The sequence below is a fragment of the Lacrimispora amygdalina genome, from assembly GCF_003432035.1.
Taxonomy (GTDB): domain Bacteria; phylum Bacillota; class Clostridia; order Lachnospirales; family Lachnospiraceae; genus Lacrimispora; species Lacrimispora amygdalina.
Map to the genome: position 1 here is coordinate 1 of NZ_QOHO01000011.1, position 57,671 is coordinate 57,671.

Sequence of the window (57,671 nt, forward strand, 5' to 3'; positions counted from 1 at the left end):
TAATCAAGTAAACTGAAATTTTTTTGATAAGGATATGCAATTTCATTATAGGTATTAAAGACGGAGCTACTTATTATACAAAGCAGATAAATCCACGGGTATAAAATCGCCTCGTCTTTAAAATTGATATAAAATTTATTTGGCATCAAATGTGCTTTTCACTTTTATTCATAATCTAAGAACTTATAATGTTTTTAGATAAATTAAAGTACTATTGTAGATTCGTTATCTTTTACAGGAAGGTTATTATAATTCTCATCTTGGGCACCAACATCATTTTTAGGAGCTGTATCAGAAAAAACGGTCGCTGTACTCCCCTGGTCATCTGTTATTTGAAGCACTAAGACATAAGCAGAAGCATCCACCTGTACATTAGGGTACAAACCTGTTACCATGAGTTTAACTTCCACAGTACCATTTACTTCTTCAGAGCTGGACATCTCCTTTAGTGCCTCCTGTATTTCTTCCTTGTGAGTGGAAGCATTGGCTCCAAAAGTTAACCAACTCCAAAATCCACTCACTCCTCCACTGATCTTGTAGTCATTCACCATCTTATTATATTTCCTGGACGATTCCATATGTTTTAACGTAAAGCTAAAATTTCCTGACATTTCTGCATATGCTCCTGCTCCAGAAACCGATACTCCTACTCCCGAAAGACTCCCTTTTTTCTTTGTCACCTTCCAACCTGTAGTTGACGTCGAATCCATTGCTTTATTTCTTGGATCATTAAAAATCACCTCATGTTCAAATGGATGTAAAGCCATATATTCCATATCTTTAACCACCTTTCTTGTTTATAATATTATTAATATTAGCTCTTTAACTTAAATTATTCATAAATTTAAGTTTCATAACTCACAGGAAATAATTTTTGATGCATGCAGAAATGTCCCTTTCCTGTCCCAGACTTCGCCCCATCATTAATAATGAGAAAAAAATCCTATGGATGTGGATGAAAAGCAGCTTTGTCAGGTCATCTGTGCTTACCGCATTTTTCTGCCGTTTGTGGGAAATAGAAAAAATTGCTCTCAGCCATCCTGCCGGTATCAGCCTCCGGGAAAAGGACTTATCAGAGGTACAATACAGGAGTCTTGCAAAACAGGTCACTCAAATTTGTACAAAGCATCAGATTCCATGTGTACTTCATAGTTTTCTGCCATAGAGCTGAATGCGGAGGCGATACACCTTCCGCTTCCGAAAATGAGGGAAATGACCGATGTACAGAAGAGGCACTTTAAAATAATTGGTGTATCCTGTCATTCGGCAGAGGAGGCCAAGGAAGCTGAGATACTTGGCTGTACCTATATTATCGCCGGGCATATTTTTGCAACCAACTGCAAGAAGGGATTACCCTGGCGGGGTATCCGCTTCCTGGAATGTATCTGTACCAGTTTACGCGATCGGAGGGATTGAATGTAATAATGCCTGTTCTGTCAGTAAAGCAGGAGCCAAAGTAGCCTGTATCATGAGTGGGTTTATGACATGCGATGATGTAAAGTCGTTTTTGATGAGCTTTGAAGAAATGGAGGATCAGAAGCCATGTTGAGACCGACCGTGACGTCAATCACTAGCAATTTTTGTTTGCGTTCTTCTCTCCGCCGCCCTAATCGGGTGGCGAACTTATTGACCCGGACTGATTATTATAGGAGGATTGTCTACCTATAATACTAAATATCAGAAAATTGTGAATTGAGTACCTTTATTAGATAATACAACTCTTAGTACTGGTACTAATCCTGTCATAACCAGAAATCTGCTTAGTGACTTACAAAACGCTGGTCTTATTAGCATCACTCGTGGAGTGGGTGGGACACAACTAGGGAAACCACTTGATTCCATTTCCATTTACGATATTTTCGAAGCTACAGATGCAGATGAACTTAAGGATATCATTGCAATTCATACTAATCCTCATCCTGATTGTCCGGTTGGTTCTATCATTCAAAGTGTGTTGGAAGAACCTTATGGGCGCATTGGTGATGCAATCGCACAGGCAATGAAAAAAGAAATGCTTATTGATTTGATTCAAGATGTGAAAGAGAAAAGACCTGATTGGCTAGATGCAGTTAAACCTGATTAGTTTCCTTTGGTCGAATGGTGTGGCACGAGTGGAATGCTATTTTCTGATCTGGATCACATTATCGAGCAACAACCAAAGAACATCTTGATGATATCAAGAAACTATTGGTATTAAAATGAAAGATTTATAATGGATTTTTTAAATCCGGGAGGAAAATATATACAGTTCTATATTGCTGCTTATTAAATTATTGTAACTGTTGCTCTGGATATGCTCCCTGGCATTTTCAACTACATTATATATTGCTTACCGCTGTTGCAGACAGAATTGAATTTGAAATAATAGCTCCTGAAGTGGTAACTAAAGGAGTTACATCTACTGTATATGTGCAACACTCTTCTGTATTAAAATCACTATCACATACAAAAAATGAAAATGTTCCGACACTTACAAAATTTGAAATATTTGAAAAAATCCACCGTTGTCCAACAGGGATATTTTGAATCATATTGCTACAATGCCTGTTAATCTGAAATATTAAAAGTATTGAATCAGTTTGCGGCTCTATAAGAGTTATATTACATGCAAATTCAATCTTTATTATTTGATTGCATAAAGCAGAAATATTTAATGGTACGTTTATAATAGTAATTTGTGTATTAGAAGCACCTACTGGTATTGTCACTGTTCCAGTTGATACACATTTTAAAGTAACTGAGCTTTGCTTACAAAGTTCATTATCATAATGAAAATGACTTGGAGATAATAAACTCATACAAATAAACTCCTTTCAATATTTAACTTTATCTGCATACACAGAATATAGTAACAGCTATCTACAAGCTGGTGGTTAATATATATTACTCAATAAAATGTTGAAATGTTCCATTTATCACGTTAAAAGAACTTTTATTTTTAGACTAATTATCAAGTGCCAGTTAAATTAGTGTCATGCCTGGGCACACAATAAAGCGACATAGATTTCCATAAATATAGAAATATTCTATGCCGCTTATATAATATAACAGTAAAATTAAATATTCTCTGAAATTAATTAAATTTATACACCTGGGCCTGCGTTTGATTCTGGCTCGCTGGAAGCTTCTTCAGCTGAGGTTTTGTCAGAGCCGGCTGATTTCTTCGTTTCTGTTGTACCTTCTTTTGTATCCGGTATTTTTGCTCCAGGGCCAATCAGGCTTCCATCTTCATTGGTGGGGACTTCACCACTCTCCTGCTCTTTTGTTTCAGGTACTGTTGTTTCCTTAACTGTCTCTTTGGTCTCTTTGGTTTCTTCTGTTGTTTCAACTACAGCCTCTGTCGGTGCCTGAGTTGTCTCTGCCGGTGCATCAGAAGATTGTTTCTTCTTTTTACTGCTGGAACCGCCTCCGGAAGGAGCGTTTTTACCAGGTTCTGAAATACCGCTTTCTTTTGAAATTGATGCACTGATCTTCTTTACTGCTGAAGACGGAGCATAATTCTCCTGGCCGTAGAGAAACTGGTGCAGCTGCGCTACATTGCTCTCCAGTGTGGTTGGTATCACACAGTCCATTTTCCCAATCTTCATGGTAGTGCGTGAAAATGGGAAACCGACGGTTTCACCGATGTGATATTTGCTGATGCCTTTTCCAACAGCAAGAATATCATTCATGCCAACACTGGTGGAAATCTGCGGAAAAATAGCTGCTATCAGGGTTTTTCTTGTGGCAAAATCTGCATTCTTGGCCTTTTCCATCGCAAGATTTACAACTTTTCTCTGACGCTCGGTACGGTTAAAATCAGTATCCATCAGACGCAGCCTTGCATAAGCAACTGCCTGTACACCATCTAAGTGATTCATTCCCGCATGTTTCAGCTGATGAGAACCAACTCCGGTGGAATTCACTGTTTCTGTGATAAAACCGTTTATGTAAGCAAATTCCGGTTCTGTGATCTCCAGATCGATTCCACCCAGTATATTAATGGCATCTGCAACAGACTTCCAGTTAAAGGTTGCATAATCATCGATATTCAAATCCAGATTTTCGTTCAGTGCTTCTAACGCCTGCTTGTGGCCGCCCTTAAAGTAAGCTTCATTTATTTTATGATAGGTTCCCTTGCTGTTGATTTTTAAGTAAGTATCGCGGTATACAGATGCCAGTTTAATCTCACCAGTCTCCTTGTTGATATTGCATAGCATAACCACATCCGATAGCGCGCCCTTCTCTAAGTTACCATCTCTGGAATCCACACCAAAAACAGCAATGGTCCAATAGCCTTTCTGATGGGTCCGCTGATTAAAAAGAAGCAGGCCTGCAATCAGCAGCGCAGCAATAATAACCAGTTTAGCAATGATTTTGTGTTTCTTATGATGCCTTTTTTTCTTCTTGTTGTTCGTACCGGTCTGTTGACCGCTGTATCTGACACGGGGATTTCTTCCGTCACCCGTACTGTAATACGTTCTGTCACCATGTGAAGCTTGTATATGGTCCTGTGTCTGACCACTTCTTTCAGATGGATTCTGTCTGGGCTTCTCCCGCATTCTGCTGTTATCGTTTCTTCTTTTTCGAGCCCGCATACGGTCTAATTCATCCTCATTATCCATGACTCTGTCCTCAATCCTTTCCATGTCGTCTTAGACAACCCCACATATTTTATCAGAAAACCAAATCTTATTTCTTGCTTTTCTCTTAATTTTCTCAGTCAATCAATAATCTTTGAAAGATCAGATTAAAACTGAAATGGGGAAAGGATCTAATTTTCAGAAAAAGGAATGAGATGAATGTTGGCATAAAAAAGAGAATGAGGATTCAGATATGATATCAGATATGAGCTCAGATGTGATTTCAGACGGTTATACAATTAGATGCATTCACAATTTCATAAAATATATTATCAGGATCAGATTTTTAACCTGTTGCTAAGGCTGCATCTGATAAGACCAGAGTTTCAATGGCTGCCGCTACCCCATCCTCTTCATTGGATCTGGTGACCAGCCGGGCACTTTTCTTTATTTTCTCTGATCCGTTATCCATAGCGACCGTATAGCCCAACGGCAGAATGAGCATGGACAAATCATTCTCGCTGTCTCCCATGGCGAGGATCTCTCTGGGATGAATTTTTGTATTTATAGCATATTCAAGCAGTGCATTTCCTTTTTGGGCGTTAAAATGTGTCAATTCAAGATTGGTAGAGGCAGAGGAAGCAATGGATATTCCTTCTTCTTTTTCCAGGCAGGAACGGATATGTGCCAGAACTTCAGTGTCTTCATGTACGACTGACATTTTGTAAATGTCGGTTTCAGAATAAAGCAGATGCTCTTCCGATATAAACTGAAAGCGTTTCACAATGGTTTCAAAGGTATGTTCTTCGGAAACCATGGAAAGGAAAATTTTATTTTCAAAGCTTTCCTTAAATTCTTCCAGACTTGATGTTGTATAGCTTCCTTCATCAGTCATAAAATCATAAAGCACAGAGAACGGCCGGCAGATGGTCAGAATACGGCTAATCTGACTTTTTAACAGTGTCTGCTTGCGGATTTGCTCCCCTTTGGTGTTAAAAACAGCTGCACCATTCATACAGATGATATCACAGGATATGCCCGCCTCTTTTAAAGGAGCATAAGCATCTGCATAATTGCGTCCTGTACATACAACAAAATCAATATTTCTCCTGTTCAGAGCATGAACAGCAGCCTGGTTTTTTAAAGATATTTTTCCATAACGGTTTAAAAGTGTTCCATCCATATCGGAGGCTACTAATCGAATCATATATTTTTATCCTTTCTCATCTACTATTCTTCTTGCAACGTCAGGATAATTGGTAATTATGGCTCCAATCCCCTTCCCTGCTAAGTATTCCATAAAAACTTCATCATTTACAGTCCATACATGTAAAGGAATCTTACTCTTTTTGGATTCCCTGATCAGTTTTTCGGACCGCAGATTGTTTACAGATGGATGAAGGGCATCCGCCCCGATCATCCTTGCATAAGTGACTACATGAATCCAGCCGTCAGAATATAAAATCCCGGTTTTTGCTTTCGGATCCAGCTTTTTAATTTTTATTATGCTGGGATGATGGAAAGAGGAATAGATCACCCTCTCCTCCATCTCCATTTTTTTAACCAGCTTTAAAACTTTTTCTTCGATTCCCTTATACCGGTATATGCCGGTTTTCAGTTCGATATTAACAGTTAAATCAGTGGGTTTTAACAGCTTAAGAACTTCTTTTAACTCTGGTATGACAGCAGCGGAATATTCCGGGTGTGTTTTATTACACGAAAACTGTTTTAGTTCATCCATGGTAAAATCCTTTACATTGCCGGTACCATTGCAGGTACGGTCAATTGTTTCATCATGGATCACTGCCAGTTTTCCGTCTTTTGTCAGCTGCACATCCAGCTCCACTCCGTCTGCATGCTGTCTTACTGCCAGTTCAAATGCTTCCAGTGTGTTTTCCGGGGCATATGCACAAGCTCCCCTGTGAGCCCAAACCTTTGTTTTCATCTGCTAATATCCTTTCTGATGCCATTTATTTATTTAAGAGATTATAATCGGCGATGGATTTATTTATGCTTTCTGCCATCTTCTTAACTGCATCCTCTGGTGTGCCATTGTTATTAATCATATTTTCTATTTCTGTTTCTACTGTCTGCCTTGCTTCCGGAAATACACTTAACAGGGCGCCTGCTGACTGGGGTGTGGAATCATGAAGCTGATCAATGGCAGTCTGAAACTGAGGATACTTTGCAATATTATCCTTAAATACAGGTTCCTCATGAGCTGCAGTGGTGATGGGGAAATAGCCCGTCTGGGAATTCCAGAATGCCTGACTTTCCGGTGATACAAGGAATTTAACGAATTCCCATACCGCTTTCTGTTTACCGGCATCCTTATTATTTAACGCCCATAAAGAGCCACCGCCGATAGAAACGCCTCCCTTATCATCATCACTGACCTTAGGGAAATAAGCGGTTCCAACTTCAAATTTTCCATTTACATCATTTAAGATCTGCTTTAAGGATGCGGTTGAACCCAGTGTCATCGCAGATTTTCCGGAACTGAAATCAGCAAGTCCTGCATCTCCTCCTCTGCCGACGTTGGGAGCATATCCTTTGACCGATAATTCTTTCCAGGCAGTCAGTGTTTTTACACCGGCCCCATTTTTATCAAAATCAACTGCAGTGGCTGCTGATTCTCTTCCGTTTCCGTTATCTGCATAATGGGCCTGCTGTTTACAGGTAAACTGCTCAAAAAACCAGCCGTAGATACCCAGGGAAATTACTTCTCCGGCTCCGCCTTTTTTAACCAGATCATCTCCAACCCGTTCTATCCCGGGAAGGCTGTCGGGAACTTCTGTAATACCTGCCTTTTTAAACATGTCTTTGTTGTAGTAGAGAATGGGCGTAGAGGAGTTAAACGGCATGGAATACAGGGTGCCGTTTACTGTATAATATGCTGCAATATTGGGCTCTACCTGGGAAATGTCCCACTTATCCCCATCGATCAGCTGCTGCATCGGGACTACCCAGCCGGAATCTATCATAAACCTGGTTCCGATGTCGTAAATCTGAACGAGATCTGCTCCCATGTTACCGATCTGCGCACTTTTCAGCTTGTTAATGGCATCGTCATAGCTGCCCTGATACTGGGCCTCAACGGTGATTCCTGAAGTATTTTCCTTATTAAACTTTTCTACAAGCGCATCAATGGCTTCTCCATTGACACCTCCCATGGAGTGCCAGAATGTAATGGAAGTCTTTTGTGTATCTCCTTTCGTATCTGCGGCAACAGGAGCTGCGGTGGTTGTAACCTCTTCCTTTGTTTCAGATGCGGCGGTATTTCCGGATCCGGTCTGACTTGCACAGCCGGACAGCATTCCTGCAGCCATTAAAGCTGCCATACAAAAGGAAACTGCTCTCTTTTTCATGTTTGTCCTCCAAATTTTATGTAATATTTATTCTGAACCAGGTCAGCCTTTTACGGCACCTGAGAACATTCCTCTGATCAGCTGTTTCTGTCCTAAGATAAAGACGGAAATCGATGGTACGATAATCATGACTACTCCCGCAATCATCATGGAAATCGACTGGGAATCCACACTGTCCAGCATACCGATCCCAATCTGAACCGTTCTCATTTTATCGGAACCTGTAACAAGAAGCGGCCACAAATACATATTCCAGGCATTAATAAACGTATATACGGCCATGGCACCTATGGCAGATTTGGTAAGAGGTATCAGGATGCTGTAAATAAATCTTAAGTTAGAGCAGCCATCAATCCGGGCCGACTCATATAAGGAAATGGGAAAGGATTTATAAAACTGCCGGAATAAAAAGATTCCCATAGCAGAAGTCAGATAAGGAACAATTAAAACTTTATAGGTGTCAAGCCACTGAAATCCGCTTACCGTTAAGTAATTAGATATAATCGTAGCTTCTCCCGGTATCATCATGGTCGCCATTACAACCATAAACAGCAGATTTTTGCCTTTAAAATCCAGAAATGAAAAGGAAAAGGCAGCCAGGGAACAGGATAGGATCTGCCCTGCAGTAATGCAGCCTGCTACTACAAATGAATTAACAATAAAACGGGTTAAAGGTATCTTTACCGTTGCCTGACGAAAATTATCAAGTGTGGGTGTTGCCGGTATTAAGTTCATACTCGTTGTGAACAGCTCACTGGAAGGCATTAACGCAATGCTGACTGCGTATAAAAGCGGAAGCAGAAGAAACAGTGCCATAAGCAGATTCAGCCCCGTAAGAGCCAGTTTGGCGGCTCTGCGTCGAAACAAAGCTTTCTTTAACGCTTCTTTCTTAAGATTCTCAAGTTCCTCTCTGCTGATATCTTTTACAGCCCTGGAAATAACAGATTCCATCAATAGTGTACTCCTTTCTTTTCCAAACGAAACATACATAAAGTCAGAACCATAATGATGATAAACAGGATTACAGACTGGGCTGCCGCACTGCCGAAACGGTAATTGAAAAATGCATCCCGGTAAATGGAATAAACAATTAAATTTGTAGATTCCCCAGGACCTCCCATGGTTAATACCTTAACCTGGCCAAAGGACTGGAACGCCTGAATAATATTAACTACCAGGGTATAAAACAGTATCGGACTTAATCCGGGCAGAGTCAGCCGGAAGAACTTCTGAAATGAATTTGCACCGTCTACCGATGCCCGTTCATAAATGGTATCGTCAATATTGCTTAATCCGGCACTGAAATACAGGAAATTAATACCGCTGTTCAGCCATGCAGTTAAAAGTGCCACGCATACCAGCGCATACCTTGGATCACTGATCCAGTTAATATGTAATCCCAGGATCTTATTAACAATTCCGATGGACGGATGAAGCATAATTTTAAAGATCATGGCAGCGGAGCTTGAAGCTATTGCCATTGGAAGCGCATAGGCAGTACTGAATATCCGGATACCCGGAAATGACTGATTACACAATACAGCCGTAATCAGGCCAAGAAGCATGCTTACGCTTACAACGATCAGTACAAATACCGCTGTTACAAAAAGACTGTTAAAAAAAGATGATGAGCTTAAAAGCTCGGAATAATTTCCTGCACCGACAAACAGCTTTGCCTGCCCCATTTTATTTGTTTTAAAAAGACTTAAATAAATAGTTTTGAAAAATGGGAAAAATAAAAAAACTGCAAAAACTGCCATGGCTGGAGCGATATATGCATAAGGACTTAAATTTCTTGTAACTATTTTAAACTTCATAAGACTGCTCCTTAACGGTATAATATGTTTTCTTCTGTATCCATATCAAACAGCAGAATCCGGTTCATATCTGCAAAGATGGAAGCTTCTTTTCCTGCTTCTGACGGAAAATCCGGTTTCAGCCTTGCGCAGACCGGATTTCTGCCTATTTTTCCATGAAGAAGGATTTCTGATCCCAGAACTTCCTTTATCTCAACGTTCAGTTTAAGTTCCTGTTCCTTGGGTCCGGTTTCATGCAAATCTTCCGGGCGGATTCCAAGATATACTCTTCTGCCCAGATAATCACCATCAATGAGCCGTTTCGCACATTCTTCATTTACAAACAGTCTGTTTTTGGAAAATTCCACACAGATCCGGTCTTCTCTCCTCTCCACCCAGACAGGAATGAAATTCATGGAAGGGGAGCCGATAAAGCCCGCCACAAACTTATTTATCGGATTTTGATAGAGAACTTTGGGTTCTGCCGCCTGTAACATCACTCCGGAATTCATGACCACAATTCTGGTTCCCAGTGTCATCGCCTCCACCTGGTCATGAGTTACGTAAATAATGGTTGCCCCCAGCTCTTTGTGTATCTTGGATAATTCTACCCGCATCTGTGTCCTCAGCTTCGCATCCAGATTGGACAGCGGCTCATCCATTAAATAAGCTTTTGGCTCACGGACTATGGCGCTTCCGATTGCGACTCTCTGCTTTTGTCCGCCCGATAAAGCATGGGGCTTCCGGTCCAGTAAGTGGCTGATGCACAAAACATCTGCCGCGTTTCTCACTCGTTTATCAATTTCTGTTTTCATAACATTCCGTACTCTTAAACTAAATGCCATATTCTCATAAACAGTCAGGTGGGGATAAAGAGCATAGGACTGAAATACCATGGATAAATCCCTTTTCTGTGGAGCTGTCAGATTCATCAGCGTTCCGTCTATCCATAACTCCCCGGAGGATATCTCTTCAAGCCCCGCAATCATCCGCAGAGTGGTGGATTTTCCGCAGCCGGAGGGACCCACCAGGATCAAAAACTCCTGATCTTTTATATCCAGATTAAAATCTTTCACCGCAACCTGGCCATTTTTAAATGTCTTGCATACATTTACCAAAGATAGACTTGCCATATAAATCTGCTTCCTTTCTTATATCCTGTCTCTATTTTAGAGAACGGATGTAAAATGAAAAAGAATCTTTTAGTAAAATGGATGTAAATCATGGTATTGACGCACAAAGAAAGAAAAGTTATAATAAACTAAATTTATGAAGGAGGCATAAATACAAATAGCAAAGCTAAGCGCCATGCACCTGAGGATACGATCGTGAGCGTTTTCTTAAGAAAACGGTATCCAGGGTTAACGAGGTGAAGGGTGATCGAAAATTCGGCGGATGCCCTTCCATGCCAGCCGGGCGTGTATCCAGTGTGAAATATGCAGGTAACTGCAAAACAACCATTCTGGAACCGGTACATGCAGGAAAAAATTGGGTAGACAAAAATGCTGTCCGTTTTACAAACGATAGAAGACAGCTTGTTTTTGTGTGCATATTTTACAAAATCAGAACAGAAAACTATAAAACGAAAATTAAGGAGATTTTATTATGTGTGGAATCATTGGATATACCGGACCTTTAGACTCGAAGAAAATACTGCTGGAAGGACTTTCCCAGCTGGAATACCGCGGATACGACAGTGCAGGAATCGCACTGTGCATGGAAAATTCCAGAATCCATTTAGTCCGTCATACGGGAAAAGTCTCTAATTTAAAAAAGGGCTGCGAGGAAATAAACCAGGTATCCCACTGCGGACTGGGACACACCAGATGGGCAACTCACGGAGGTGTCACTACGGAAAATACCCACCCCCACAGAGCAGGACGTGTCATTCTGGTTCACAATGGCATTATTGAAAACTACCATCAGCTTACCACTGAATTTCACCTGGAAGGAAAGCTGCTTTCTGAAACAGACAGTGAAGTGGCTGCCTGGGTTCTTGAAAGTCTTTATGACGGGGACCCTGTAAAAGCCATTGCAGAGCTGGTCAAACATTTAAAGGGGTCTTACAGCTTCTGTATGATGTTTGAAGATCACCCGGGTGAAATCTATGCGATCCGGAATGTAAGCCCTCTTGTGGCTGCATATACCCACTCTGGTTCATTTGTAGCATCGGATTTAACAGCACTGATTCCTTATACCAGACAATATTTTGTAGTTCCGGAAGACCATATTTTAAGACTCACCTCCTACAAGGTACATTTATATGGCTTGGATTTAAAGGAGCTGGAACCGGAAATCCTGGAAGTGAACTGGAATATGGATGCTGCCATGAAGAATGGATTTCCACATTTTATGCTGAAAGAGATTCATGAACAGCCGGACGCTTTAAAAAACACGATTTTACCCCGCCTTGCAAAAGGCCTGCCTGATTTTACAGATGACCTGATACCTGATTTCGTATTTGAAGACTGTGACCAGGTTCATATTGTTGCCTGCGGTACTGCCATGCATGCAGGAATGGCTGCAAGAGCCTTAATGGAACCTCTTCTTCGAATTCCGGTCACGGTTTCCATCGCATCGGAATTCCGGTATGAAGATCCCCTGGTGAATGACAGAACCATAGTTATTATAATCTCCCAGTCCGGTGAGACAATCGATACTCTGGCTGCACTTCGTCTGGCAAAAAGTTATGGTTCTAAGACACTTTCCGTTGTTAATGTAAAGGGCTCTACCATAGCCAGAGAAAGCGATTATGTACTTTATACCCATGCAGGCCCTGAGATTGCAGTAGCCAGTACCAAAGCTTATTCCGTTCAGCTGGCTGCCCTCTATATGGTGTGCTGCCGTATGGCCCTTGTAAGAGGCAAATACAGCGTAGAGGAAGCGGAAGATTTCATGAAGAAGCTGCTTGATTCCATTCCCGCCATGGAAGCCATGATCGAAAAAAAAGATACGGTGAAAGCTCTTGTAACACATTTAATTAATAAACCGGATGCATTTTTCATTGGACGGGGACTTGATTACGCCTTCTCTCTAGAGGGCGCATTAAAGCTGAAGGAAATTTCTTATATTCATGCGGAAGCCTACGCAGCCGGAGAATTAAAGCATGGAACCATCGCCCTTATTACACAGGAGGTGCCGGTGATTGCCATAGCCACTCAGGAAAATGTTTTTTCAAAGACTATCTCCAATATCAGGGAAGTAAAGGCAAGAGGTGCATTTGTAATTCTTCTTACAAAGGAAAGTTTAAATGTAGACCCGGGCATCGCGGATATCCAGATTAATATACCTGATATCGGAGACCGTTTCACAGTATTTCCCATTGCAGTAGTTTTACAGCTCATCGCTTATTACGCATCAGTGGGAAAGAATTTAGATGTGGATCAGCCAAGGAATCTGGCCAAATCAGTAACTGTAGAATAATATCAGAATCTTAACTTGATTTAATACTACAAAAACCATATAATGTTAACGGACATTTCCTTTTTTAAAGAAATGTCCGTTAACCCAATCAATTATTATTTTTTTCTCTGCATTTTCACATCAATATACTTGAGTATGATATCAACTGCTCCGTCTTCTCCAACCCGGCTGCGGTTGATGCATAGATCATAGCTTCTTACATCTCCCCACTTTTTATTGGAATAGTAGTTATAATAGCTGGAACGCTTTTTATCTGTTTTGACCATGACTTCCTTGGCCTTTGCATCGTCAATCTGATACAGTTCTTTTAATGACTGGATCTTATCCTTATCATCTGCAGTAATAAATACCGAAACAAGATTGGGATTATCTGCCAGTGCGTAGTCCGCACATCTTCCTACAATGACACAGGACTCTTCCTCTGCCAGTTTCTTAATTGTATCAAACTGTGCCAGGAAAATCTTGTGATTAATGGGCATATCCATATAACCGGAACTTGATAATCCAACATTATATGTATCCATAACAAGAGAATATAAAAAGCTGTTGGTTGGCTTTTCATCATGACTCTGAAATAACTCCTCACATAAACCACTGTTTTTCGCAGCCAGAGCCAGTAATTCTTTATCATAGCATTTGATACCAAGCGCTTTTGCCAGCTTCTCACCAATGATCTTACCAGAACTTCCGCATTGTCTTCCAATTGCAATCACTAAGTTTTCACTCATATTGATCACTCCTTCCAGTTCTCTTATACTATTATTATACAACTAAATTTCTGAAAAATCCATATTTTATTCCATATTTAACAGTTATTTATGTCCAGATTTTTTATCATTTCCATTATGAGCACAAAAAAGCCACCTGGATTTGATCTAGGTGGCGCGTAATTTTCTCAGTAAATCTTCAAAATAATCCGGTAAAGGTGCATGAAACTCCATATATTCTCCTGTAGCCGGGTGCGTAATACCCAATACTCCTGCATGCAGAGTCTGCCCTGTCAGCTTGTAAGGACTCTTTTGAGGACCATAAACGAAATCTCCTAAAAGCGGATGACCGATGCTGGCCATATGAACGCGGATCTGGTGTGTCCGTCCCGTCTCCAGCTGGCATTCCACATAGGTAAACTGCTTAAAACGCTCTAAAACACGAAAATGAGTAATTGCTTCTCTTCCATTCTTTTCATTCACACTCATCTTCTTCCGGTCTATGGGATGGCGGCCGATGGGTGCGTTGACCGTGCCTTCCTCTTCTTTCAGGACACCATGTACAATTGCGTAATATTTTCTCGTAATTGAATGGTCTTTCAGCTGCCGGGCAATTACATTATGGGCGTTGTCATTTTTGCAGACAATTAATACACCTGTAGTATCCATATCTATGCGGTGAACAATGCCAGGACGCATAACCCCGTTAATTCCTGATAAATCATCACGGCAATGGGCCATCAATGCATTCACCAGTGTGCCGCTGTAATGGCCGGCGGCCGGGTGAACCACCATGCCTTTTGGCTTATTAATAAGAATAATGTCCATATCCTCATAAAGAATATCAAGATCCATCTCTTCCGGTTCAATCTCAGGCTCAACCGCATCAGGAACCGTTAACTGTATCCTGTCGCCGGCGCAGACTTTATAATTACTCTTTACCGGTTTTTCACCTACCAGAACCATCTCATCCTTTAGAAGCTTTTGTAAATAGGACCTGGAGATCTCCTGGTTACGGTCACTTAAATACTTGTCTATGCGGATTCCTGCTTCGCCTGTTTCCACAAAATATTCCTGATTCAAGCCTGTTCCCCCTTCTTTTTTAAAGACAGGCATTGTAAGTCTTCTTCCTTATAGTAAAACAAAAATAAGAGCAGAAAAAAGAACATGGAAACAGTAACATAACAGTCAGCCACATTAAATATAGGAAAGTCAATTAATTTAAAATATAAAAAGTCTACCACGTAGCCCCTTGTGAACCGGTCTATCATATTACCCACCGCACCTGCTGATAAAAACATGGCAATTAAATGTAACGGCAGATATTTTCTGGTGGCTGGCATCCGGCTGACGCAATAAACGGCACAAACTAATACCAATACAGCAATCAGCAGAAAAAAGTACTGTTTTCCCTGCAGCATACCGAAAGCCGCCCCACGGTTTTCCGAATAATAAAATTCAAAAATACCGTTCCACAAGGAATAGGGCTTCTGGCCCATTAAATGTCTGACTGCAAGTAATTTCGTCCATTGATCCAATCCTATGGCACAAAAAAAGCCGATCAACATTCCAATGATTAAATTTGTTTTTTGTTTCATGAGTTCTCCTTAAGCTAAAATCCGGGCAAGCCCTTCTGTCATTTCCTCTTCGGTAACTGTTTTATCAACATAGGCTTTTCCAATCTGCTCCAATAAGACAAAGCGGATAGCTCCCGAATCCATTTTTTTATCACTCTTCGTAGTTTTTACTATTTCAACCGGAGATAATCCAGTTACTGTAACCGGCATGTGATAACGTTTCATCACTTCTAAAAGTACAGGAATCTGGTCTTCATTGATAAATCCTCTTTTCACAGAGATTGCCATAGCCGCAATGCACCCAAGGCCGACGCAATGTCCATGCAGGAGGCTGAAATCAGACAGCTTCTCAATGGCATGCCCCAATGTATGCCCCAGATTTAAAAGCGCACGTTCTCCCTGCTCGGTGGGATCCTTTTCCACCACGTCACGCTTGATCCGGTTGCTGACTGTAACCATCTCACTTAATATATCCAGATTACGGTTTTGTATTTCACTGCTATGATCAGACAGCCACCGATAATAGGAAACATCCCGAATCAGGCCGTGCTTAATAACCTCTCCCATGCCGGAAGAAAACTGCTCCTCGGATAATGTTTTTAAGGTAGCGATGTTGGTATAAACCAGCTTTGGCATATGAAACGCACCAACCATGTTTTTATAGGCGTCAAAATCAACACCTGTTTTTCCCCCGATGCTAGAATCCACCTGTGAAAGGAGTGTGGTCGGCACCTGAATAAAGGAAATTCCCCTCAGATAAGTGGCCGCTGCGTATCCGCAAAGATCACCCACAACCCCGCCGCCTAATGCAAGCAGATAATCGTGTCTGTCAAACTGTTTAACAATGAGAGTCTCATATAAATCCCGCACTGTATTCAGATTTTTATGCTCTTCTCCTGCAGGGAAAATAAAGTGTTCTGTTTTATGAAAACAGCCGGAAATAATCTGTTCAAACTCATTCAGATAAAGAGGCGCTACGTTAGTATCTGTAACGATACAGACTTTACGCTCCCCTAAATCCATTTTAGCCAGTTCTTCCTTTACTCCTTCAAACGAAGCTTCCATCACTATGTCGTAAATAAAGGTACCATCCATATGTACCGGCATTCTGCTTCCCATGCTGCTATTCCTCCACTTCGTCTTATCATTATCCTCTATTATGGAACACCCTTCGGGCACCCCTCTATGTCCAAAAAGCGTGGACAATAATATGGAACACCCTTCGGGCACCCCTCTATGTCCAAAAAGCGTGGACAATAATAAGGAAGAAAGCAAACAATTTTCCCTGCACTTCTTTTTTTATTAATTGTTACAAAAAAGAAGCTGCTGATATGGAAAATTGCCTGCTTGTCCCATTAAGAGAAACCAATATTTCTTTAAAAAATCTGTTAAAGGCGTAAATTCATTCCGCCCATATCCAGACTTCCGCTGTTTAATAAATCCTGAAAATCACCGGAAAGCTCAACGGACTCCGGCGTTGCTATAAATATATAATTTGATATTTTCTGCAAATTACCATTCATGGAATACGTAGCACCGGATGTAAAATCTATGATTCTCTGAGCTACCTCAGTATGAATTCCTTCCATATTAAGTACAACTGCCTTACCGGCAAGCATATGATCGCAAATTTCCTTCGCATCTTCAATAGAGGTAGGCTTAACCATGGAAACCTCCATTGTACGAGACTGCTTCATGGGAACTACCTTGGGAGAGCGTGATAAGAAACGGGGCTTTTGTTCATACTCCTCTTCATCGTAGTAATCATCTTCTGTTTTTTTGGAAAAGAGGGGTTTCTTCGCATGTTTATCGCTATCATTTTCATAGTCGTCATCTAAATAGTAATCGTCTTCATCATCTGTATCATTCAAGCGCATGCTATCCATCAATTTGCCTAAAATGCTCATACTTCATTCTCTCCAATCTTATATCTTGTACCAAAAATTCCGGTACCGACTCTTACCAGAGTAGCTCCTTCCTCTATGGCAATTTCATAGTCTCCGGTCATACCCATTGAGAGCATATTCATATTAACATTATCAATGTTTTTCCTTTGCATGTCAACATAAAATTTATTTAATTTTTTAAAAACAGGACGATTTTGCTCAGAATTTTCTACAAAAGGTGCAATAGTCATGAGTCCTTTTATACTTATATGGGGAAAAAGAGAAATATGGCGAATCGCCTGTTCGGTCTCCTCCAAATGAAATCCAAACTTGGATTCCTCTTCTGCAACATTCACTTCCAGCAGTATATCCACACAGATCTGTTTCTTTGCAGCTTCTTCCTCGATCTGCTCTGCCAGCCTGACAGAGTCAACACTGTGTACCAGCACAGTTTTGTCAATCACCTGTTTTACCTTATTTCGCTGTAAGTGACCGATCATGTGCCAGCGTATATCGTCAGGAAGCAGCTCATATTTATCACAGAGTTCCTGGACTTTATTCTCTCCAAAATCACGGATTCCTGCCTCATAGGCATCAGTAATCATCTCAGCAGGCTTCGTTTTACTGACAGCTATTAAAGTAACCTCTTTCGGATCCCGGCCGCATCTTTTGCAGGCCTCTTCTATTCGGTTTTGTACAATTAAAAGATTTTCTTTTACCAAGTTTATCACCTCTTATTTATAAATCAATTCTCCCTCATTGACGGATTCTGCATTGAGAACAATATGATCATATACAGCAAGTCCATATGTCATATTCTTTTTAACCGTATAATATTCATCATTGGAAACCAGGATATCAATCTGCTTAAAAACAGCATATCCCTTATTTATGTTATATACTCCCTGAAGGGAATTGCTGGCCCCGATCTGATAGCGTTCTGTAGAATTGGGTTTTACTATATAATCCCCAGCCTTAAAGCCGTCAGCCTGATCCATCTCTATGTAATAATTATTCCCCTCAGAATAATAGATTTCTGTGGGAACAAATACCACGGAAGTTCCCGATTCCGAATAGACCTCTTTATTAAAACCGGTATCAGAGCTGTCTCCGCCCTGAGTCATATAGTCCATGGGAACCAGATAAAAGTCCTTCTTTGTCACAGCTGTCACAGGGATTTTAAGTCCGTCAACCCGGTCTGAAACAATTTCAAAATTCACGTAACGGTCCGAAACAAACTGCACCATATATTTGTCTAAGTCAATCTTACCAAAGCTTTTCCCATCTGTTCCAGTTATTACGGAAAAGCTTCCTGTGGCTTTTAAATCACGGCCGGAAAATCCTACAGTCAGATTCTTTTTATCACCATAAGCTTTTATATCATCTTCTGACATGGGAAATACCACCGACCACTGGTCGGAGGTGATCGTTTTATAGACTGGGGCTCCTTTTTCAATCAGCTTTCCAGATTGTGTCTTGCTTTTTGTATAGCTGCTGCGGTCAAAAACGGCTTCGGAAATTGCCGAAGGCTGCAATCCTTCATAAGAATCCACACCATAGGACACGATCCCTGCCTGATCGGCTTTCACCTGTTCAAAACTGATCCCTGCCTCATCCATCATACTTCCCAGATTATCCAGGGCGTTAAGATTCATATATTCCATTACTTCAGCTTCCAGTGTATATTTTGTATCATATACAGAACGAAACTGGTTATTGTCATAAGTAAGGCTGAATGCGGTCAGCTGTTTTTTTAATTCAGTCAGATTCTCCGAAGACAATGTGACATTATCCTGTGAATGCTCTGAAAGAAACGTAGTAATGCTTCCGGTCTCATCAATGGAATAAACCCTTGTCCCGGCAGCCGCCCGCTTCCCTTCCCGCACATAATAATTCACATAGCCGGAACGGTCTGCATTTTTCACTTCTTCCTGTCTAAGTATAATTCCCGTATAATCTTTGCTGTTAACAATACTGCCTTCCTGTACTTCATAAAACTGCACCTTGTCCCTTCGTGCATAGGTAATTACACTAAAGACCATATATACGAAAATCAGAGCAAAAATAATCATACCAACATTGATGTTCAGAGGCCGCCGATAGCGGATGATCTTTTTGTTTTTTTTAGGATGTACAGCCTTCTTTGATGGCTGTGTTGCCTTTTGTTTAGCCAACCTGACGCCTCCTTTCCCTTTTAGCTATTATAAAAGGAAAAATTAAAAAATTCAAGCAAAACATGGAAGCCGTGTAAATGCCTTCCATTTCTTATTCACAAAATAATAAAGGGGACTGGCACGCAGTCCCCGATTTCTATCTATGATTATAATGAAACAACCACATTAGCCCTGGTGTTCCCCGGTATATTCTCCGCATCAACTGAAACACTGAGAACGAAGGTAATATGATACTTTTCACCAATCTTTTCCAAAGTCGCTATGGTTTCTGATATGTCTTCCCCCTCCAGGCAGGCCAGCTTGAGAAAACTGTCAAAGAACATCATCTCCAAATCATGATCCTGAGATATGATACCACAGATAAAACCAATAAATCCTTCGCTTGAAGTAATCGGATACTCATTGACATTAATGAGGCGGATCTTGTTGCTTAACTCGTACATATGCTTCGAACTTTTGTCCAAATATACAATAGAGCCCTTTGAGTCTTTTACTGCGGAATTAGCTCTGTCTAACAGATGCTTTGTTTTCCCCTTACCCTTTTTTCCTGCTATTATCTGCACCATAGCACTCTCCTCCTTGCGTTATATGATTTGTATAAAAAGTCTATTCGGATTACTATAATTATAGTACAAATTCATAAGAAAGGCAATCACTATTCTACAATTTTATTCAGGATATTTGACATGTTATCATAAAGTCCGGCATGATCCGGGGCCTTTAAAACGACTGAAATATACTCTTTTTTCGAAGCAGACGAACTCCCCATAATAAGGCAGCTTCCGGCTGAAAGTGTGGTTCCGGTTTTGCCTCCCAGGACAGTAAGCCCCTCCGGAGTCTTGCGCTCCCCTGTCATATACCAGTTGGTCCCCTTCCAGGTGGCGTTTACCGTCTTACCGTCACCTCCCTGATAGGATGTCTTATACTGGACCGTACCGATTATCTTGCGGAATTCCGGGTATTTTAAAGCTTCATTGAAAATTAAATACAGGTCGTAAGCTGTTGTATAGTGATCTTCATCACTGAGTCCATGAGGATTTACAAAATGTGTCCCGGTCGCTCCAAGCTTCTTCGCCTCGTCATTCATCATCTGGGCAAACTGATCAACGCTTCCCGCCATATTAACTGCGATAGCAGCACCTGCATCATTCCCGGACGGAATCATAAGACCATATAAAAGCTGTTCCATGGTCAGCTTATCTCCTGGTTTTATTCCGCATAAGCTGGCACCTGATTCCTTAATCACAGCATCTTTGGTTACTGTCACCTCATCCGAGAGATTCCCGTACTTAACTGCCAAAAGCGCAGTCATAGTCTTGGTAATACTGGCAGGATATAATTTCTCAAAAGGATTCTTTGCAAATAATACAGTATTGTCAGACAAATCAAATACAGCGGCAGCTTCTGCTGTCACTGCGTCATCTAAATCAGGAGTATCTTTCGATACTACACAAAGATCATGAGCAAAGGTTTCCGATTTACCAGCCACAGAAGCAGACTGGTAAAGGGCGGTCCTTTCAGAAAACACATAAGGATTGTCAAGTTTATGAAAACCGGCGCAGCCCGACAGGAAAAGTGTGCTTAAGATGATGCAGCCTGATGTCACAAAAACTCTTCTTTTCACTTATATCTACCTCTGTTATTTATACATCTCTCGCCATTCCAGATCACCGCGCTCCAGAGATTTAATCAATAATTCCGCTGTGGCGAGATTGGTTGCAAGAGGGATGTTGTGCATATCACAGGTTCTCATGATATTTACAATGTCCGGTTCATGTGATTTCTGTGTCAGAGGATCTCTTAAGAAAATCACAAGATCGATCTCGTTGTGCTCAATCTGGGATCCTAACTGCTGTTCTCCTCCCAGATGACCTGCCAGATATTTATGAACATTTAAGTTCGTGACTTCCTCAATCAAACGTCCTGTTGTTCCTGTTGCATATAGCATATGCTTGCTTAAAATACCTCTGTACGCTATGCAGAAATTCTGCATCAGCTTTTTCTTTGAATCATGGGCAACTAATCCTATATTCATAACGATATACCTCCTTTTAATTACCGATTTTGCGTTGCAGTCCAACGTTCAGCACCAGACCCATTCCCATAAAAATACTGATTAAAGAGCTCACTCCGGAACTGACAAAGGGAAGCGGCAGACCTGTATTGGGAAAGATCTGTGTCGCTACCGCGATGTTGGAAAAAGCCTGGAAACCGATCAGAGCTGCCATACCGGTGCAAATCAGCCTGCCGGACATGTCTTTTGCTTTGGATGCAGTATAAAGACATTCAAATACAACCAGTCCAATAAGAGCAATGACAATTACACTGCCTCGAAATCCCATCTCTTCGCCGATAATGGCGAAGATAAAATCCGTTTCACCGGCTGATAAAAAGTTTCCGTCTTTCACAGAAGCAATGGTTGTATTAAAAAGTCCCTTTCCCTGAAGCTGTCCGGAACTGATTGCCATAATTGAATTCTTTTGCTGGTATAAGTTTTCCGCATACTGTTCCGCATGAGGATAAATCCACGCAAGGATACGCCGCGCCTGATAATCGTGTATGAAAGGAATTAAGCCCTTCGTCAGCAGAAATATAAACAGCATGCCTGCCGGCACCGCGACTGCCAAAACACCGCCGATCCATCGGTAACTGATTCCGGCTGAAAACACCATACACAGTATGATGACAGTAACAACCAGACTGGTAGATAAATTGGGTTCTGCAAAAATAAGACCTATGGGAAATGCTGCAAGCAACGCAGCCAGCCCCACCATAACAGGCGTATTCATCCTTTCCTGGTATTTATTCCAATACCAGGAAAAGAATACGATAAGTCCGATTTTTACAAATTCAGAAGGCTGGATCCGCCCGATGCCCGGAATGTTGATCCATCTGGTCGCACCTCCTGCGGTATGTCCCATGACAAGAACCGCTCCCAGCAGTAAGATGCAAAGTCCGTAAACCAGAACATAAAGCTTAATTATTTTACGATAGTCTATGATGGAAAATCCGATTGCCAGTGCAAATCCCACCATTACGCCGATAATCTGTTTTGTCACTATACCTGAATCCTGGTTGGAGGCGCTTGCCACCACCAGAATTCCAATCACAGCCAGTGACAGCATGTACAAAACTAACCGGTAATTATAATATTTAAAATTGTAGTCAGAAAACATAGTCAGTATATCCCCTTATCAGGTACATCGCGAATAGGGATGTTTGCATAAAGCACCGGTGTAAAACGTTCACAATCCGGCTGCTTTAATTTTTTCATCTGTATCTCTATTCTGTCGGAATCAATATCCATGTATCGTGAAACAACACGGATCATATCGTCTTTTATCATCTGCATGATCTCAGGAGAACAGTCAGCCTTGTCCGCAACCAGCAAAAGTTTCAGACGATTTCTTGCAATTTCTCCTGAATTCTTCTTACGGAATACAGGAAACAGGCTCATATCAGACCCCCCTATGCTCTCTTTAAGAGATGCGAGAGTCGAAAGAACAGACCTTCCCGTACCGCTGGATTCTGAATCGGAATATTCTCACCGATAATTCTCCTGCATACGTCCATATAGGCCTGTCCGGCTGGAGTCCCCATACCTACCAGAGGCTCCCCCTGATTAGTGGAAATGACGATATCCTCGTCATCCGGAACAGCACCAATAATATCGATGGCCAGAATGTCCATGACATCATCAAGAGACATCATATCTCCCCTTTTCACCATATCGGCCCGAATCCTGTTCACAATCAGTTCAATGCTGCCCATATCGGCAGCTTCCAAAAGACCAATAATCCGGTCTGCATCCCGGATTGCGGACACCTCCGGAGTAGTTACAACAATGGCTCTGTCAGCACCTGCTATTGCGTTCTGAAAGCCCTGTTCAATTCCGGCCGGACAATCTAACAGAATATAATCAAAATCATCTCTTAAATCATCCACCAGTTTCACCATCTGCCCAGGCGTAACTGCAGTCTTGTCCCGCGTCTGCGCTGATGGAAGTAAAAATAAGTTCGGGTATCTTTTGTCTTTAATCAGGGCCTGCTTCATACGGCAGTTTCCCTCTACCACGTCTACAAGATTATAGACAATGCGGTTTTCCAGACCCATAACCACGTCTAAGTTCCGAAGTCCGATATCTGTATCTATCAGGACTACCTTCTTACCCAGAATCGCCAGTCCGGTACCAACATTGGCAGAAGTTGTCGTCTTGCCTACCCCGCCTTTTCCAGAAGTGATTACGATGATCTCGCTCATACCATATCCTCCTGTTTTTTATACCTCATTCTATTTTACCTTAATTTTCGGAATATTTCCACACTTTTTTTCATTGGTTTTATCAGGACTTTATTATTTTCCAGATATGCCTTCATTGGTCCGCGTCCAAGACGGCGGCCTCTTCCGTCAAGTCCTGAGGTGCAGTCTGCAATTCTCAGCTGGGAAGGTGCCATTTCAAGCGCTGTAATCAGCGCACCTTTATTTCCCGCCACACCTGCGCACACGGTGCCGGAAAGCTTTCCCAGAACAACTACATTTCCCTTTGCCATGACTTTAGCACCTTTTAGGACATCCCCGATGATCACAATGCTTGCCTCTGATTCCAAAGTCTCTCCATTTTGTAAATTGCCTTTGAAAAACTGGCCTGTCTGACAGGAAAGTTCCATCAGTTTCTCATTCAGTGCTTTTTCGCACCGCTTCATGCGGTTTGCATCGGTATCCACCAGACAAATAATTTCCACATTGGAATTTTCCGTAATCTGGTTTATAACAGCAAATTCTTCTTCGGGTGTAACTTCTCTGCCTTCGATTGTCAGAGTCATTTGTGCGGATCCCCAGAACTTGGCATGATCTCCGAATTTCTTCCCAATGTCAGAAAGAAGCTGAGGGAAGGGGATATCCGGATCCAGGATAACAGTCATACCTGCTTTGTTGCTTTTTATTACTACGGTATCATGCATCATATCACCTCTTATCCTCGTTAGTCGCGAATGTTGACCTTTGCTGCATCCAGGGCGCCTGCGTTTACAATGGATTCTAAGTCTATATAGCCATAATAATACTTATAGACATTCTTCGCAATGTTGGCGGCGTTCGATGATGAATAGCCATACGGAATATTCACTGTTACACAGATTTCCGGATTGTCATATGGCGCATAAGAAATGAAGAACGCATGATTCGGCTTATTGCGGGCCTCCTGGGCAGTTCCCGTCTTACCGGCAATCTCCACTTCAAGGTCTGCAAATAATCTCTTTGTCGAACCATTAGCAATCACTTCTCTCATTCCCTGTTGTACAGTATCCCACGTTGAGCCCGCCGCGTCAATATGAGAAGAAATCTCAGGGGTATAATCTTTGATCAGATTACCTTCAGAATCCGTTGTTTTATCAAGTAAACTCAGTTCAAACACAGTTCCCCTGTTTGCTATGGCAGCCACATACCTTGAAAGCTGGACATTGGTATAAGCGTGGCTTCCCTGTCCCATGGCGGAACGTTCCGGCGATTCTTTGGAAATCTGGGGATCCAGTTCCCCAATCTCAACACCGGATTTGTGGTCCAGTCCAAATTTTGCTGCATATTTCCGCAAGACATCCAGTCCTAAATCCGGAGTATAGATTCCGCTGCCATCTGTGGAAAGACGGTGTCCTAAATCTGCGAAGAAATAGTTGCAGGAGTTTTCAATCCCCCCCACGATATTAAGCGGACCATGGTGACCCGAATAGATCCAGCACTTGATGGGAGGTTCTACATCTGTATAAATTCCTGTACAGTTAATCGTCTCATCTTCAGTAATCGCATGTTCCTCAAGAGCAGCTACTGCCGTAATCGGCTTGAACGTAGATCCCGGCGCTTTTCGCGTCTGGGTGGCATTGTTATAAAGGGGAAGGGATAAATCCGCCTGAAGCTGACTGAAATAAGAGCCATCCCCGATCCGGTTGTTATCGTATCCAGGATAAGAAACCAGTGCAAGAACCTCTCCGGTTTTATCATTGGTCACTACCACTCCTGCATTGCAGGGTGACAATGCCAGCTGAGCCGGAGTGATTTCAAGCGCAGACAGTTTTTTTAAAAGAAAGTTGTATGCATCGTTAGCTGCTCTTAATTCAGCAATATCCTGTTCATTTTCCTTTAATACGCCCTGATCATATAAAGCCAGGCAAAGTTCCTGTCCTGTTATGGTATCGTTATTGATTAAATACCGGTATATCTTCTTTGTGAAATTCCTGTCCTCTTCCAGTTTGCCCAGCACATAATTTACCAGTGCTTCAAACGTATCATCTGCACTGGAATATTTGGTATCTGTCTCCAGTTTCGACGTATCAACCCACCCGTTTGCAATTCCATAATAAAGATAATCCCTTAAGCTGATCTCATCTGACTTCCACGCCTTAAATTCATCACTGGAGGTATCCATGGCCTCTTCTTTAATAATTCCCACTGTGGGACCGGAAAGATAACTGTAAATATAGAACATATAGGCTTTCGTATCTTCGGGAAGATTTTTCATGTCCGTTGCATGAGGGCTCATCAGTTCGTCTCGCAGACCGTTAAATATCTGCCTGCGGGAAGCTTCATATTTCCGGTATATGTTTTTCTCGGTATCTGACGCATCCTCTGCCTCAATGTCCTTTAAAGACAGGACATTGTTATTGATCAGCTGAAAATAAGCATCTTTTACCGGTATTTTCATATTGGATCCATCTGTGGTGCTGTCCGCCTGATAGTCGCCGTTTACTATGGTTTTAATCAGAACGCCTGCAAGAGACTGCTCAATCAGATGATAGATCCCTTTTTGGAGATCTGCATCCAGTGTTAAATAAACATCATTGCCGGCCAGGGCATCCGTCTCGTCCTTGGTCTCCCGGATTCTGCCTACGCTGTCTTTGTAGATGGTCTTTTTCCCTTTGGTTCCCTGCAGATCATGCTCCATGGTATACTCAATTCCAGTGCGGCCTACAATATCATTGATATCATAGTCATCTTTACGGCTCTGGAGGTTTTGCAGCTGATCCTCCGGAACTTTTCCGGTATATCCAATTACAGGGGCAAAGGGGACACTGTCATTATAGGCACGGATTGTTGTCTCTTCTACCGTAACTCCCTGCATATCCCCGATATGCTCCAGGATATCAGCCACCGTTTCATCAGATACTTCGGCGGCCACTTCAGTCGCCTCATACTTCCGGTACAGCATCAGACGCAGAGCATATTTTATATTAATAATATCAAGCGCCTCCTGATCCGTAACAGATATGGCTGTGCCGTCAGAATCTGTTAAACGGTTTAATCCGTTATCCTCACAGATCTGTTCAAATAATTCCCTGGCACTTAAATTAGAAGGATAGAGACCCTTTTCGTCATCTAAATCCTCCACTTTTTTCAGGCCGTAATAATCACGGAGAAAACGTTTCCTTGCGGACTCAGAAGAAGAAGTATAAACCATATCTCCATTGGGATCAACGGCTATTTCAAATTTACCCTGTACAGTCTCTCCATGTTTTCTAAGAATCTGCACCAGCCTTAAATACATGCGGTTTTTATCATCTGAATTCTTATAAACGCCAGTATCCTGTATCATAACAGAATAAGCCAGTTTATTATATGCCAGCACTTTTCCGGTTCTGTCATAGATGTTCCCTCTGGTGCCGGCAGTCGTAATGGTCTGCTCCGTAAGCTGTAAATAATCATTCAGCGCTTTTTCACCGTTAATGATCTGCATTTGAAAAAGCTTATGAACCAGTCCGGTATACATGGCAAAGCAGATGATCGCAAGAATAAAAAGACGGGATGTTGCCGCTTTCCTGATTAAATCTCTTTTGATCTCCAACAATTCCCTAAACAATAGTCGAATCACCTCTTTTTTCAATCTCTTCCAAATGGCGGTTCATAATCAGGAATACCCGATAAAGAAGAAGCGTGGTTACAACTGTAAAAATAATCTCCGGCAGGACCAGATTAATAAAATAAAAACCAATCCTCAGTTTCTGCCGGATTAAAAAGCGGAACACATAGATATATAAATTGTATGCCAGCTCGTTTAAAACACTTAGAATTAAAGGCAGCGTTATATAGTCTTCGTAGTAATACCTGGTACATATTCCGTTAGCATATCCCATAAAGATGAAAATCAGAGTATAAAAACCAAAGGGTCCGCTGTAAAACAAATCCATAAGAAGACCTGATAAAAGTCCGTAATACATCCCGGCTTCTTTTCCATGCATAAACCCAAAGGAAAATGTGAGTATTAATAGCAGATTGGGTGCAGCCGATAAAAACGGAAGCAGGGGGAATATGCAGTTTTGAATGGTAAATGCCAGTATAATCAGCAGTACGTTGAATATAATCCGTCTCATGTTACTCCTTTTCACTGTTGAGAAGCGCTTTCACTTTCTGAAGCCGGGGCAGATTCTGCAGTCGTCTGTGCAGCCTCATCTTTTTCTGCAGATTCGGCCGATTCCCCTTCCTTCATCATGTCGGCCTTCAGCTGGGTAATTACAAGAACCTCCTGAAGGCTGTCAAATTCTGCTGCCGGAATTAAATAACCGGATTTAGTCACATTATTTGTATCATTGGTGATATCGGAAGCATATCCCACTAAAATTCCAGGTAAAAACACAGAGCTGATATTGGATGTTACGATCTTATCTCCGTCTTTTAAATCGCTTTCTTTTAATACGTTTGTAATCCTTAACCTGCCATCTTTAAACAGAGTTAAGTCACCGGCAACAATACAGCTGTCTCCGGACTGCATGGCCATACCGCTGACCCGGCTGGAATCATCTATGATGGACCGTACGGTGGCATAATTGGCACCTACATCGGTAACGATTCCCACCAGGCCTCCGCCTGCCACCACATTCATATCTGTGGCGATTCCATCCCTGGAACCTTTGTCAATACGAAACACTTTAAACCAGTTGCTTGAATCGTTGGCAATTACTCTGGCTCCCACCTTTGTATACTGTCCGTATTCCTGGTCCAGACTGTACAGCTCCCTTAATCGTTTTAATTCAAATTCTTCTGACTGAAGCCTGGTATTTTCCTCCGTCAGCTGGTCAATAAGATCTTTCATATCCTTATTTTCAATCATTGCATCCTTAAGTTTGGCATAATCCGTGACCTCATCATAAATAGCAGATCCCACCGAATTAACTCCCGACTGTACCGGGATCAGAAAATATCCCACGCCGGTCCGAAGAGGCGTAAGCCACTCGTCATGAATCGAAGTCAGTCCAATTAAAAGGACACAAAAAACTGTTAATGCAATCAGAATATATTTACTGCGCTTTGGTTCCATCTATACGATTCCCCGTTCTTTTAAACTGATATAGGAATTGTCTCCTATAATGATATGATCCAGCAGTCTGATACCAATTAAATCCCCAGCCTCCTTCACCCTGCGTGTAATCGAAAGATCTTCACTGCTTGGAGCCGGATCTCCGCTGGGATGATTATGGACCAGAACCAGGCTGACTGCATGATGCCTGACTGCTTCAATGAAAATCTCCCTGGGAGAAACAACGGAAGTATTCACCGTTCCCTGAGAGATCATAATGTCCTTTATAAGGGCACCTTTTGTATTTAAGAGCATGACAAAAACCTGCTCCTGCTCTCTGTGGCGCATATCTTCCACAAAGTAATTGACGATATCCTGAGGACTGTGAAAATTAATTCCCTGTGGGCAGGCCGTCCTCTTCCAGATTCTTCTGGAAAGTTCTCCAATGCATAAAAGCTGTGCACCTTTCACACGGCCAATCCCCTTCACCTGCATCAGTTCCTGCATGGAAAGATGCAAAAGCCCTAAAATACCCTCTCGCGGATAGTTTAAGGCCAGTATCTTTTGTGACAGTGCCAGAGAATTGTCCTCTCTGGAACCTGTCCGGATAATAATGGACAGAAGTTCTGCATCACTTAAACCTTCCGGGCCCTCTCTTAAACACTTCTCACAGGGCCTTTCATCCTTAGGGATGTCTTTCATCGTTATACGTTCCATATGCCTCCTACGGTTACTCTCCAGGTACGCAACAGACATATGCATGTTTAAATCAATCGATACGCTGCAAGGGCTGCAGCCATTCCTATAATGCCAGCCATGGTTATTTTAATATTAATGCCGAAGGTTATTACCAGAATACCAAAATTGACAATTAACGGAGCATCAAAGCCAAATGACTGGCCAGTATTTAACCAGGACAGCCACGGAATTGTCTTGGTCAGATCTCCGACAAAGCCGCCGATCACAACACCGGCAAGCATAAGAAGCAGCAGTACCCAGTAGTTTTTACCTCTCATCTCTTGATACTCCTTTTTGTTTCCTGGCAGGATTGTCCATACCTATCAAAATATTCTAGCATAATTTTACAGCTGTGTACACCCTTTTTTACAATACAATCAAACCTGCTTCCAGAAGCTTCTGGAGTGACATCAATATACCAAGCTTGGCATGATACCAGGTAAGACCGCCCTGAAAATACACTGCATAGGGAGGCTTAATTGGCGCATCCGCACTTAATTCGATGGAAGATCCCTGTACAAAAGCACCGGCTGCCATAATAACAGGGGCATCGTATCCAGGCATGTCCCACGGCTCCGGAGTAACGAAGCTGTCCACCGGTGCTGCCGCCTGAATTCCCTGACAGAACGCGATCACTCCTTCCGGATTTCCAAACGTGACTGCCTGTATAATATCATGGCGTGACTGCGTTCCATCAGGTACGACGGAAAATCCAAGTCTCTCATAAATATTCGCCGCAAAAACAGCGCCCTTTAAAGCACCTGCCACTACTGTGGGCGAAAGAAAGAGCCCCTGGTAAAAAGACTGGTTTAACCCCAGACTTGCGCCGACTTCCTTCCCCAGTCCCGGTGCAGTAAGGCGGTAGGAAGCGCGGTCGATACAGTCTGTTCTTCCTGCAATATAACCACCGATGGGAGCAAGACCGCCGCCGGGATTTTTAATCAGTGAACCCACAATCATATCCGCGCCCACATCGGAAGGCTCAATCCGCTCCACAAATTCACCGTAGCAGTTATCTACCATACAGATAACATCGGGTTTAATTTTTTTTATGAAAGAAATCAGATCACCGATCTGGGAAACAGAAAATGTAGGGCGGGTATCATAGCCCTTGGAACGCTGAATGGTAACCAGACGTGTCTTTTCATTTACGGCTTTTGCAATGGAATCATAATCAAAGCTTCCATCGGAAAGGAGATCTACCTGACGGTATATAACGCCGTATTCTTTCAGCGATCCGGCACTCTCCCTGATTCCAATCACTTCCTCCAGCGTATCATATGGCTTTCCTGCAGGGGAAAGAAGTTCATCTCCCGGACGCAAATTCCCGGATAAGGCGATGGAAAGTGCATGAGTACCGCTGATTAAATTGGGCCTTACCAGCGCACTTTCCGTGTGGAAAACACTGGCGTAAACAGCCTCCAGTGTATCGCGCCCCAGATCATTGTACCCGTAGCCCGTCGTTGCTGCAAAATGAATGTCACTGACCCTGTTATCCTGCATGGCTTTAATGACCTTCATCTGGTTATATTCCGCATTTTTATCTATTTCTTCAAATCTTGTTTTTAAATCTGTCTCAATCTTTGTTCCAAAGTCCAGAACGTTCCGGCTGATTCCAAGTTCCTCATACATACTGTCTATTTCCATGATTTAACATTTCTCCAATCCGATTATCTCATTTGTATCCTGCACAATCTTTTTTAGAACCCGGTCTAAATCATAATCAAAATCAGGAAGAAAAATATTTCTTACATCTCTTTCCCGTTTAAACCAGGTAATCTGCCGTTTTGCAAAATGTCTGGTATCCCGCTTCAGGATATAAACAGCCTCCTCAAGCGTACAGATTCCCTGAAGATAATCCAGTATTTCCTTATATCCCAGTCCCTGCATGGATACCATTTCTCTTGTGCAGCCCATTTCTTTCAACCTTTTTACTTCCGAAACCAGCCCCCGTTCCATCATTAAATCCACTCGCCGGTCAATTCTCTGATACAAAACCTCCCGGTCCATGTTTACTGTATAATACAGGAAATCATAAGGAGAAGATTTTTCCCTTTCCCGTCTGTTGTGCTCTGAGATTTTCTCTCCTGTCTGTCTGAAATATTCAATTGCACGGATTACCCGTTTCTTGTTGTTGGGATGAATCTCTGCGGCAGAATCCGGATCTATCTTATGAAGCAGTTCATGAAGGTATTCCCCGCCTTTTTCTCTTCCCATGGTTTCCAGTTCCTCCCGTATGGAGGAATCCTCACCTGTTTCCGTAAAATCAATGTCGTAGAGAAGCGCCTGGATGTAGAATCCGGTACCTCCTGTCACAATAGGAATATTTCCATGAGAATAAATAGTATTCACTGCAGCCTTTGCCATTTTCTGAAAAACTGCTACATTAAATTCCTCTTCCGGATCGAGTACATCAATTAAGTAGTGGGGAATTCCTTTTTTTTCTTCTTCTGTAATTTTGGCAGATCCAATATCCATGTGACGGTAAACCTGCATGGAATCTGCACTGATAATTTCCCCACCGATTGCCTGGGCAAGACGGACCGATAAATCTGTTTTGCCTGCGGCTGTAGGGCCGGTTATAATAATTAATGGTTTCATCAGACAATCCTCTTAAATTTCTTTTCTAGTTCATACCGGCTCATGGAAATGATCGTCGGTCTGCCATGAGGGCAGGCATAAGGATTTTCCAGCTTAAGAAGCTGATCGATCAGTTCATTGGCTTCTGCCGCTGATAAGGAATTTCCTCCCTTCACTGCTGCTTTGCAGGACATTGACGCCACTTTCTCGTAAATGATCGAGGGATTGGTAAATGACGTATCATCGGACAAGCTGTCAATCATTTCAATCAGCAGTTCCTTTTTCGCAATGGAAAAAAGATTGGCCGGAACACCTCTCACTGCAAATTCTTTCCCTCCAAATGGCTCAATTTCAAAGCCCATGTCCGTAAAAACAGACATATGGCGGTTCAGCAAAAGCTCTTCATTCCGGTTTAATGTAAGTATAATCGGAGGATTAATTACCTGGGAAGTATATTCTCTGGTTTTAAGTGTTGCCATGGTTTTCTCATATAAAACCTTTTCGTGGGCTGCATGCTGGTCAATAATATAGAGCTGGTCAGAAAACTCCACCAGCCAGTAGGTGTCAAACACCTGACCGATCAGTTTATGCTTTAAGCGGGACTCCGGCTCTAAAAGCTTTCCGTCAAATAAATCCAGCTGCTCTGCCTTTTGTTCCTGCTTAAACTGGTTTAAAATCTCACTTTGTATTACAGGCTCCTGCTGCTTCACAATTGTTCTTTCTTCTAAAACCGGTGCCGGAGGAGCCAGCCAGTTTTCTTCCAGAGAATCCGGTTCTCTGACTGATTCCGGCTGGGGCGGTATCAGTCGTTTGGGGAAAGAAAATCCGTCAGACGGCTTTTTTTCCTGTGAAACAGCTGTCTGATTCAAAGCCATGAGCCTGTGATTTTCAAAAGGTTCCGGTGAAGGCTGGAACTTTTTTCCAGGCATCTCCTCTTTCTTTTCCTCATCCTTTTTATTGAGGCTGACTTCCGGAATCAATTCTTTATGCGCAAGGGCATTTGCTACTGCCTGATAAACCATATGATAGATCATTTCTCCGTCGCGGAAGCGAAGTTCCATCTTGGTGGGATGAACATTCACATCAAGCAGTTCCGGTTCTATGGTGAAATGAAGCATGGTAAACGGATACTTATGCTGCATCATAAACGGCCGGTAAGCTTCTTCAATGGCCCGGGAAATAATACTGCTTTTAATAAATCTTCCATTGATGAAATAATTTTCGTAATTCCGGTTGCCTCTGGCAATCACTGGTTTTCCGATAAAACCGTTTACAGTGACCTCCCCCTTTTTAACCGATACCTCCAGGAGGTTAGATGCAATCTCTCTGCCAAATACCGTATAGATAATATCTTTCAGGTTATGGTTGCCGGATGTATGAAGCTTATTCTGATTGTTCTGTATAAATCGTATGGAAACCTCCGGGTGAGACAGCGCCAGTTTCTCCACCAGATCAGCCACATGCGCACCTTCCGTAACCGGAGTTTTTAAAAACTTTTTTCTTGCGGGAGTATTGAAAAATAAGTTTCTTGCAATAAAGGTTGTTCCTTCCGGTGCACCGATTTCCTCGATGGACCGTTCTATCCCTCCATCGATCTGGTATCTGGTACCGGTTAACCCAACACTGGTCTTTGTAATTATCTCCACCTGTGAGACAGATGCAATACTGGCAAGTGCCTCACCGCGGAATCCCAAAGAGGATACTGTAAACAAGTCCTCAACCGATTTGATTTTACTGGTGGAATGGCGCAGGAAAGCAAGGGGAACCTCTTCTTTTGGAATACCGCAGCCATTATCCGTCACGCGGATAAATGAGGTTCCCCCTTCTTTGATTTCCACCGTAACAGCTGTCGCCTTTGCATCAATTGCATTCTCCAAAAGCTCTTTTACCACAGAAGCCGGACGTTCAACCACTTCTCCTGCTGCTATTTTATTAATCGTATTCTGATCCAGTACGGTTATATTTGCCATGGCACCTGCTCCTTTTCCTATTGCCAGCGATTTTTCAGTTTTGTCTGCAGACGGTATAACGTATTAAGGGCATCAATGGGCGTCATGTTGCCAAGCTCCAGTTCTCCTAATTCCCGGATAATATCGTCATCCTTTACCGTATCGAAAAGTGACATCTGCTGCAAATCCACTTCATCCGGTTTTGGAACAGCCTTCCGCTGTGATATGCCGCCATTTGCTTCCGCTATTTCTTTCGCTTTTGCTGTAATATCCGCATCACTTAACTCTGCAAGCAGTTCCTTCGCTCTGATTATGACAGTATCAGGGACACCTGCAAGCTTTGCGACCTGGATTCCATAGCTCTTATCAGCCCCGCCTTTAATTATTTTCCTTAAGAAAACAATGTCATCTCCCTGCTCTTTCACAGCGATGCAGTAGTTATTGACCCCGCTCATGGTCCCTTCCAGTTCGGTAAGTTCATGATAATGAGTCGCAAACAAAGTTTTTGCTCCCAGGAGTTTTAAATTGCTGATATGCTCCACCACTGACCAGGCAATGCTCAGTCCGTCAAAGGTACTGGTTCCTCTTCCGATTTCATCCAGGACGATCAGACTGTTTTTTGTGGCGTTACGGAGAATATTGGCAACCTCCGTCATCTCCACCATAAAAGTACTCTGGCCGGAAGCCAGATCATCCGAAGCTCCCACACGGGTAAAAATCCGGTCACAGATTCCGATGTTTGCTTCATCAGCAGGAACAAAACAGCCAATCTGAGCCATCAGTACAATCAGCGCCGTCTGTCTCATATACGTTGATTTTCCCGCCATGTTAGGTCCTGTTATAATGGACAGGCGGTTTTTTCCATTGTCTAAATAAACATCGTTGGATACGAACAAATCATCCCGAAGCATCTTTTCCACAACCGGATGGCGCCCGTTCTTAATATCAATGATACCCTTTTCATTAATCTGTGGCTTTACATAATTATTTCTCGTTGCTACAGAAGATAAGGAAACCAGCACATCAATCCCTGCAATGGCTCTGGCACTTTTCTGAATTCGAAGTACCTTGGAAGCAATCATATCGCGGACTTCACAGAAAAGGTCATATTCCAGGGAAAACAGCTTATCCTCAGCTCCCAGGATGATATCTTCCAGTTCCTTTAACTCATTGGTGGTATAACGTTCTGCATTGGCCAGTGTCTGTTTTCTGATAAAATAATCCGGAACCAGCTCCTTAAAGGAATTGGTCACTTCAAAATAGTAGCCAAATACTTTGTTATACTTCACTTTCAGATTCTTGATTCCGCTTTTTTCTTTTTCCTTTGCCTCTAAATCTGCCAGCCAGGTTTTCCCTTCTGTTTTCGCACTGCGAAGCTTATCCGCCTCTTCATGAAAGCCTTCTCTGATGATTCCGCCCTCTCTGATGGACACAGGGGGATCTTCAATAATTGCACGTTCAATGTAATCCTTGATATCATCGAGAGGATCCAGATCGTTATATAAATCAGTTAAAAGCTCACTGGTAAATTCTTTTAACAGCGTCTTAATATACGGAAGCATCTCCAATGAATTTTTAAATGCGATTAAATCCCTGGGATTTGCAGTCTTATAGCTGATTCTTCCAATCAGACGCTCCAGATCGTAGATGGGATTTAGATACTCACTGATCTCCTCCCTGGATATGTAATTCATATTCAGCTCTTCAATGGCATTCTGACGTTTTATAATATCAGATTTATGAATCAGGGGCTGCTCCACATAGGTGCGCAGCATTCTGGCTCCCATAGCCGTTTTGGTCCGGTCAAGAACCCATAGAAGACTTCCCCGTTTCTGCTTTTCCCTAAGCGTCTCAAGAAGCTCTAAGTTTCTTCTGGTGGATGTATCAATGATCATGTACTGCCCGGTGGAATAAGGTGTGATAGTCGTGATATGGGACAGGCTGCTTTTCTGGGTTTCATACATATACTGCATCACTGCACCGGCTGCAATCACCCCCATATCGTAATCATCAAGTCCAAGCCCCGTAAGAGAGCCTACCTGATAATGCTCACGTAAAATTTTTCTGCAGACTTCGTCGGAAAAATAATGATGATCCAGAGATGAAATAACCGTATGATACCGGTTTTTTATTTCTTCAATATCCACTCCTGATACATAAAAAGCTTCATTGCAGATGATTTCAGATGGTGTAAATTTGTTTATTTCATCAATCAGTTCCCGGTCAGATTCCACTTCTGTTACCAGAAAATCGCCGGTGCTGATATCTGTGACGGCAATGCCATATGCCTCTCCGATGTAAACAACTCCCATCAGATAATTATTCCTTGTTTCATCAAGAGCCTGCGCGCTGGTTATGGTTCCGGGAGTTACCACACGGATTACTTCCCGTTTAACAAGTCCCTTGGCCTGCCTGGGATCCTCCATCTGTTCGGCAATGGCAACTTTATACCCCTTTTGTACCAGACGGTTTAAATAGGTTTCAACAGCATGATGAGGAACGCCGCACATAGGTGCCCGTTCCTCTAATCCGCATTCTTTGCCTGTTAAAGTTATTTCCAGCTCTCTGGATACCGTAATCGCATCTTCAAAAAACATTTCATAAAAGTCACCCAGTCTGTAAAATAATAGACATCCCGGGTATTCTTTTTTTGTTTCTAAATAATGAGCCATCATTGGCGATAATCCAGCCATTCTCTTTTGTTTCCTCTTTTCTTCTGTTTATGGTCTTAACGTTCCCATATAATAAAATCCCTTGGATTCATCAAGATACACGTCCACTATTTTTCCGATCAGAGACGGATCTCCCTTAAAATGAACGGTCGTATTATTGCTTAGCCGTCCGGTTATATAACCCTCTCCATGATCATTTACTTCCTCTGCCAGGACCTTCTGAACTGTATGCACTTCTCTGCCGCAAACCTCAGATGAAATCTGCTGGACTAAAGACAGCAGTCGGTCAAAACGTTCCTTTATAACTTCATCCGGCACCTGGTCATCCATTTTGGCAGCCGGTGTACCCGTGCGCTTGGAATAGATAAAAGTAAATGCACTGTCAAAGCGTACTTTTCTTACTACATCAAGGGTTTCTTCAAAATCTTCATCCGTTTCTCCCGGGAACCCTACAATAATGTCAGTAGTCAGAGAAATATCCGGCATGGCAGCACGGATTTTTTCAACAAGCTCTAAATATTTTTCTTTTGTATAGTTCCGGTTCATAAGCTTTAGGATACGGCTGCTTCCTGACTGGAGAGGAAGATGAAGATGGCGGCATACTTTTTTAGAGTTTTTCATGGCCTCTATCAGTTCATCAGATAAATCCTTCGGGTGGGACGTCATAAAACGGATGCGCTCCAGCCCCTCCACCTCATCTGCCTGGGTAAGAAGATCTGCAAAGCTGATTGGTTCTTCCAGCGTTTTTCCATAGGAGTTAACGTTCTGGCCAAGCAGCATAATCTCAACAACACCGTCATCTGCAAGTCCCTTTATCTCAGTCATAATATCTTTTGGGCTGCGGCTGCGTTCCCTTCCTCTTACGTAAGGTACAATACAATAGCTGCAGAAATTATCACAGCCAAACATGATGTTGACGCCGGACTTAAACGAATATTTCCTGTCTGCCGGAAGGTCTTCCACCACCTGGTCCGTTCCCTTCCAGATGTCAACCACCATCTTTTTTACTTCCAGACGCTGGTATAAAAGCTCTGCCAGCTTATAGATGTTATGTGTACCAAAAATAACATCTACAAACCGGTAGCTCTTTTTAATTTTTTCCACCACATCTTCTTCCTGCATCATGCATCCGCAAAGAGCTATCATCATGTCAGGATTTTTCTTTTTCAGACTGTTTAAAACTCCCAGTCTTCCGTAAACCTTCTGATTGGCATTCTCTCTCACTGTACAGGTATTATAAAGAACAAAATCTGCCTCTTCGGTGTCCGTCTGTTCAAACCCAACAGCTTCTAAAATCCCCTGAAGCTTTTCGGAATCTCTGGAATTCATCTGACAGCCAAATGTCTGTGTGCAAAAGGTCATAGGGCGTCCAAGCTCTTCACTCCGCCGTTTTACATACCTGCTTACTTTTGCCATAAAATAATATTGTCTTTCAGGTTCCCTTACCGGCACTTCCCCTTTTATATCAATCTGATCTATATCAATCTGCATCTGAAAAATCCCTTTCATTCATTCTGTTTTTTAAACCCTTTATCAAAAGCATTTTACATGAAACGCCATAAAATGTCAACTTTGCCAGACGGTTCTCCCGTTTTTTCGCAGCTTCTGCCAGAAGCCGTTTTAGTATGGAGGCAGGACCGTCAGGGGCTCTGCATTCACATTCTGTGTAAAGAACTCATCATGCTCCACCAGAAGCATGGACGGCTGAAATTTCAGGATCAGGTTTTCAATCTGGATTCTGGAATATACATCAATAAAGTTTAAAGGTTCATCCCATATATAAAGGTGGGCCTGCTCACACAGGCTGCGCGCAATGAGAACTTTTTTCTTCTGCCCCTCGCTGTACGCCTCCATGGGTTTTTGAAATTGCTCTCTTGAAAAATCCAGTTTCCTTAACAATGCTTTAAACAGAGAATCCTCCACACCGCACTGCTTTCCGTATTCTGTCAGACTCCCCTTTAAAAAGGAGGTATCCTGGGAAACGTAGGAAATCTTCAGTCCGCTTGCCGCCTCAATGGTTCCATGGTAATCAATCAGCCTTTCCGGATCTTTATCACCTAAAATCAATTTCAGAATGGTTGTTTTTCCGCTGCCGTTCCTGCCCTGGAGTGATATCCGCTGTCCCTGTTCAAGGTTAAAACTGACCGGAGCACACACCGGTCCCTCATAGTACGGTACAACATCCTTTAAAACAAGCAGTCTGCCGGAATGGTGTTTTAACGGATACAGCTTTAAATCTTCTGCTTCCTCAACATTTTTCAGCAGCCCTCTCTTCTCTTCAATTGCCTGGTTCTGCCTTCGCTCTAAGTTTTTTCTGCGCATCTGCATGCGCCTTGATTTTTCTCCCACATAAGCCCTGGTATCAATGGACGTTTCGTAGATCGCGGACTTTTTTCCTATCTTGGTGGACTCCACTTTATCCGCCCATTCTCCCGACTGCCTGGCTGCTGCTTCAAGATGGCGGATATCCTTTTTTAAACGCTCATTTTCCGATTGCTCATATTGATCCTTTCTCTGCCGGTTTTCGTACCACACAGAGAAATTTCCTTTTTGGACCTCAATATCAGCCCGGTTAATAGATAAAATGTGATCTACCGATTCATCTAAAAATTTTCGGTCATGAGACACCAGTATAAAGCCTTTTTTGCTGTTTAAATACTGGCTGACCAGTTCCCTTCCTTCCCTGTCCAGATGATTGGTCGGTTCATCAATGAGAAGAAAATTGCCTTCACGTAAAAATAAGGCAGCCAGCAAAACCTTTGTCCGCTCTCCGTTTGACAGCGTATTATAAGGCCGGTAAAGCGCCTCTTCTGAAACCTGCAGCTTTGTCAGTTCTCTTTTCAACTCCCAGTACGGGCAGTCGCCAAGAACGGAATTGACAATATCAAGTGTCTGCGCTTCCTGGTCCTCCACTTCATAGGGAAAGTAATCAAATCTGACGCTTGATATAATACTTCCTGTATATTGCATCCGGTTCATAAGAAGATTTAAGAAAGTAGTCTTCCCCCGCCCGTTTCTTCCTGTAAAACCAAGTTTCCAGTCTGTATCCAGCTGAAACGTAGCGTGTTCAAATACCGGATCACTGCTTCCTTCGTAAGTAAATGAAAGATCTTTAACCTGAATCAATGACATAGACATCCCTCCAAATATTGCAGTAAATAAATACCTGCACAAAAAATGGCTGCAAGAATTTAATTCTCACAGCCGTTCCTTTTGCCGGTGGTGTCTATTTCCGGACACAAAAAAAGGCTTGAGAATGAAGTAATATTCTTGCAAAAACAGGCACAATAAAAAAAGATATAAAATATCCTGATTTTATTATGCAGTTACTTTACAAGAATTATTTCTTCATCCTTTCACCCCTTCCGTTTCTTCTGCCGGTAGTTTATCATACAATAAAAGAATTGTCAAACAATGATGACAAATTATATTATGGCCGTATTTGTCCATTACCATAAATAATATATTTAGTGGTAGTAAGTTCCTTTAATCCCATAGGACCTCTGGCGTGAAGCTTCTGTGTACTGATTCCGATCTCAGCTCCAAAACCGAATTCGTATCCATCGGTAAACCGGGTCGATGCATTCACATAAACAGCTGCTGCATCAATTTCATTTAAAAATTTCTGGGCATTGTTATAATCGGATGTAATGATTGCTTCCGAATGTTTGGTATTATAACGGTTAATATGAGCTATGGCATCCGCCACAGAATCAACAAGCTTTAAAGATACAATATAATCCAAGTACTCCATACCCCAGTCTTCTTCCTTAGCCGGTACAAAGTCCTTTACAATCTTACACGCCTCCTCATCCGCCCGTATCTCCACTGATTTTGTTAAAAGGCGCTGGTTTAACAGCGGAAGAAAGCGGGCTGCCACCGCTCTGTGTACCAAAAGTGATTCACACGCATTGCAAACCCCGATTCTCTGGGTTTTTGCATTAAAGATGATATCCAGTGCCATGTCAAAGTCTGCTGATTCATCTACAAAGATATGGCAGTTGCCTGTGCCGGTTTCAATCACAGGTATGTTGCTGTTATCAACAACGCTTTTTATAAGCCCTGCCCCTCCTCTTGGAATCAGTACATCCACGTATTCACGAAGACGCATGAACTCCTTTGTCTTTTCTCTGTCTGTATCCGTGATGAGCTGAAGAGCATCTTCCGGCAGTCCTGCACGGGACAGCCCTGTTCTTAACCATTTGACAATGGCTTTATTGGACTCCAGCGCATCGCTTCCGCCTTTTAAAATTACTGCATTACCGGATTTAAAACAAAGTCCGAAGGCATCAGCTGTCACATTAGGCCTTGCCTCATATATAATTCCAACAACCCCGAGAGGAACCCTTTTCTGACCGATGGTAAGCCCGTTTGGACGCATCTTCATGGAAAGGACTTCTCCCACAGGGTCTTCTAAAGCTGCTACTGCCAAAAGTCCCTGTGCCATATCTTCGATTCGCTTCGGTGTCAGTTCCAGCCGGTCTACCAGTCCCTGGCTCATTCCTGCTGCCGTTGCCTTAATCACATCATCCTGATTGGCAGAGAGAATCTCCGCCTCACCTTCCAGCAAGGCAGCCGCTGCCAATTTCAGCCCTTCATCCTTTTTTGCAGAACCAAGGATTCCAATCATTCCTGTTGCTTCTTTTGCCTTTTTACCAATCTCAGTTATCGTCATTAAAGTCTCCTTTCTTTTAAGGAATAATAATCATATCTACCGTCTTGTCATGAGGATCTGCGGGGATTGTGTCAAATATCTGAAACTCATAGGCAATGGCGATTCTGCGATGATCCGGTTCCTTTTCAAAGAACCGGTCATAATATCCGCCTCCGTACCCAAGCCTGTTTCTGCTTTTATCAAAGGCAATTCCAGGTACTATCACGGGAGACGAAGTGTCATTGATTTTTAAACAGGATTCCTTAGGTTCCATGATCCCCATTGTTCCTTCCTCCAGATCGGATTTTCCTGTGATAACATAAAAATCCAGGTTCTTTCCCGACACTTTGGGAACAGCCACGCATTTGCCCTGTTTTAACAACAGATCCATGAATTTCCAGGTTCCTGCTTCATGGCGCATGGAAGCATAACAGTAAATGCAGAACGCTCTGTTTATTTCCTCAAGTTCCAGAAGCCTGGCACAGATTGCTTCATCCCATTGTGCCTCTAATGACACACTAAGACTGTCCCGCTGTTCCTTCACCCATTTGCGAATCTCATTCTTCTCCGACTTTTCCATACTTTTTACCCAGATCCGTAACAGTACCATCTGTTTCCTGAATGGAGATACTGTTTAGATTTCCTCTTAAGCTGCTCCGTATGGCTTCAATGTACTCTTTTCTTAAAGCCGCCTGTTCCGCCTTCTCTTCTTCTGAAAGTCCGGTAGCTTTGGATTTATGATAAAGCGTGTTAATCCGGTCGATTTTATCCTGATTCATCTTAGTCTCCTTAATACTCGTAATTAATATAGGTCATCAAATCAAAGTCATGATTGGGGTGTGCAAGAAATAAAGTTCCTTTCTCCTGTCCCGCTAAAATCTGGCTGATGATTTCCACATGGTCACCGTTGGCGATCACCATATCACAGCCACTGTCTGTTGCGATCCTGGCTGCAGCCAGTTTGGCTGACATACCTCCTGTACCCACGTCACTGCCTGATGTGGATTTGCCCATATTCATCAGTTCCGGTGTGATTTCTCTCACCAGACTGATGAAACTTGCATCTGAGTTCTGCCTGGGATCATCGGAATACAGTCCGTCAATATCAGATAAAAGGATGAGAAGATCCGCACCGATTAATGCAGCAACAACCGCTGAGAGTCTGTCATTGTCGCCGAAATTATCCACGAGGGGAATCTCTGAGGTAGAAACAGTATCATTCTCATTGACAACAGGAATGGTTCCCAGCTTCAAAAGTTCATCAAAGGTATTCTGTGCGTTAAAACGGCTGTTTTCACTGACCATGGTATTCTTTGTAAGAAGCACCTGTGCCGCTATCTGGTTGTATTCGGCAAACAGCTTCTGATATACCATCATGAGCCTGGCCTGCCCGACTGCTGCAAAAGCCTGCTTCTCAGAGATGGTTACAGGTCTTGTATGGCGGCCAAGTGCCTGCCGTCCTGCTGCAATCGCACCGGAAGAAACTAAAACCACTTCCTTACCCTGTCCTTTTAAATCACTGATTACCCGGATGAGCTTTTCAATCTTCATCAGATTCAAGTCCCCGGTATGAGTATGGGTTAAGGAGGATGATCCGATTTTAATTACAATTCGTTTTTTATCCTTCAGTTTCACTCGTTCCTCAATATTCATCTTCTTCATCCGCTTTCTAAATTACTTTTTATCTCATATCTTACATCATTTTTAAAAATACGTCAATTTAGAAAGAAAAGCTTTTATATCTTCTGGCAATGGCTTCTGCCACTTTTAGTCCATCCATCGCAGCAGACGTGATCCCGCCTGCATAGCCAGCGCCTTCTCCACAGGGATAAATCCCCCTGATCCTGCTCTCAAACGCATCATCTCTGGAAATCCTTACCGGTGATGAAGTCCTGCTTTCCACGCCTGCCAGTATGGCATCCTGTCTGCGAAAGCCGCGTATCTTTCCTTCAAATGCCTCAACGCCTTCGATAATGGATTCCGATATATAATCAGGAAGCATTTCTCTCATATTCGTAAATTCATATCCTCCCTTTAATGCCGGTTTCACATCTCCAAAGGTATTTGAACTGCAGTTTCTCTTAAAATCCCCGTAAAGCTGGATTGGTATGTTGCCCTTCCCCTGCAGATAAGCCGCTTCTTCCAGTTTTCTCTGATAAGCAATTCCCGCAAGGGGTGAGCCGCCGCCAAAATCCTCAGGAGTCACAGTGACAATGAGCGCACTGTTTGCATTGATTCCATCCCGCTTATGATAGCTCATACCATTGACTGCCAGCCGCCCTTCTTCTGAGGAAGCATTCACAACATATCCGCCGGGGCACATGCAAAATGTATAAATCCCTCTTCCGCTTTTGCACTGATGGGTAAGCTTATAATCTGCTGCTCCAAGTATCTCGTGAGCAGCCTCCCCGTACTGGGAACGGTTGATTGCCTCCTGCGGGTGCTGGATTCTGAGTCCAACGGCAAACGCTTTGGCCTCCATGGGAACCCCTCTGCGTTCAAGTACATGAAACGTATCCCTGGCACTGTGTCCGATAGCCAGAATTAAAGCATCAGCAGGGATTTCTTCCCTATCATTTACCGTGATGCAGAAGATCTTACCGTCTTTCATCAAAATATCCGTAACAAGGCTGTTAAAACGGACCTCTCCTCCAAGACGGATGATCTCCTTTCTCATATTCTTTACGATTCCGCTCAGTACATCAGTACCGATATGAGGCTTGTTGATATACAAAATAGAAGGGTCTGCGCCGAATTCCACAAACAGTTCCAAAACCTTGCGGTTTCGCATCAGAGGGTCCTTAACCAGTGTATTTAATTTTCCGTCTGAGAAGGTTCCTGCCCCGCCCTCACCAAACTGCACGTTGCTGCCCGGATTTAATGGTCCGCCGTTCCAGAATCCATCCACTGCAAGCCGCCTGTTGTCTACGTCTTCGCCCCGCTCTAAAAGAAGGGGGCGGTAACCGCTTCTGGCCAGCATGACTCCGCAAAACAGCCCCGCAGGCCCTGCACCTGCAATGACCGGACGGTTTATCATTGTTTCCGTTCCGCTCTCAGGAAACTGGTATTCCTTTTTCACTGCCGGTATAACATTGACATTTTTAGCTCTATGTATGACTGCTTCTTCATTTTTTGTCTCAATGTCAATGGAGTAGATAAAATGAATCTCCTCCTTTTTACGGGCATCAACTGATTGTTTGATTATTTCATAAGACTGTATCTCTTTTACGGGTATTCGTAATAATTTAGCCGCTTTCGCCAGCAGATCTTCTTTCGTGTGATCCACTGCAAGTTTTAATTGATTGATTCGTATCATATTTTATTTATCCTCTCCCTGCATGGATTCCTGCCGTAATTCCGCTGGACCATGCCCACTGCAGGTTATAACCCCCGCATATTCCATCTACATCAAGAATTTCTCCTGAAAAATAGAGTCCTTTTATAAGTTTCGATTCCATTGTAACAGGATCTACCTCTTTTGTATCCACACCGCCGCTGCAAACCTGAGCCTGATCAAACGCGTTGGTGGAAACAATTACTGTTTTCAAATCCTTTAAGCAGCGGACAAGATTCTTAACCTCTCTGGTTGTAATCTCTTTCACCCATGATGCCCGTATAATACCGGCCTCTTTTAAAAGCACCTTAGCCAGTTTGGAATTTAACACACCATGTAAAAATTCTTCCGCCGGTCTGTATCCAAACCTTCTTTGCCGTTCCAAAAGAAGGGTTTCTAAATCTGAAAACGGAAGCTCAGGAAGTAAATCCAGCTGTACTGTTACCTGCTGTCCTTCGTTTAAGGCTCTTGCAGCATATCTGCTGATCTGAAAAACAGGTATACCCGAGATTCCGTAATCAGTGATCTGAAGCTCCCCTCTGTCTGAAGCCGCCGTCTTTCCATCTGTCTTAAGCGTCACAAGCGCATCCGTGCGTACTCCTGCTGCCTGCCTGTACCATTTTTCCTTGCAGCGAAGCTGGACCAGAGCGGGCAGTGGTGTTATAATACGGTGACCCAGCTTACGGGCAAGATCATAACCGCTGCCATCAGAGCCCGTCTTGGGTGCTGCCATGGAACCAGCCGCGAGAATAATCCGGTCTCCTTTTTGTTTTCCTTTATCTGTAACCACAGTCAGATCTTTTTTAATCTCTTCCACACGGCAATCCGTCACAATCCTGACGCCCAGATGTTCCAGTTCAAAAAGCATGGCCTCCAGAACAGTGGCTGCCTGTCCGGTATTGGGATAGACATATCCATTGCGCTCTGTCAGAACGATCCCCAGATCTTTGAAAAAATCCATCGTCTGGCTTACCGTAAATGCATTCAGTACCGGATAAGCAAAATCCGGCTGATTACCCCTGTATGCCTCTGCCGGAAGCTGTAGATTCGTAATATTGCACTTTCCGTTACCGGTCGAAAGAAGCTTCTTTCCCGGTCTGGCTGTATGTTCCATAATTGTAACAGAAGCTCCCTCTCTGGCTGCAGAAATACCCGCTGCCAGACCAGAAGCTCCAGCCCCAATAATTATGATCTGTTTTTTCATCCTGTCCTCCTTACATTCAGTCAGACTTATTGTATCCGCTTTATCGCAAAATTTCAATCCTGTTTCTGTTTAGCTTGTATAGGATTCCAGATAATTGAATACTTCAACCATCGAAGGAAACCAGATTCCATCCATAAGCTTCCCCCTCTCTTCTTCCGGAAAATCAGTAACCGGCATATGGGTATAGAGGCAGATGGTTGTTTTATCCTGATAGAGGACGAGCAGATACCCATCCTCTGAAACCAGATAATATTTATCCTTGCTCTCAGCATTGGCTGGCTTTGCCTCTTCCTGATTTATGACAATCTGCGCTTCTGTCACAGTTTCGGTTTCTATGGTTGCCCCGGGGAGGGCCTCCTCCGGTCTGACACTGTCCTTTGTAATGGCAAAGCCAATTCCCAGACAGATCGCAGATGCCGCAACAAATAATAGAAAGCAGAACATATACTTCTTCATGAGTTGATACCTCCTTCAGTAAGTATAGTATCTGCTTTCTTCTTACATTTTAATCATAAAAGATGGTATTTTCTTGCAATACCTGCCAATTTTCTGCCTCCAGGGAAGCCATTTAACTCGGTTTCATCGACACACTGGAATTTTAACAGTAACACGCCGTATACTATCACTGCCGCTGCCACAGCTGCCAATACTCCCACTATATTATGTTTTAAAACTGCATGGACCAGAAAATACACCCCATAGGAAACAGCACCCATAATTCCTGCCGCAAGAGTAGGAAGAAAGAATGTTTTTCTAATCTCCTGATGATAATTTAAATATTTCCGTATGGAGAGTCCATTGAGCAGACACATGGTCAGTGCAAACAAAATATTGGAATATAAGACTCCATATATCCCCATCTTAAACGGAAACAGCATGAGCCAGAGGATTCCCACATGAAGCACCAGGGAAATAACTGCGTTCTTTAACGGCGTCTTCATGTGATTAATTCCCTGAAGCACCGCATTGGTAACGGTTGACAGGGAGAAAAACACAACTGCAGAGGAACCATATATCATCATCTTAATCAGTTCAATGTTATTGCTTCTGCTAAACAGAAGATTGCAGATAGGTCCTGCAAGCACAGTGAGCCCCACAGTGGAGGGAATTGCGATGATCATGGAAAAACGAATCACCATGGAAATCTTTCTTATGATCTGGCTCCTGCTTCTTTCTGCCACTGCCTGGGACAAAGACGGGATTAAGGCAGATGCCAGAGAATTGGCAATCGCAACCGGAATATTAAAAAGAAGCCGGTATTTACCAGAATAGATTCCCCAGTTGGCAGCTATCTCCGGAGCCCCCATACCCATGGAAGACATGCCGATGCCGTAAATGCTGTTATCAATCACGATGCTGATGTTGTATGCAACGCTGCTGAACACAATAGGAAGAACGGTCAGGATTAAAACCCCGGAAAGATTTTGATATGTTTCAAAATATCCGGAACGGTCTCTTCTGGACTGTCTTCTCATAATCGGACGGTAGCTGAACATGAGAAACAAAAGAAACAAAAGGCCTGCAAGTGCTCCTGCACCGGTTCCAATGGTTCCGCCTGCTGCTCCAAACGCATAGGAATACTGGGTTGAACCATAAAGCGCATTGGAACGCAGTCCTTCTTTAAAGAGCATTGCTGCTGCATAGATACTGATGACTGCATTGACAATCTGTTCAAAAATCTGGGATACCGCTGTGGGAAGCATGGTTCCAAGTCCCTGGAAATATCCCCTGAAAACCCCAAGATAAGCGATGATCCAGACAGTGGGAGCCAGTGTTTTCAAAGCATAACTGGTATAAGGCATTTTTAAAAACTGATTTGCAAACACATCCGCTCCGAACCACAGAACTGCAGCACCCAAACCTCCCACAACCGTTCCATAAAACAAAGATACTTTCAGTACCTTCATGGAATTAACATATTCTTTCCTCGCCATCCTTACAGCAACCATCTTGGATACTGCCGTGGGAAGGCTGTAGGAAGAAACAATTAATAAAATGGAGTATATCGAAAAAGCGGAACTGTAATATCCGTTTCCTTCATCTCCTAAAATATCCGCAAGGGGAATCCGGTAAAACATTCCGATCACACGGACAATAATACCTGCAGCCGCAAGGATGATTCCCTGAAGAAGGAAGTTAGAAGAACCCCTTTTATTTGTTTTTTTGCTTGTCCTACTGTTTTCCATATATTTCTACTTTAGGAGAGTCCTGTGCTGAAATGATACAAACCCAGGTTTTTCCCTGGTTCAGGATGATCTCGTTATTCTCCATATCGTAATAATGTGTGGGCCCAAATTCTCCATCCTTGGACCATTTCACCGGAATTGCCCGGCCCCCGGTCACATACATTCCGAAAGAATCATTGTGAACATTGATATTTAAATATTCAGTAGTGGCATAATGAGCGGAGGGACAATACTGCAGAATAATATTCTTCACCCTGATCTGGCCTTCATCCCCCTGGTGAGCCTTTCCGTACTGGTATCTGTAATAAAGTCCGTCGTCCTCATGGTACTCAAACCATGGCTTGTTATAAACGTAGCCAGGGTAAACCTTATAAGCGTCCTTTACGCTGTCCGCATCCTGTAAAGTAACCTCATGTCCGGTTTTTGCAAAAAGATAATGTCCCTTGTATTCCGGATTATATTCTCTTTTAAAGCCCAGCTTTTCTATGGACTTGTTTAAACGCTCCCCGCTGGTATAGGCATTGTGGGGAGATTTCCGGTCGGAGGATCGGAAATAGGCAACTGAACCAATGGCCTCCAGACCATTGATGTGATCTAAATTGGACAGATAAGGCTTGGCAAAGGTGCTTTGTCCATAATGGGCATAAACAGCATCAAATTCACGGGCAAAGTATGTATAATACGTACGGCAGCTTCTGACAGAGCCGATTCTTGAAAGATTATCATAATCTTCAATAATTGCCATGTACCGGTTCATTCCGCCTTCTACCGGAGCTTCATAAACAACTCCTGCCCGATTGATTCCATATTGAGGCTGCGCCTCCTTATCATTGCTCATCATCACTGCTACCGGCCTCCGGTTACCAATGGCTGCATCCACCATCTCTCCGGTTAAATAACTGCGTATTTTTCCATCTTTCTCGATACGTTCTTCACTGGTATAGTATTCACCGGATTCACTGTCCTCACCGGCGGATTGCTCTGTACTGCTGTTTATGCGGATCTCTTCTGTCGATTGTCCCTTCTGTGATTCTGACTGCACGTTTGTAACAGATACTTCCTCGTACTTTTTACCGCAGCCAGAGAGCAAGGCTGCAGACAGCATTCCTATAGCAAAACCAAACCATACCCTTTTTTTCATCTCACGTATCCCCTCCGGCTTAAAATTTCTTCCTGCTTTCGCTCCATAACAAGGCGTTCTTCGTCTTCCATATGATCATAGCCGCATAAATGCAGCATGCTGTGAGCGACTAAAAAAGCCAGTTCCCGTTCTATGGAATGCCCGTATTTTTCCGCCTGTTCCTCCACCTTGTCAACAGAAACAACAATATCCCCCAGGAGAAGTTCTCCTGTCTCCGGGTTAAAGGAGTCATACTCCGCCTCTTCCAGATGATCGAAATCAGAAGGTGTCTCATATTCAATCATCGGAAAGGAAAGTACATCAGTGGGACTGTCGATATTCCTGTATTCCTGATTGATCTGGCGGATATCCTCATTATCTGTAATAAGAACATTAATCTCTGCCTCATAAGGGCAGTTTTCATAATCCAGCGCTTCCTCTGCCACACTGGTTATAATCTCTTCATAGGGAATTTTCAGCTTTTTCTCCGCTTCGTATTCTATATTAATCGTCATAATGCGCCTTTCTTCCTGTAACTGTCTTCACTTTTCGGTCAGCCGGCTTTTTCCTGGACTCAAACTCATCATAAGCCTGTACAATTTTTTGAACCAGCGGATGGCGGACAACGTCACTGCTGGTCAGCTGGCAAAAGCTGATATCATCAATTTTCTTTAAGATCCTCATGGCCATGTCAAGACCCGATACGGCTCCTGCCGGTAGATCCTTCTGAGTCTGGTCGCCCGTAACGATCACCTTGGAACCAAAACCGATCCGGGTTAAGAACATCTTCATCTGGGCAGGCGTTGTATTCTGGGCTTCATCAAGAATGATAAATGCATTATCCAGAGTCCTTCCTCGCATATAGGCCAGAGGTGCTACCTCAATGAGACCTTTTTCCGCATTGTGAAGGTAGCTTTCAGCTCCCATAATCTGATACAGAGCATCGTAGAGCGGTCTTAAATACGGATCAATCTTACTTTGAAGATCACCCGGCAGAAAGCCCAGCTTCTCCCCTGCTTCAATTGCAGGTCTCGTAAGAATAATCCTGTTTACTTCACCGTTTTTAAAAGCCTGAATTGCCATAGCCATGGCAAGATAGGTCTTACCGGTTCCGGCAGGACCAATTCCGAATACCACCATCTTTTTTCTGATCTGATCCACATATTGCTTCTGTCCCAGAGTCTTTGGCTTCACCGGCTTTCCGTTAATGGTTCTGCAGATAATATCTTTGTCTATCTCAAGGATCTGACTGTCGCTTTCCGTAAAAGAAAGAGAAAGAGCATAATCCACATTCTGTTCTGCGATTACATTCCCCCGTTTGGAAAGCTCAATCAGATTGCTGAATACACTTTTTGCTCTCTGTACCATCTGTTCCGGACCGATGATTTTAAGAGCTCCATCCCTTGCAATCATGGTAACATGCAGGGTCCGTTCAATCTTTTTTAAGTAGCTGTCAAATTGCCCGCATACATTCTTCTCGTGTTCAATAGGAATATCTATGATAGTTTCAATTACGCTCATTTGAATTATTCGTCTCCTCCGGTTCCTCTGTTGTCTGCATCTTCAGCGCTTCCTGTCTGCCTAAGGGCTCCTCCGTCACAAAATCCATGGTAATCTGGCACAAAGATTCATTATCTAGTATTTTAACATGATTTTCCAGAATTTGTACCCCCTTTTCCAATAATTTTTTTTGGAAGCTCTGATTCATCTGATCAGCCAGTTCTTTCTTCTCTTCTTCCGTATAAGGGCGTTCATAGGACACATACTCTTTCCCTGTTATTTTTCCCACATAAATGGGCAGATAAAAGTTTTTAAACAGATGAAGCTGGGTTTCTTCCATCGTTCGTTTCCACGATGTCCCTTCCGGTCTTGGTCTCATTAACAGAAAAGAAAACTGAAAGGCTTTTACATACCGTCCTCTTCTTACTTTTCCGGTCTCCACCTCTATGGTCTTAAATAACGGAATCTTCCTGTTATAATGATACTCAGTTCTGGCGGTTATATCCCCGTCAGAGTGAACATAATGAGTATTCACAATTTCTTCGCTGTCCCCAATGATGGGAAGTGTGCCGCTGACCAGCACATCTCCTGCAGCCACCTGGTCCCCGACCTTTACCATGGGAACTCCGCTCCGGACAATTATGGAGGTGATTGTGCCATCCTTTTGGGCAATGAGATCGCAGGGAGTTTCATCCCTGACCGGAATGTCGGAAAGCACTTCATTTTCTTTTATCTTAACCAAAAGTCTGGTTCCCGATACTCTTGCAGATACCCAGGTAATTTCCGGAAAACGGGTTCTTAATGATTCCTCCAGCACATCACAGTCAATCTTTGATTTTCTCATGCCATAACGAATCTCCTCTGACTCACAGAACTTTAAAAGAGTATCATATGTATACATCTGATTCCCATCAAATTCAATATCCCAGATAAACAGGGACAAAACATAAAGTATCGCCAAAAAACCTAGAAAGCCCGCCGCATAAAACTTTCTTCTTCTGTTCCGGTATAAAAAAAAAGGAAGTCCAAACTTTTTCAAAATTCTAAGTCTGACCTTCGATTTACGGACGAGAGGTTTGATTTTACGAAATCCCGGTACCGTGATAAAGAACCGGTAAGTATGGCCGGAATGAACTACATCCCAAACCTCAATTTCATGTGCGCTGCACATATTAAAAAAACGTTCCGGAGAAAAACCGGTCATTTCAACGAAAAGATATCCGAAAAAGCGATGATTCAGCCATGTAAGCACGTAACTACACCTCCATTATTCCCAGTTTAATCAAATTCCAGGGATTTAATGTAACCGTTGATTTTCATCTCCTCATTGGTGTAATACTCAATCATAAGACGGCTGCCTCCTATGATAACCCGGCAGTTTTTTGCCTGAATCTTGATTAAACAGTCCGTATATAAAATGATGCTTCTGTAATTTTCGATCACAACACTATGGCGGCCCAGAAACGATACAAGCACTTCTCCAAGAACCACATCCTTTGGAAGTTTTAAGGCGGAAGCTGCTTTTACTTTTGTTTCCTCCAGCATAACTTTTATCGCCTTTCTCTGATCTCTTCTTTTCTACTATATGCAATTATAATATGGAAAATTCTATAGCGCGTAAAAAGACGAAAAAACCCCTGGTCACAAAAAAGAGACCAGGGATTCATCTTTTAAGAATTAGTTATATTTACGTTTTCTTGCAGCTTCAGACTTTTTCTTACGTCTTACGCTTGGCTTTTCGTAATGCTCTCTCTTACGAATTTCCTGCTGGATACCTGCTTTTGCACAGTTTCTTTTGAATCTGCGTAAAGCGCTATCTAAGCTCTCGTTGTCTTTAACGATTACATTTGACATAGCTCACACCTAACCTCCCTCCAGTTGTGTACTTGTGCATAATACAACTGTTTGGGTATTTTATAGCACTGATATGATTATAGCATAATTTTGCCATACGTCAAGAAAAATTTTTTATTATTTTTCAATTATTACAGTAATTATTTCAGCTGTTCACCCACAACTTCTGCCACTTTAGATAAGCACGCATCTACTCCTGCCGGATTCTTACCGCCAGCCTGAGCCATGTTTGGACGTCCGCCGCCGCCTCCTCCCACAAGGGAAGCAATGGCCTTAATCAAGTTGCCTGCATGAGCTCCTTTTTTCTGAGCTTCATCGGTAACGGCAGCCATTAAATTGACCTTTTCATCCTGTACAGATGCGATTACGATTACGCCTTCCCCCAGTTTGTCTTTTAACTGGTCACCTAAGTTTCGAAGACCGTTCATATCCACATCCTGAACTTTTACAGCCAGAACTTTCATGCCCTTTACTTCTGTCACCTGATCCATAACATCGCCAAGAGAATCTTTGGCCAGCTTACTCTTTAACTTCTCATTTTCAGAGTGAAGAGTCTTTATCTCCTCAAGGAGAGATTCTATCTTTGCAGTCAGGGAAGCAGGTGTGGTTTTTGCTGCCTTTGCTGCTTCATGAAAAGCTGCTTCTGTTTCTTTATAATAATTCATTAATCCGTCACCGGTTAATGCCTCAATTCTGCGTACGCCGGCTGCAATACCAGCCTCAGAAAGGATCTTAAAGGATCCGATGACGCCTGTATTGGAAATATGAGTACCTCCGCAAAGTTCTGTGGAGAAATCACCCATTTTTACTACGCGGACACTGTCTCCGTATTTTTCACCAAATAATGCCATGGCGCCAGACTTTTTAGCTTCCTCAAGAGACATAATCTCTGTCTGTACCGGGAGGGATTCTTTGATTTTTTCATTAACAAGAGTTTCTACCTGATCAATCTCTTCCGGTGTTAAAGCGGAAAAATGAGTAAAGTCGAAACGGAGTCTGTCACCATCAACGAATGATCCTGCCTGCTCTACATGGCTGCCAAGCACAGTCCTCAATGCTTTCTGGAGAAGATGGGTGGCACTGTGGTTTTTGCCTGTATTCTGGCGGTTTTTCTCACAGACCTTACAGGTTACCTGATCACCGGTCTGCAGCATACCTTTTACAACCTTTCCCACATGACCGACTTTTCCGCCCTGTAGGTGAATGGTATCCTCAACTTTAAATTCTCCGGTTTTACAGATAATCATACCCGTATCACCCTGCTGACCGCCCATGGTTCCATAAAAGGAGGTTTTTTCCGTTACAATCGTTCCGGTCTCTCCATCTGTCAGGGCTTCCACCAGATCGCTCTCACTGGTAAGCGCAGTGATCACAGTATCACAGATTAAACTGTCATAGCCTGTAAACTCCGTTGTGAGGGACGGATCAATAGACTGGTAAACCGTAACATCCGCGCCCATATAATTCGTGGTCTTTCTGGCATTTCTGGCTGTTTCACGCTGTTTTTGCATGGCTGCCTTAAAGCCTTCTTCGTCCACACCAAACTGTTTTTCTTCCAGAATCTCAAGAGTTAAGTCAAGAGGGAATCCGTAGGTATCATACAGCTTAAAGGCATCCTCACCAGTCAGAATCCTGCTGCCTTTTTTCACCATATCTTCTTCCAGTTCATTTAAAATGGCAAGGCCCTGATCAATGGTTTTATTAAACTTATCCTCTTCCTGAGTAAGGACCTTTAATATCATGGCTTTCTTCTCTTCCAGTTCCGGATAACCATCCTTTGAAAGTTCAATGACAGTTGTGGATAAATCCGCAAGGAATTTACCTTCGATTCCAAGAAGCCTTCCATGACGGGCAGCCCTTCTTAAAAGACGGCGCAGAACATAGCCTCTGCCTTCATTCGACGGCATAATTCCATCGGAAATCATAAAGGTACAAGAACGGATATGATCGGCGATGAGGCGAAGTGATACATCAACCTCTGCATCCTTTTTATATTCCGTATTGGCCAGCTTTGCAACGCGGTTTAAAAGTGCCTTAATCGTATCTACATCAAAAATGGAATCCACATCCTGCACAACCACTGCAAGACGCTCCAGACCCATGCCTGTATCAATATTCTTCTGCTTTAATTCTGCATAATTGCCCTGACCATCATTCTCAAACTGCGTAAATACGTTATTCCACACTTCCATGTAACGGTCACAGTCACAGCCTACGGTGCATCCAGGCTTCTTACAGCCATATTTTTCACCCCGGTCATAATAGATCTCAGAACATGGACCGCATGGACCTGCTCCGTGCTCCCAGAAGTTGTCTTCCTTACCAAACCGGAATATACGCTCCGGTGCAATGCCGATATCTTTGTTCCAGATTTCGAAGGCTTCATCATCTTCCAGATATACGGAAGGATACAGCCTGTCCGGATCCAGTCCGACTACTTCTGTTAAAAATTCCCATGACCAGTGAATTGCTTCATTCTTGAAATAATCTCCAAATGAAAAGTTGCCAAGCATTTCAAAAAATGTTCCATGGCGGGCAGTTTTGCCTACATTCTCAATATCACCGGTTCTAATACACTTCTGGCAGGTTGTTACCCTTCTTCTTGGAGGAATCTCCTGACCAGTAAAATATGGTTTTAAGGGTGCCATACCCGAGTTGATCAATAACAAGCTGTTATCATTATGTGGAACCAGGGAGAAGCTTTTCATCGCTAAATGTCCCTTGCTCTCAAAGAATTCAAGGTACATTCTCCTCAGTTCATTCACACCGTAGTTATTCACGTTACTGTCCTCCGTTAGTTATTTTGTTTCATCCGCACCAGCTGCGGCACTGGCGGCATCTTTATAATCTCTGTATTTCTTTCCGCATACAATTCCGCCCCAGGAAATAAGCAGGAAAAACAGGAATTTAATAGCGGTTCCCAGGAAACTTGCAAATATTGCTGTCATTATTTTTTCCTCCCGAAAGTTATTATAATATCGCTCATTTTATTATCCTATCACAAGGGATTTTATTTAGCAAGATATTCATTTGTAATTTTTTTCATACAAATGAAAAAGTACGGTAAAAACCGCACTTTTTCGTCATTTCTATGGAGTAAGGTATTCCTCATATTCCTCGATCAGGCTGTAAGCCCGTTCTCTGGTGGATTGAGCAAGAGAAGCGGTGTATTCAAGTTCTTCCAAAGTTCCCCCGCTGTATTTTTTGGCAGCTTCTTCCGCTTTCACGTCCCTGTCTTTAATCCAGGACTGCTGGGAGGCTTCCAATTGTCTTTTTAAATCTTCAGACAGGGTTTCAGAAATCGCTTCATATATCGAATTCTGCTCCCGGTTCCAAAGCTTCAGTTCTTTGTCAGCCAGGGCTTTCATGGAATATGTGTTGGAATCAGCCGAATCCTCCCTCATCTTTTTAATCTGGGCATCCAGCTCCTTTAAATGCTTTCTGAAATAATCAGCGCCTTCAGACGGCGCTGCCGCCTGGGCAGTCTTGGCCTTGGAATCCGGAGTAATTGGGGTAATCACAGGTTCCGGTGCGGCTGACTGTGTTTCACTTTCACCGTATGTATCCGCAGCCCCTGCAGCCCCTGCTTCCGGTTCAGATAAAACCGCCCTTTTCATCATCGGCTCCTGGGTATCCTGTAATACAGCACTTTCGTCATCCTCTTCTGACTGGGATGTATCTTCAGATGCTTCAGTTTCAGCGGGAACAGATTTCTTCTGTGTTTCTTTTGATATCATGATATCCGGAGAGATCTGCCTGACAGAACCGCTTCCTGTTTTTTCTTCTTTTAAAAGCTGGCTGTCTTCGGAGTATCCCGAAACTGCGGAAGAATTCGTTGTGCTGTCTTTTCCCTTTACAAAGCTGAAGGTAGCAAAGGTCACCAATATACCTATGACCAGTATACTTCCTATTACAATCCAAATTCCTCTGTTTCTATTCATGACTTTTCATCCTAACATGATTTAATGAAATTACCATATCACAAATAAAAAAGAAAGAAAATAGGAAACTGGATTTAGTAAGAGATTGTAAGAGATATGTAAGTTTTATCCACTTACTGTTCTCTTCAGGAAAGGCCTTCATCTGTAAGCAGATCATGTCCGTCAGCTGCACTGGTAGCCAGCACATCACACCTTTCATTCATGGGATGACCAGCATGTCCTTTTACCCAGTGAAAGGTTACCTGGTGCATCTGTTTTGCCCTCAGCAGACGCTCCCACAAATCAATGTTCTTTACAGGGCCGCTCTTTCCCCTTTTCCAGTCATTCTTCACCCAGTTATCAATCCAGCGCTGGTTAAATGCATCCGTTAGATATTTGGAATCCGAATAAAGCTCCACCTGGCAGGGTCTGGTTAAAGCCTCCAGACCTGCAATCGCTGCCATAAGTTCCATGCGGTTATTTGTGGTTTTCACATATCCTGCAGACATTGATTTTTCATGGAGCTGCCCCTTGGAATCTGTAAACTGCAAAATCGCACCGTAACCTCCCGGTCCGTCAGGATTTCCTCTCGCAGCTCCGTCTGTAAATAGTTGTACCTTTGTCAATTTCTCATGTTCTCCTTATTTTCATCTGTCCCATTTATCACACAATGAATTAATCTGATCTGCAAATTTGGCAAGATCTTTATTGGCCCCGCCCTCATTATGGCGGATTACCTGCAATAGCCGTTCTCCTGCTGCAAACAGTCTGGCGTAAACACCAACAGGCTTTTTAGCGGTTTCCGGTGCTCTGACCACTGCGGTTCCTTCTGTCTCATCCACCCATTTACCTAGGGCAAGATCATATATGGAACCGGAATAAGGCGCACTTACCTGGTAAGCATACTCTTTCTTTAAAAGCTGTTCAAAGGAATTGCAGACCAGATCATCGCCATGAACCAGAAATACTTGTCGCGGTTTTTCTTCAAATGCATTCAACCAGGCAATCAATCCTTCCATATCTGCATGGGAACTCATCCCACCCATCTGTTCAATATGGGCTTCCACCTGAATGGTTTCACCAAAAAGCCTTACATCGGTGCTGCCATCGATCAGGCTTCTGCCAAGCGTCCCTATGGACTGATAGCCCGTAAAGACAATCGTACACTCCGGGCGCCACAGATTATG

Annotated in this window: 56 protein-coding genes and 2 pseudogenes (1 of these 58 running past the window's edge); 5 read left to right on the top strand and 53 right to left on the bottom strand. The window is 42.8% G+C overall.

What is annotated here, in order from left to right; genetic code table 11:
- Nucleotides 1-203: 203 nt before the first annotated feature.
- Entirely contained in the window at nt 204-776 is a 573-nt protein-coding gene (locus DS742_RS02545; RefSeq protein WP_205692728.1) for a hypothetical protein, read from the bottom strand.
- 104 nt (nt 777-880) lie between these two features.
- Between DS742_RS02545 and DS742_RS02550 the strand changes: the two are divergent.
- From DS742_RS02550 to DS742_RS02560, 3 genes and pseudogenes are all read left to right on the top strand, one after another.
- A pseudogene (locus DS742_RS02550) lies at nt 881-1,014 on the top strand (2-iminoacetate synthase ThiH); the annotation flags it as partial.
- 198 nt (nt 1,015-1,212) lie between these two features.
- Nucleotides 1,213-1,416, top strand: coding sequence for a thiamine phosphate synthase (locus DS742_RS29860; RefSeq protein WP_341457592.1), 204 nt, complete (start codon nt 1,213-1,215; stop codon nt 1,414-1,416).
- Nucleotides 1,417-1,735: 319 nt separating this feature from the next.
- Nucleotides 1,736-2,083: pseudogene (locus DS742_RS02560) on the top strand (Rrf2 family transcriptional regulator); the annotation flags it as partial.
- Nucleotides 2,084-2,318: 235 nt separating this feature from the next.
- Here the strand turns inward: DS742_RS02560 and DS742_RS02565 are convergent.
- From DS742_RS02565 to DS742_RS02600, 8 genes are all read right to left on the bottom strand, one after another.
- Nucleotides 2,319-2,798: a DUF4489 domain-containing protein gene (locus DS742_RS02565; protein ID WP_117415469.1), complete on the bottom strand. Its 480-nt coding sequence runs from the start codon at nt 2,796-2,798 to the stop codon at nt 2,319-2,321.
- A 285-nt stretch (nt 2,799-3,083) separates the two neighbouring features.
- A complete protein-coding gene (locus tag DS742_RS02570; protein ID WP_242996369.1) occupies nt 3,084-4,628 on the bottom strand; it encodes an LCP family protein in 1,545 nt (514 codons plus the stop codon).
- A 280-nt stretch (nt 4,629-4,908) separates the two neighbouring features.
- A complete protein-coding gene (locus DS742_RS02575; protein WP_117415471.1) occupies nt 4,909-5,769 on the bottom strand; it encodes a Cof-type HAD-IIB family hydrolase in 861 nt (286 codons plus the stop codon).
- Between the two features lie 6 nt (nt 5,770-5,775).
- Nucleotides 5,776-6,507, bottom strand: coding sequence for a glycerophosphodiester phosphodiesterase (locus DS742_RS02580; protein ID WP_117415472.1), 732 nt, complete (start codon nt 6,505-6,507; stop codon nt 5,776-5,778).
- A 25-nt stretch (nt 6,508-6,532) separates the two neighbouring features.
- A complete protein-coding gene (locus tag DS742_RS02585; RefSeq protein ID WP_117415473.1) occupies nt 6,533-7,930 on the bottom strand; it encodes an ABC transporter substrate-binding protein in 1,398 nt (465 codons plus the stop codon).
- A gap of 42 nt (nt 7,931-7,972) precedes the next feature.
- Nucleotides 7,973-8,881: a carbohydrate ABC transporter permease gene (locus DS742_RS02590; protein WP_117415474.1), complete on the bottom strand. Its 909-nt coding sequence runs from the start codon at nt 8,879-8,881 to the stop codon at nt 7,973-7,975.
- Nucleotides 8,881-9,747: a carbohydrate ABC transporter permease gene (locus DS742_RS02595; RefSeq protein ID WP_117415475.1), complete on the bottom strand. Its 867-nt coding sequence runs from the start codon at nt 9,745-9,747 to the stop codon at nt 8,881-8,883. The genes DS742_RS02590 and DS742_RS02595 overlap by 1 nt, the downstream gene beginning before the upstream one ends.
- A gap of 11 nt (nt 9,748-9,758) precedes the next feature.
- Nucleotides 9,759-10,859, bottom strand: a complete 1,101-nt coding sequence (locus DS742_RS02600; RefSeq protein ID WP_117415476.1) for an ABC transporter ATP-binding protein — start codon at nt 10,857-10,859, stop codon at nt 9,759-9,761.
- Between the two features lie 236 nt (nt 10,860-11,095).
- Here DS742_RS02600 and DS742_RS02605 point away from each other — a divergent pair, with 236 nt between their 5' ends.
- Both DS742_RS02605 and glmS read left to right on the top strand, forming a co-directional pair.
- Nucleotides 11,096-11,365, top strand: coding sequence for a hypothetical protein (locus DS742_RS02605; protein WP_147325717.1), 270 nt, complete (start codon nt 11,096-11,098; stop codon nt 11,363-11,365).
- The gene (gene glmS / locus DS742_RS02610) at nt 11,332-13,149 is read left to right on the top strand and encodes a glutamine--fructose-6-phosphate transaminase (isomerizing) (protein WP_117415478.1); all 1,818 of its coding nucleotides are present in this window, start codon (nt 11,332-11,334) and stop codon (nt 13,147-13,149) included. Before DS742_RS02605 ends, glmS begins: the two co-directional genes overlap by 34 nt.
- 95 nt (nt 13,150-13,244) lie before the next feature.
- On the opposite strand, the gene DS742_RS02615 is transcribed toward glmS, so the two are convergent.
- From DS742_RS02615 to DS742_RS02825, 44 genes are all read right to left on the bottom strand, one after another.
- Nucleotides 13,245-13,877 carry a cytidylate kinase-like family protein gene (locus DS742_RS02615; protein ID WP_117415479.1) on the bottom strand — a complete coding sequence of 211 codons (633 nt, stop codon included), beginning with the start codon at nt 13,875-13,877 and terminating at the stop codon, nt 13,245-13,247.
- 147 nt (nt 13,878-14,024) lie between these two features.
- Nucleotides 14,025-14,939 (bottom strand): RluA family pseudouridine synthase, encoded by a 915-nt coding sequence (locus DS742_RS02620; protein ID WP_242996370.1) that lies wholly within the window; start codon nt 14,937-14,939, stop codon nt 14,025-14,027.
- Nucleotides 14,936-15,454, bottom strand: a complete 519-nt coding sequence (gene lspA, locus DS742_RS02625; RefSeq protein WP_117415481.1) for a signal peptidase II — start codon at nt 15,452-15,454, stop codon at nt 14,936-14,938. The genes DS742_RS02620 and lspA overlap by 4 nt, the downstream gene beginning before the upstream one ends.
- A 9-nt stretch (nt 15,455-15,463) precedes the next feature.
- Complete coding sequence (gene aroB / locus DS742_RS02630; RefSeq protein WP_117415482.1) at nt 15,464-16,552, bottom strand: 3-dehydroquinate synthase; 1,089 nt, start codon at nt 16,550-16,552, stop codon at nt 15,464-15,466.
- Nucleotides 16,553-16,821: 269 nt separating this feature from the next.
- Nucleotides 16,822-17,340, bottom strand: a complete 519-nt coding sequence (locus tag DS742_RS02635; protein WP_117415483.1) for a cell division protein SepF — start codon at nt 17,338-17,340, stop codon at nt 16,822-16,824.
- On the bottom strand, nt 17,337-18,041 hold the full coding sequence (locus DS742_RS02640; RefSeq protein ID WP_117415484.1) for a YggS family pyridoxal phosphate-dependent enzyme: 705 nt from the start codon (nt 18,039-18,041) through the stop codon (nt 17,337-17,339). Before DS742_RS02640 ends, DS742_RS02635 begins: the two co-directional genes overlap by 4 nt.
- Before the next feature lie 12 nt (nt 18,042-18,053).
- Nucleotides 18,054-19,391 carry a biotin/lipoyl attachment domain-containing protein gene (locus tag DS742_RS02645; protein WP_496196554.1) on the bottom strand — a complete coding sequence of 446 codons (1,338 nt, stop codon included), beginning with the start codon at nt 19,389-19,391 and terminating at the stop codon, nt 18,054-18,056.
- Nucleotides 19,392-19,639: 248 nt separating this feature from the next.
- On the bottom strand, nt 19,640-20,059 hold the full coding sequence (locus DS742_RS02650) for a twitching motility protein PilT (protein WP_104437445.1): 420 nt from the start codon (nt 20,057-20,059) through the stop codon (nt 19,640-19,642).
- 89 nt (nt 20,060-20,148) lie between these two features.
- Nucleotides 20,149-21,117 carry a D-alanyl-D-alanine carboxypeptidase family protein gene (locus DS742_RS02655; protein ID WP_117415486.1) on the bottom strand — a complete coding sequence of 323 codons (969 nt, stop codon included), beginning with the start codon at nt 21,115-21,117 and terminating at the stop codon, nt 20,149-20,151.
- 15 nt (nt 21,118-21,132) lie between these two features.
- Nucleotides 21,133-21,528, bottom strand: a complete 396-nt coding sequence (gene mgsA / locus DS742_RS02660) for a methylglyoxal synthase (RefSeq protein ID WP_097004165.1) — start codon at nt 21,526-21,528, stop codon at nt 21,133-21,135.
- A 16-nt stretch (nt 21,529-21,544) separates the two neighbouring features.
- Nucleotides 21,545-22,669, bottom strand: a complete 1,125-nt coding sequence (locus tag DS742_RS02665) for an FtsW/RodA/SpoVE family cell cycle protein (protein ID WP_117415487.1) — start codon at nt 22,667-22,669, stop codon at nt 21,545-21,547.
- A gap of 2 nt (nt 22,670-22,671) precedes the next feature.
- Nucleotides 22,672-22,950, bottom strand: coding sequence for a cell division topological specificity factor MinE (gene minE, locus DS742_RS02670; protein WP_117415488.1), 279 nt, complete (start codon nt 22,948-22,950; stop codon nt 22,672-22,674).
- A gap of 11 nt (nt 22,951-22,961) precedes the next feature.
- Nucleotides 22,962-23,753, bottom strand: coding sequence for a septum site-determining protein MinD (minD, locus tag DS742_RS02675; RefSeq protein ID WP_117415489.1), 792 nt, complete (start codon nt 23,751-23,753; stop codon nt 22,962-22,964).
- 35 nt (nt 23,754-23,788) lie between these two features.
- The gene (locus DS742_RS02680) at nt 23,789-24,454 is read right to left on the bottom strand and encodes a septum site-determining protein MinC (protein ID WP_117415490.1); all 666 of its coding nucleotides are present in this window, start codon (nt 24,452-24,454) and stop codon (nt 23,789-23,791) included.
- A gap of 20 nt (nt 24,455-24,474) precedes the next feature.
- Complete coding sequence (locus tag DS742_RS02685; protein WP_117415491.1) at nt 24,475-27,339, bottom strand: penicillin-binding transpeptidase domain-containing protein; 2,865 nt, start codon at nt 27,337-27,339, stop codon at nt 24,475-24,477.
- Nucleotides 27,332-27,850, bottom strand: a complete 519-nt coding sequence (gene mreD, locus DS742_RS02690) for a rod shape-determining protein MreD (protein ID WP_117415492.1) — start codon at nt 27,848-27,850, stop codon at nt 27,332-27,334. The genes DS742_RS02685 and mreD overlap by 8 nt, the downstream gene beginning before the upstream one ends.
- A gap of 11 nt (nt 27,851-27,861) precedes the next feature.
- Nucleotides 27,862-28,794: a rod shape-determining protein MreC gene (gene mreC, locus DS742_RS02695; protein ID WP_117415493.1), complete on the bottom strand. Its 933-nt coding sequence runs from the start codon at nt 28,792-28,794 to the stop codon at nt 27,862-27,864.
- The gene (radC, locus tag DS742_RS02700) at nt 28,795-29,490 is read right to left on the bottom strand and encodes a RadC family protein (protein WP_117415494.1); all 696 of its coding nucleotides are present in this window, start codon (nt 29,488-29,490) and stop codon (nt 28,795-28,797) included.
- Nucleotides 29,491-29,537: 47 nt separating this feature from the next.
- Nucleotides 29,538-29,789 carry a DUF4321 domain-containing protein gene (locus DS742_RS02705; protein ID WP_117415495.1) on the bottom strand — a complete coding sequence of 84 codons (252 nt, stop codon included), beginning with the start codon at nt 29,787-29,789 and terminating at the stop codon, nt 29,538-29,540.
- Between the two features lie 88 nt (nt 29,790-29,877).
- Nucleotides 29,878-31,158: a methionine gamma-lyase family protein gene (locus DS742_RS02710; protein WP_117415496.1), complete on the bottom strand. Its 1,281-nt coding sequence runs from the start codon at nt 31,156-31,158 to the stop codon at nt 29,878-29,880.
- A gap of 3 nt (nt 31,159-31,161) precedes the next feature.
- Entirely contained in the window at nt 31,162-32,115 is a 954-nt protein-coding gene (gene miaA / locus DS742_RS02715) for a tRNA (adenosine(37)-N6)-dimethylallyltransferase MiaA (protein WP_170313345.1), read from the bottom strand.
- Entirely contained in the window at nt 32,112-34,061 is a 1,950-nt protein-coding gene (mutL, locus tag DS742_RS02720) for a DNA mismatch repair endonuclease MutL (RefSeq protein ID WP_117415498.1), read from the bottom strand. The genes miaA and mutL overlap by 4 nt, the downstream gene beginning before the upstream one ends.
- A 17-nt stretch (nt 34,062-34,078) precedes the next feature.
- Nucleotides 34,079-36,733: a DNA mismatch repair protein MutS gene (mutS, locus tag DS742_RS02725; RefSeq protein WP_117415499.1), complete on the bottom strand. Its 2,655-nt coding sequence runs from the start codon at nt 36,731-36,733 to the stop codon at nt 34,079-34,081.
- A gap of 27 nt (nt 36,734-36,760) precedes the next feature.
- Nucleotides 36,761-38,203 carry a tRNA (N6-isopentenyl adenosine(37)-C2)-methylthiotransferase MiaB gene (miaB, locus tag DS742_RS02730; protein ID WP_117415576.1) on the bottom strand — a complete coding sequence of 481 codons (1,443 nt, stop codon included), beginning with the start codon at nt 38,201-38,203 and terminating at the stop codon, nt 36,761-36,763.
- Nucleotides 38,204-38,332: 129 nt separating this feature from the next.
- Complete coding sequence (abc-f, locus tag DS742_RS02735) at nt 38,333-39,844, bottom strand: ribosomal protection-like ABC-F family protein (protein WP_117415500.1); 1,512 nt, start codon at nt 39,842-39,844, stop codon at nt 38,333-38,335.
- A gap of 298 nt (nt 39,845-40,142) precedes the next feature.
- On the bottom strand, nt 40,143-41,387 hold the full coding sequence (locus tag DS742_RS02740) for a glutamate-5-semialdehyde dehydrogenase (RefSeq protein WP_117415501.1): 1,245 nt from the start codon (nt 41,385-41,387) through the stop codon (nt 40,143-40,145).
- 16 nt (nt 41,388-41,403) lie between these two features.
- A complete protein-coding gene (locus tag DS742_RS02745) occupies nt 41,404-41,946 on the bottom strand; it encodes a 5-formyltetrahydrofolate cyclo-ligase (protein ID WP_117415502.1) in 543 nt (180 codons plus the stop codon).
- On the bottom strand, nt 41,924-42,145 hold the full coding sequence (locus DS742_RS02750) for a DUF896 domain-containing protein (protein WP_117415503.1): 222 nt from the start codon (nt 42,143-42,145) through the stop codon (nt 41,924-41,926). The genes DS742_RS02745 and DS742_RS02750 overlap by 23 nt, the downstream gene beginning before the upstream one ends.
- A 10-nt stretch (nt 42,146-42,155) precedes the next feature.
- On the bottom strand, nt 42,156-43,019 hold the full coding sequence (gene proB / locus DS742_RS02755) for a glutamate 5-kinase (RefSeq protein WP_117415504.1): 864 nt from the start codon (nt 43,017-43,019) through the stop codon (nt 42,156-42,158).
- A gap of 67 nt (nt 43,020-43,086) precedes the next feature.
- On the bottom strand, nt 43,087-44,682 hold the full coding sequence (locus tag DS742_RS02760) for an NAD(P)/FAD-dependent oxidoreductase (RefSeq protein ID WP_117415505.1): 1,596 nt from the start codon (nt 44,680-44,682) through the stop codon (nt 43,087-43,089).
- A gap of 7 nt (nt 44,683-44,689) precedes the next feature.
- A complete protein-coding gene (locus DS742_RS02765; RefSeq protein WP_117415506.1) occupies nt 44,690-45,904 on the bottom strand; it encodes a BaiN/RdsA family NAD(P)/FAD-dependent oxidoreductase in 1,215 nt (404 codons plus the stop codon).
- Nucleotides 45,905-45,973: 69 nt separating this feature from the next.
- Nucleotides 45,974-46,360 carry a hypothetical protein gene (locus DS742_RS02770; protein WP_117415507.1) on the bottom strand — a complete coding sequence of 129 codons (387 nt, stop codon included), beginning with the start codon at nt 46,358-46,360 and terminating at the stop codon, nt 45,974-45,976.
- A 53-nt stretch (nt 46,361-46,413) separates the two neighbouring features.
- Complete coding sequence (locus DS742_RS02775; protein ID WP_117415508.1) at nt 46,414-48,090, bottom strand: putative polysaccharide biosynthesis protein; 1,677 nt, start codon at nt 48,088-48,090, stop codon at nt 46,414-46,416.
- Nucleotides 48,077-49,231 (bottom strand): DUF3048 domain-containing protein, encoded by a 1,155-nt coding sequence (locus tag DS742_RS02780; RefSeq protein WP_117415509.1) that lies wholly within the window; start codon nt 49,229-49,231, stop codon nt 48,077-48,079. The genes DS742_RS02775 and DS742_RS02780 overlap by 14 nt, the downstream gene beginning before the upstream one ends.
- Entirely contained in the window at nt 49,228-49,725 is a 498-nt protein-coding gene (ybeY, locus tag DS742_RS02785) for an rRNA maturation RNase YbeY (protein WP_117415510.1), read from the bottom strand. Before ybeY ends, DS742_RS02780 begins: the two co-directional genes overlap by 4 nt.
- Nucleotides 49,715-50,731, bottom strand: a complete 1,017-nt coding sequence (locus DS742_RS02790) for a PhoH family protein (RefSeq protein WP_117415511.1) — start codon at nt 50,729-50,731, stop codon at nt 49,715-49,717. The genes ybeY and DS742_RS02790 overlap by 11 nt, the downstream gene beginning before the upstream one ends.
- The gene (gene yqfD, locus DS742_RS02795) at nt 50,718-51,962 is read right to left on the bottom strand and encodes a sporulation protein YqfD (RefSeq protein ID WP_117415512.1); all 1,245 of its coding nucleotides are present in this window, start codon (nt 51,960-51,962) and stop codon (nt 50,718-50,720) included. The genes DS742_RS02790 and yqfD overlap by 14 nt, the downstream gene beginning before the upstream one ends.
- Before the next feature lie 26 nt (nt 51,963-51,988).
- Complete coding sequence (locus tag DS742_RS02800; RefSeq protein ID WP_117415513.1) at nt 51,989-52,255, bottom strand: YabP/YqfC family sporulation protein; 267 nt, start codon at nt 52,253-52,255, stop codon at nt 51,989-51,991.
- 132 nt (nt 52,256-52,387) lie between these two features.
- Nucleotides 52,388-52,564, bottom strand: a complete 177-nt coding sequence (gene rpsU / locus DS742_RS02805) for a 30S ribosomal protein S21 (protein ID WP_003504099.1) — start codon at nt 52,562-52,564, stop codon at nt 52,388-52,390.
- A gap of 140 nt (nt 52,565-52,704) precedes the next feature.
- Nucleotides 52,705-55,311 (bottom strand): alanine--tRNA ligase, encoded by a 2,607-nt coding sequence (gene alaS / locus DS742_RS02810; protein WP_242996373.1) that lies wholly within the window; start codon nt 55,309-55,311, stop codon nt 52,705-52,707.
- A 51-nt stretch (nt 55,312-55,362) separates the two neighbouring features.
- Nucleotides 55,363-55,512, bottom strand: coding sequence for a hypothetical protein (locus DS742_RS28685; RefSeq protein WP_170313342.1), 150 nt, complete (start codon nt 55,510-55,512; stop codon nt 55,363-55,365).
- A gap of 141 nt (nt 55,513-55,653) precedes the next feature.
- Entirely contained in the window at nt 55,654-56,505 is an 852-nt protein-coding gene (locus DS742_RS02815; RefSeq protein WP_117415515.1) for a lysozyme inhibitor LprI family protein, read from the bottom strand.
- A 125-nt stretch (nt 56,506-56,630) separates the two neighbouring features.
- Nucleotides 56,631-57,110, bottom strand: coding sequence for a ribonuclease HI (rnhA, locus tag DS742_RS02820; RefSeq protein ID WP_117415516.1), 480 nt, complete (start codon nt 57,108-57,110; stop codon nt 56,631-56,633).
- Between the two features lie 21 nt (nt 57,111-57,131).
- Nucleotides 57,132-57,671, bottom strand: partial view of an MBL fold metallo-hydrolase RNA specificity domain-containing protein gene (locus tag DS742_RS02825; protein WP_117415517.1) — the end only. 1,062 nt of this gene lie beyond the right edge of the window; the window shows 540 of its 1,602 coding nt (coding positions 1,063-1,602); its start codon lies beyond the right edge, outside the window — the gene reads right to left on this strand; the stop codon is at nt 57,132-57,134.

Excerpts from the sequence above, each read along its gene's own strand:
- miaB (WP_117415576.1), bottom strand. The coding sequence starts at position 38,203 with ATGCAGATTGATATAGATCAGATTGATATAAAAGGGGAAGTGCCGGTA.
- DS742_RS02765 (WP_117415506.1), bottom strand. The coding sequence starts at position 45,904 with ATGAAAAAACAGATCATAATTATTGGGGCTGGAGCTTCTGGTCTGGCA.
- DS742_RS02545 (WP_205692728.1), bottom strand. The coding sequence starts at position 776 with ATGGAATATATGGCTTTACATCCATTTGAACATGAGGTGATTTTTAAT.
- glmS (WP_117415478.1), top strand. The coding sequence starts at position 11,332 with ATGTGTGGAATCATTGGATATACCGGACCTTTAGACTCGAAGAAAATA.
- DS742_RS02565 (WP_117415469.1), bottom strand. The coding sequence starts at position 2,798 with ATGAGTTTATTATCTCCAAGTCATTTTCATTATGATAATGAACTTTGT.
- DS742_RS02770 (WP_117415507.1), bottom strand. The coding sequence starts at position 46,360 with ATGAAGAAGTATATGTTCTGCTTTCTATTATTTGTTGCGGCATCTGCG.
- minD (WP_117415489.1), bottom strand. The coding sequence starts at position 23,753 with ATGAGCGAGATCATCGTAATCACTTCTGGAAAAGGCGGGGTAGGCAAG.
- alaS (WP_242996373.1), bottom strand. The coding sequence starts at position 55,311 with ATGTACCTTGAATTCTTTGAGAGCAAGGGACATTTAGCGATGAAAAGC.
- DS742_RS02680 (WP_117415490.1), bottom strand. The coding sequence starts at position 24,454 with ATGCATGATACCGTAGTAATAAAAAGCAACAAAGCAGGTATGACTGTT.
- DS742_RS02645 (WP_496196554.1), bottom strand. The coding sequence starts at position 19,391 with ATGATTATTTTTGCTCTGATTTTCGTATATATGGTCTTTAGTGTAATT.
- DS742_RS02665 (WP_117415487.1), bottom strand. The coding sequence starts at position 22,669 with ATGTTTTCTGACTACAATTTTAAATATTATAATTACCGGTTAGTTTTG.
- DS742_RS02580 (WP_117415472.1), bottom strand. The coding sequence starts at position 6,507 with ATGAAAACAAAGGTTTGGGCTCACAGGGGAGCTTGTGCATATGCCCCG.
- rpsU (WP_003504099.1), bottom strand. The coding sequence starts at position 52,564 with ATGTCAAATGTAATCGTTAAAGACAACGAGAGCTTAGATAGCGCTTTA.
- DS742_RS02710 (WP_117415496.1), bottom strand. The coding sequence starts at position 31,158 with ATGGAAATAGACAGTATGTATGAGGAACTTGGAATCAGCCGGAACGTT.
- DS742_RS02590 (WP_117415474.1), bottom strand. The coding sequence starts at position 8,881 with ATGGAATCTGTTATTTCCAGGGCTGTAAAAGATATCAGCAGAGAGGAA.
- DS742_RS02815 (WP_117415515.1), bottom strand. The coding sequence starts at position 56,505 with ATGAATAGAAACAGAGGAATTTGGATTGTAATAGGAAGTATACTGGTC.
- DS742_RS02595 (WP_117415475.1), bottom strand. The coding sequence starts at position 9,747 with ATGAAGTTTAAAATAGTTACAAGAAATTTAAGTCCTTATGCATATATC.
- DS742_RS02635 (WP_117415483.1), bottom strand. The coding sequence starts at position 17,340 with ATGAGCATTTTAGGCAAATTGATGGATAGCATGCGCTTGAATGATACA.
- DS742_RS02780 (WP_117415509.1), bottom strand. The coding sequence starts at position 49,231 with ATGAAAAAAAGGGTATGGTTTGGTTTTGCTATAGGAATGCTGTCTGCA.
- mreD (WP_117415492.1), bottom strand. The coding sequence starts at position 27,850 with ATGAGACGGATTATATTCAACGTACTGCTGATTATACTGGCATTTACC.
- DS742_RS02585 (WP_117415473.1), bottom strand. The coding sequence starts at position 7,930 with ATGAAAAAGAGAGCAGTTTCCTTTTGTATGGCAGCTTTAATGGCTGCA.
- proB (WP_117415504.1), bottom strand. The coding sequence starts at position 43,019 with ATGAATATTGAGGAACGAGTGAAACTGAAGGATAAAAAACGAATTGTA.
- DS742_RS02705 (WP_117415495.1), bottom strand. The coding sequence starts at position 29,789 with ATGAGAGGTAAAAACTACTGGGTACTGCTGCTTCTTATGCTTGCCGGT.
- aroB (WP_117415482.1), bottom strand. The coding sequence starts at position 16,552 with ATGGGAAGCAGAATGCCGGTACATATGGATGGTACCTTTATTTACGAC.
- mutL (WP_117415498.1), bottom strand. The coding sequence starts at position 34,061 with ATGGCAAATATAACCGTACTGGATCAGAATACGATTAATAAAATAGCA.
- DS742_RS02740 (WP_117415501.1), bottom strand. The coding sequence starts at position 41,387 with ATGACGATAACTGAGATTGGTAAAAAGGCAAAAGAAGCAACAGGAATG.
- minE (WP_117415488.1), bottom strand. The coding sequence starts at position 22,950 with ATGAGCCTGTTTCCTGTATTCCGTAAGAAGAATTCAGGAGAAATTGCA.
- mgsA (WP_097004165.1), bottom strand. The coding sequence starts at position 21,528 with ATGAATATAGGATTAGTTGCCCATGATTCAAAGAAAAAGCTGATGCAG.
- DS742_RS02790 (WP_117415511.1), bottom strand. The coding sequence starts at position 50,731 with ATGAGCGTAATTGAAACTATCATAGATATTCCTATTGAACACGAGAAG.
- radC (WP_117415494.1), bottom strand. The coding sequence starts at position 29,490 with ATGGAACGTATAACGATGAAAGACATCCCTAAGGATGAAAGGCCCTGT.
- DS742_RS28685 (WP_170313342.1), bottom strand. The coding sequence starts at position 55,512 with ATGACAGCAATATTTGCAAGTTTCCTGGGAACCGCTATTAAATTCCTG.
- DS742_RS02800 (WP_117415513.1), bottom strand. The coding sequence starts at position 52,255 with ATGCTGGAGGAAACAAAAGTAAAAGCAGCTTCCGCCTTAAAACTTCCA.
- DS742_RS02570 (WP_242996369.1), bottom strand. The coding sequence starts at position 4,628 with ATGGAAAGGATTGAGGACAGAGTCATGGATAATGAGGATGAATTAGAC.
- DS742_RS29860 (WP_341457592.1), top strand. The coding sequence starts at position 1,213 with ATGACCGATGTACAGAAGAGGCACTTTAAAATAATTGGTGTATCCTGT.
- lspA (WP_117415481.1), bottom strand. The coding sequence starts at position 15,454 with ATGAAACAAAAAACAAATTTAATCATTGGAATGTTGATCGGCTTTTTT.
- DS742_RS02650 (WP_104437445.1), bottom strand. The coding sequence starts at position 20,059 with ATGGTGCAGATAATAGCAGGAAAAAAGGGTAAGGGGAAAACAAAGCAT.
- abc-f (WP_117415500.1), bottom strand. The coding sequence starts at position 39,844 with ATGTCATTGATTCAGGTTAAAGATCTTTCATTTACTTACGAAGGAAGC.
- DS742_RS02575 (WP_117415471.1), bottom strand. The coding sequence starts at position 5,769 with ATGATTCGATTAGTAGCCTCCGATATGGATGGAACACTTTTAAACCGT.
- DS742_RS02760 (WP_117415505.1), bottom strand. The coding sequence starts at position 44,682 with ATGATACGAATCAATCAATTAAAACTTGCAGTGGATCACACGAAAGAA.
- DS742_RS02745 (WP_117415502.1), bottom strand. The coding sequence starts at position 41,946 with ATGGAAAAGTCGGAGAAGAATGAGATTCGCAAATGGGTGAAGGAACAG.
- mutS (WP_117415499.1), bottom strand. The coding sequence starts at position 36,733 with ATGGCTGGATTATCGCCAATGATGGCTCATTATTTAGAAACAAAAAAA.
- DS742_RS02750 (WP_117415503.1), bottom strand. The coding sequence starts at position 42,145 with ATGAATCAGGATAAAATCGACCGGATTAACACGCTTTATCATAAATCC.
- mreC (WP_117415493.1), bottom strand. The coding sequence starts at position 28,794 with ATGGAACCAAAGCGCAGTAAATATATTCTGATTGCATTAACAGTTTTT.
- ybeY (WP_117415510.1), bottom strand. The coding sequence starts at position 49,725 with ATGACGATTAATATAGAATACGAAGCGGAGAAAAAGCTGAAAATTCCC.
- DS742_RS02615 (WP_117415479.1), bottom strand. The coding sequence starts at position 13,877 with ATGAGTGAAAACTTAGTGATTGCAATTGGAAGACAATGCGGAAGTTCT.
- DS742_RS02600 (WP_117415476.1), bottom strand. The coding sequence starts at position 10,859 with ATGGCAAGTCTATCTTTGGTAAATGTATGCAAGACATTTAAAAATGGC.
- DS742_RS02775 (WP_117415508.1), bottom strand. The coding sequence starts at position 48,090 with ATGGAAAACAGTAGGACAAGCAAAAAAACAAATAAAAGGGGTTCTTCT.